At 56.0% G+C, this 57,671-nt stretch carries 46 protein-coding genes, 1 tRNA gene and 2 pseudogenes (2 of these 49 cut by a window edge); 23 read left to right on the top strand and 26 right to left on the bottom strand.

What is annotated here, in order from left to right; all coding sequences use genetic code 11:
• The 6 genes in view from R0J87_RS11560 to R0J87_RS11535 are tightly spaced (at most 53 nt apart) and all read right to left on the bottom strand, a layout consistent with a single transcriptional unit that may run on beyond the window.
• On the bottom strand, window positions 1-487 hold the beginning of the coding sequence (locus R0J87_RS11560; RefSeq protein WP_498886278.1) for an aminotransferase class I/II-fold pyridoxal phosphate-dependent enzyme. The gene continues 845 nt to the left of window position 1, outside the view; only the first 487 of its 1,332 coding nucleotides appear in the window; the start codon lies at window positions 485-487; its stop codon lies off the left edge, out of view.
• Window positions 484-7,827: an SDR family NAD(P)-dependent oxidoreductase gene (locus R0J87_RS11555; protein WP_498886277.1), complete on the bottom strand. Its 7,344-nt coding sequence runs from the start codon at window positions 7,825-7,827 to the stop codon at window positions 484-486. Before R0J87_RS11555 ends, R0J87_RS11560 begins: the two co-directional genes overlap by 4 nt.
• Window positions 7,824-9,443: an LTA synthase family protein gene (locus tag R0J87_RS11550; RefSeq protein ID WP_498886275.1), complete on the bottom strand. Its 1,620-nt coding sequence runs from the start codon at window positions 9,441-9,443 to the stop codon at window positions 7,824-7,826. The genes R0J87_RS11555 and R0J87_RS11550 overlap by 4 nt, the downstream gene beginning before the upstream one ends.
• Window position 9,444: 1 nt before the next feature.
• On the bottom strand, window positions 9,445-10,233 hold the full coding sequence (locus R0J87_RS11545) for an SDR family NAD(P)-dependent oxidoreductase (protein WP_498886279.1): 789 nt from the start codon (window positions 10,231-10,233) through the stop codon (window positions 9,445-9,447).
• 53 nt (window positions 10,234-10,286) lie between these two features.
• On the bottom strand, window positions 10,287-11,522 hold the full coding sequence (locus R0J87_RS11540; RefSeq protein WP_498886273.1) for a capsule polysaccharide biogenesis protein: 1,236 nt from the start codon (window positions 11,520-11,522) through the stop codon (window positions 10,287-10,289).
• Window position 11,523: 1 nt separating this feature from the next.
• The gene (locus R0J87_RS11535; RefSeq protein ID WP_498886271.1) at window positions 11,524-13,551 is read right to left on the bottom strand and encodes a capsule polysaccharide biogenesis protein; all 2,028 of its coding nucleotides are present in this window, start codon (window positions 13,549-13,551) and stop codon (window positions 11,524-11,526) included.
• A 280-nt stretch (window positions 13,552-13,831) separates the two neighbouring features.
• Between R0J87_RS11535 and R0J87_RS11530 the strand changes: the two genes are divergently transcribed.
• Window positions 13,832-15,832: a sensor domain-containing diguanylate cyclase gene (locus tag R0J87_RS11530; RefSeq protein WP_498886269.1), complete on the top strand. Its 2,001-nt coding sequence runs from the start codon at window positions 13,832-13,834 to the stop codon at window positions 15,830-15,832.
• A gap of 12 nt (window positions 15,833-15,844) precedes the next feature.
• Here R0J87_RS11530 and R0J87_RS11525 read toward each other — a convergent pair whose 3' ends face one another.
• Window positions 15,845-18,922, bottom strand: coding sequence for a sensor domain-containing phosphodiesterase (locus R0J87_RS11525; protein ID WP_498886267.1), 3,078 nt, complete (start codon window positions 18,920-18,922; stop codon window positions 15,845-15,847).
• A 131-nt stretch (window positions 18,923-19,053) separates the two neighbouring features.
• On the opposite strand from R0J87_RS11525, the gene R0J87_RS11520 reads away from it, so the two are divergent.
• From R0J87_RS11520 to R0J87_RS11505, 4 genes are all read left to right on the top strand, one after another.
• The gene (locus R0J87_RS11520; RefSeq protein WP_498886265.1) at window positions 19,054-20,001 is read left to right on the top strand and encodes an AEC family transporter; all 948 of its coding nucleotides are present in this window, start codon (window positions 19,054-19,056) and stop codon (window positions 19,999-20,001) included.
• 69 nt (window positions 20,002-20,070) lie between these two features.
• A tRNA-Arg gene (locus R0J87_RS11515) sits at window positions 20,071-20,147 on the top strand.
• Between the two features lie 404 nt (window positions 20,148-20,551).
• The gene (locus R0J87_RS11510; protein WP_498886263.1) at window positions 20,552-21,523 is read left to right on the top strand and encodes a GlxA family transcriptional regulator; all 972 of its coding nucleotides are present in this window, start codon (window positions 20,552-20,554) and stop codon (window positions 21,521-21,523) included.
• A 108-nt stretch (window positions 21,524-21,631) separates the two neighbouring features.
• A complete protein-coding gene (locus tag R0J87_RS11505) occupies window positions 21,632-22,579 on the top strand; it encodes an ABC transporter substrate-binding protein (RefSeq protein WP_498886261.1) in 948 nt (315 codons plus the stop codon).
• Between the two features lie 7 nt (window positions 22,580-22,586).
• Here the strand turns inward: R0J87_RS11505 and R0J87_RS11500 are convergent, their stop codons facing one another.
• The 11 genes and pseudogenes from R0J87_RS11500 to R0J87_RS11450 all read right to left on the bottom strand — a co-directional run bounded on the left by R0J87_RS11500 (window position 22,587) and on the right by R0J87_RS11450 (window position 32,679).
• Window positions 22,587-23,405: an alpha/beta hydrolase fold domain-containing protein gene (locus R0J87_RS11500; protein ID WP_498886259.1), complete on the bottom strand. Its 819-nt coding sequence runs from the start codon at window positions 23,403-23,405 to the stop codon at window positions 22,587-22,589.
• A gap of 99 nt (window positions 23,406-23,504) precedes the next feature.
• Window positions 23,505-24,149 carry a BCCT family transporter gene (locus R0J87_RS11495; protein ID WP_498886257.1) on the bottom strand — a complete coding sequence of 215 codons (645 nt, stop codon included), beginning with the start codon at window positions 24,147-24,149 and terminating at the stop codon, window positions 23,505-23,507.
• A gap of 94 nt (window positions 24,150-24,243) precedes the next feature.
• Window positions 24,244-25,056: pseudogene (locus R0J87_RS11490) on the bottom strand (BCCT family transporter); the annotation flags it as partial.
• Between the two features lie 233 nt (window positions 25,057-25,289).
• A complete protein-coding gene (locus tag R0J87_RS11485) occupies window positions 25,290-25,745 on the bottom strand; it encodes a thioesterase family protein (RefSeq protein WP_498886255.1) in 456 nt (151 codons plus the stop codon).
• Window positions 25,745-26,701: an L-carnitine dehydrogenase gene (locus R0J87_RS11480; protein ID WP_498886253.1), complete on the bottom strand. Its 957-nt coding sequence runs from the start codon at window positions 26,699-26,701 to the stop codon at window positions 25,745-25,747. Before R0J87_RS11480 ends, R0J87_RS11485 begins: the two co-directional genes overlap by 1 nt.
• Complete coding sequence (locus R0J87_RS11475) at window positions 26,698-27,618, bottom strand: beta-keto acid cleavage family enzyme (RefSeq protein WP_289125845.1); 921 nt, start codon at window positions 27,616-27,618, stop codon at window positions 26,698-26,700. The genes R0J87_RS11480 and R0J87_RS11475 overlap by 4 nt, the downstream gene beginning before the upstream one ends.
• A gap of 239 nt (window positions 27,619-27,857) precedes the next feature.
• Window positions 27,858-28,046 (bottom strand): annotated as a pseudogene (locus R0J87_RS11470) (IS630-like element ISHsp2 family transposase); the annotation flags it as partial.
• 15 nt (window positions 28,047-28,061) lie between these two features.
• Window positions 28,062-28,229 (bottom strand): hypothetical protein, encoded by a 168-nt coding sequence (locus R0J87_RS11465; RefSeq protein ID WP_498886251.1) that lies wholly within the window; start codon window positions 28,227-28,229, stop codon window positions 28,062-28,064.
• Between the two features lie 72 nt (window positions 28,230-28,301).
• On the bottom strand, window positions 28,302-28,607 hold the full coding sequence (locus tag R0J87_RS11460) for a CAP domain-containing protein (protein ID WP_498886249.1): 306 nt from the start codon (window positions 28,605-28,607) through the stop codon (window positions 28,302-28,304).
• Between the two features lie 267 nt (window positions 28,608-28,874).
• A complete protein-coding gene (locus R0J87_RS11455; protein ID WP_498886248.1) occupies window positions 28,875-29,363 on the bottom strand; it encodes a pyridoxamine 5'-phosphate oxidase family protein in 489 nt (162 codons plus the stop codon).
• A gap of 130 nt (window positions 29,364-29,493) precedes the next feature.
• Window positions 29,494-32,679, bottom strand: a complete 3,186-nt coding sequence (locus R0J87_RS11450) for a PAS domain-containing protein (RefSeq protein WP_498886247.1) — start codon at window positions 32,677-32,679, stop codon at window positions 29,494-29,496.
• Window positions 32,680-33,029: 350 nt separating this feature from the next.
• Here R0J87_RS11450 and R0J87_RS11445 point away from each other — a divergent pair, with 350 nt between their 5' ends.
• The gene (locus R0J87_RS11445; protein WP_498886245.1) at window positions 33,030-33,185 is read left to right on the top strand and encodes a DUF333 domain-containing protein; all 156 of its coding nucleotides are present in this window, start codon (window positions 33,030-33,032) and stop codon (window positions 33,183-33,185) included.
• 121 nt (window positions 33,186-33,306) lie between these two features.
• Window positions 33,307-35,037, top strand: a complete 1,731-nt coding sequence (locus tag R0J87_RS11440; protein WP_498886243.1) for a GGDEF domain-containing protein — start codon at window positions 33,307-33,309, stop codon at window positions 35,035-35,037.
• Between the two features lie 9 nt (window positions 35,038-35,046).
• Here R0J87_RS11440 and R0J87_RS11435 read toward each other — a convergent pair whose 3' ends face one another.
• Window positions 35,047-36,057, bottom strand: a complete 1,011-nt coding sequence (locus R0J87_RS11435) for a potassium channel family protein (protein ID WP_498886242.1) — start codon at window positions 36,055-36,057, stop codon at window positions 35,047-35,049.
• A 486-nt stretch (window positions 36,058-36,543) separates the two neighbouring features.
• A complete protein-coding gene (locus R0J87_RS11430) occupies window positions 36,544-36,873 on the bottom strand; it encodes a four-helix bundle copper-binding protein (RefSeq protein WP_498886240.1) in 330 nt (109 codons plus the stop codon).
• A 305-nt stretch (window positions 36,874-37,178) separates the two neighbouring features.
• On the opposite strand from R0J87_RS11430, the gene R0J87_RS11425 reads away from it, so the two are divergent.
• The 4 genes from R0J87_RS11425 (at window position 37,179) to R0J87_RS11410 (ending at window position 41,644) form a co-directional block, all read left to right on the top strand.
• Window positions 37,179-38,864, top strand: a complete 1,686-nt coding sequence (locus tag R0J87_RS11425) for a methyl-accepting chemotaxis protein (RefSeq protein WP_498886238.1) — start codon at window positions 37,179-37,181, stop codon at window positions 38,862-38,864.
• A 127-nt stretch (window positions 38,865-38,991) separates the two neighbouring features.
• Window positions 38,992-39,810, top strand: coding sequence for a methyltransferase domain-containing protein (locus R0J87_RS11420; protein WP_498886236.1), 819 nt, complete (start codon window positions 38,992-38,994; stop codon window positions 39,808-39,810).
• Entirely contained in the window at window positions 39,807-40,796 is a 990-nt protein-coding gene (locus R0J87_RS11415) for a methyltransferase (RefSeq protein ID WP_404463314.1), read from the top strand. The genes R0J87_RS11420 and R0J87_RS11415 overlap by 4 nt, the downstream gene beginning before the upstream one ends.
• A 116-nt stretch (window positions 40,797-40,912) precedes the next feature.
• Window positions 40,913-41,644, top strand: a complete 732-nt coding sequence (locus R0J87_RS11410; protein WP_498886235.1) for an SIMPL domain-containing protein — start codon at window positions 40,913-40,915, stop codon at window positions 41,642-41,644.
• 53 nt (window positions 41,645-41,697) lie between these two features.
• Here R0J87_RS11410 and greB read toward each other — a convergent pair whose 3' ends face one another.
• Complete coding sequence (gene greB, locus R0J87_RS11405) at window positions 41,698-42,240, bottom strand: transcription elongation factor GreB (RefSeq protein ID WP_498886234.1); 543 nt, start codon at window positions 42,238-42,240, stop codon at window positions 41,698-41,700.
• A gap of 230 nt (window positions 42,241-42,470) precedes the next feature.
• Here greB and R0J87_RS11400 point away from each other — a divergent pair, with 230 nt between their 5' ends.
• From R0J87_RS11400 to R0J87_RS11365, 8 genes are all read left to right on the top strand, one after another.
• A complete protein-coding gene (locus R0J87_RS11400) occupies window positions 42,471-43,115 on the top strand; it encodes a hypothetical protein (protein WP_498886232.1) in 645 nt (214 codons plus the stop codon).
• 109 nt (window positions 43,116-43,224) lie between these two features.
• Window positions 43,225-43,875, top strand: a complete 651-nt coding sequence (locus tag R0J87_RS11395; protein ID WP_404342294.1) for an NUDIX domain-containing protein — start codon at window positions 43,225-43,227, stop codon at window positions 43,873-43,875.
• Between the two features lie 9 nt (window positions 43,876-43,884).
• Complete coding sequence (locus R0J87_RS11390; protein WP_062361248.1) at window positions 43,885-44,331, top strand: DUF1249 domain-containing protein; 447 nt, start codon at window positions 43,885-43,887, stop codon at window positions 44,329-44,331.
• 83 nt (window positions 44,332-44,414) lie between these two features.
• Window positions 44,415-45,149 carry a phosphodiesterase gene (locus R0J87_RS11385; protein WP_404463310.1) on the top strand — a complete coding sequence of 245 codons (735 nt, stop codon included), beginning with the start codon at window positions 44,415-44,417 and terminating at the stop codon, window positions 45,147-45,149.
• 191 nt (window positions 45,150-45,340) lie between these two features.
• Entirely contained in the window at window positions 45,341-46,300 is a 960-nt protein-coding gene (gene cysD, locus R0J87_RS11380) for a sulfate adenylyltransferase subunit CysD (protein WP_498886230.1), read from the top strand.
• Entirely contained in the window at window positions 46,300-47,745 is a 1,446-nt protein-coding gene (gene cysN / locus R0J87_RS11375) for a sulfate adenylyltransferase subunit CysN (protein ID WP_498886228.1), read from the top strand. The genes cysD and cysN overlap by 1 nt, the downstream gene beginning before the upstream one ends.
• A 120-nt stretch (window positions 47,746-47,865) precedes the next feature.
• A complete protein-coding gene (locus R0J87_RS11370; protein WP_498886226.1) occupies window positions 47,866-48,756 on the top strand; it encodes a homocysteine S-methyltransferase family protein in 891 nt (296 codons plus the stop codon).
• Between the two features lie 39 nt (window positions 48,757-48,795).
• A complete protein-coding gene (locus R0J87_RS11365) occupies window positions 48,796-50,379 on the top strand; it encodes an ABC transporter substrate-binding protein (protein WP_498886224.1) in 1,584 nt (527 codons plus the stop codon).
• A gap of 89 nt (window positions 50,380-50,468) precedes the next feature.
• On the opposite strand, the gene R0J87_RS11360 is transcribed toward R0J87_RS11365, so the two are convergent.
• From R0J87_RS11360 to R0J87_RS11350, 3 genes are read right to left on the bottom strand one after another with little or no spacing between them, the layout of a single operon-like run.
• On the bottom strand, window positions 50,469-51,284 hold the full coding sequence (locus tag R0J87_RS11360; protein ID WP_498886222.1) for an ABC transporter substrate-binding protein: 816 nt from the start codon (window positions 51,282-51,284) through the stop codon (window positions 50,469-50,471).
• A 38-nt stretch (window positions 51,285-51,322) separates the two neighbouring features.
• Entirely contained in the window at window positions 51,323-52,075 is a 753-nt protein-coding gene (locus R0J87_RS11355; RefSeq protein WP_498886220.1) for an ATP-binding cassette domain-containing protein, read from the bottom strand.
• Complete coding sequence (locus R0J87_RS11350) at window positions 52,072-52,776, bottom strand: ABC transporter permease (RefSeq protein WP_498886218.1); 705 nt, start codon at window positions 52,774-52,776, stop codon at window positions 52,072-52,074. Before R0J87_RS11350 ends, R0J87_RS11355 begins: the two co-directional genes overlap by 4 nt.
• Before the next feature lie 149 nt (window positions 52,777-52,925).
• Between R0J87_RS11350 and R0J87_RS11345 the strand changes: the two genes are divergently transcribed.
• The 4 genes from R0J87_RS11345 (at window position 52,926) to R0J87_RS11330 (ending at window position 56,358) form a co-directional block, all read left to right on the top strand.
• Window positions 52,926-53,807 carry a substrate-binding domain-containing protein gene (locus R0J87_RS11345; protein WP_498886216.1) on the top strand — a complete coding sequence of 294 codons (882 nt, stop codon included), beginning with the start codon at window positions 52,926-52,928 and terminating at the stop codon, window positions 53,805-53,807.
• Between the two features lie 121 nt (window positions 53,808-53,928).
• Window positions 53,929-54,492, top strand: a complete 564-nt coding sequence (locus tag R0J87_RS11340) for a type 1 glutamine amidotransferase domain-containing protein (protein WP_404346043.1) — start codon at window positions 53,929-53,931, stop codon at window positions 54,490-54,492.
• Window positions 54,492-55,610: an App1 family protein phosphatidate phosphatase gene (locus R0J87_RS11335; RefSeq protein ID WP_498886215.1), complete on the top strand. Its 1,119-nt coding sequence runs from the start codon at window positions 54,492-54,494 to the stop codon at window positions 55,608-55,610. Before R0J87_RS11340 ends, R0J87_RS11335 begins: the two co-directional genes overlap by 1 nt.
• 73 nt (window positions 55,611-55,683) lie before the next feature.
• Entirely contained in the window at window positions 55,684-56,358 is a 675-nt protein-coding gene (locus tag R0J87_RS11330) for a zinc metallopeptidase (RefSeq protein ID WP_404342270.1), read from the top strand.
• Between the two features lie 54 nt (window positions 56,359-56,412).
• Here R0J87_RS11330 and cmoB read toward each other — a convergent pair whose 3' ends face one another.
• Window positions 56,413-57,423 carry a tRNA 5-methoxyuridine(34)/uridine 5-oxyacetic acid(34) synthase CmoB gene (cmoB, locus tag R0J87_RS11325; RefSeq protein ID WP_498886213.1) on the bottom strand — a complete coding sequence of 337 codons (1,011 nt, stop codon included), beginning with the start codon at window positions 57,421-57,423 and terminating at the stop codon, window positions 56,413-56,415.
• 1 nt (window position 57,424) lies between these two features.
• Window positions 57,425-57,671, bottom strand: partial view of a carboxy-S-adenosyl-L-methionine synthase CmoA gene (gene cmoA / locus R0J87_RS11320; RefSeq protein ID WP_498886211.1) — the 3' portion only. It continues 497 nt past the right edge of the window; only the last 247 of its 744 coding nucleotides appear in the window; the start codon falls outside the window, past its right edge; it ends in the stop codon at window positions 57,425-57,427.

Here is a 57,671-nt window from a genome sequence, read left to right as displayed (position 1 = left end):
TGGTCGCGTGGCCGCTGACGAACGCGACAGCATCTTCAACGGCGTAGGCCTTGGCAATAGCGCGCTCAAGCTCCCCATGAATAGGGCGCTCGCCCGATACGACACGGCTAGCAGATACTGAGGTGCCGTAGTGAGACGCTGCTTCGCACGCGGCACGAATCACACGAGGGTCGCCTGAGTAGCCTAGATAGTTGTAGCTGGCAAAGTTGATGCACGTGCGGCCATCCATCACGCTGGTGGCTCCGGCTAAGCCATCGTGCACTTTGAAAAAAGGCACTTTAAGGCCTAATTGCTGAGCACCTTGACGCATCATAGTCAGCTGTTGGTAGCCTGGGTGAGCATCAAAACGTGTAAAGCGTTCTGGAACAGATTGGGCTGCCCCTGCGCTAGGGGCGCTGGGAGCAGTGGGGCTAGCGGCTCTGGCAGTAGGGCGCTTGCGCGCCTGTTCTAACAGCTGACGTTTCAACTCGGAACGCTTGGCGGTCATGGTGTCTCGGTCGCAGGGGTGGATGCTGGCGCGCTGGTGATGCCATCCGCGCCGTGGCGGGCGGCCAGAGAGGCTAACGCATCTTGTGGCGACTCTTCAACATCCTCATCGTGCTGGTGCAGCTTTTGAATGAGCACGCCCGCGAGCTTATTGAGCGTAGACGCTTCGCTGAGCACCATTACCGGTACCTGAACGCCGAGACGGTTCTCAATCGCGGTCATCAGCTCGACGCCCATGAGCGAGTCGAAGCCCATGTCGTAGACGGAACGATTAACGTCGATCTTCTCTTCGTCGATCAGCAGAATGCTGGCAAGCTCAGCGCGCAGCAGTTCGGTAATCGTGCTGTGCAGCTCTTCTGGCGAGAGGTCCGCCAGCAGTGCGCTGATGTCGTCATCGCTATCTAGGCTGCCGTCGTCGTCGCTGGCGCGCGCAATCTCATCGAAGCGCGGCGCGCTGGAGGTGGGCAGAAAGCGCGCTAGGGCACCCCACTCCAGTTCCAGTACGCCCAGGCTTGGCCCGGGAGTCAGCAGCATTTGCTCAAGCACTTTGAGCGCGTCGTCAGAGCGTAGTGCCGAGCCGCCCAGGCGCTCTTGCAGCGCATCACGGGTGCGTGTGTTACGCGCCAAGAAACCGACATCTTCAATTGCGCCCCAGCGTACGCAGGTGGCTGGTAGGCCTTGCGAACGGCGGCGGGCCGCAAACGCTTCAAGCCAGTGGTTAGCGGCCACATAGTTGGCTTGGCCAGGGTTGCCAAACAGCGTGGTCGCCGACGAATAGAGCACGAAAAAGTCGAGGGCTTCGTTAACAGTAAGTGCTTCTAAGTGCTTGGCACCGTCAATCTTCGGTGAAAGCACTTTTTGAATACGCTCGGCATCCAGGTTGCGAATCAGGCCGTCGTCGATAACGGTGGCGGCATGTACGATACCGCGCAGCGGGCTTAGCTCGCGTTTCGCGCGCTCAAACACCTGCGCGAGGGCGTCGCGGTCGGTAATATCGCACGCCGCCGCCAGCACTTTCACACCTTGCGCTTCGAATTCGGCCACGGCCGCTTGGGCTTCATCGCTGGCAGGGCCGCTGCGGCTGAGTAGAATCAGCTCGCGCGCGCCTTTATCTACCAGCCATTGCGCGGTTTTCAGGCCAAACCCGCCCAGGCCACCGGTGACCAAGTAGCTGGCATCGCTGGGGAGACGCATGCTGCCAGTGCCTAGCTGCTCTTGGCGTGGTGGGGCAATGGGCTGTTCGTAGGTCACCACGACTTTGCCGATCTGGCGCGCCTGCTGCATATAGCGGAAGGCATCAATCACCTGGCTGTGGCTAAAGGCGGTGAATGGCAGCGGGCTGAGTGTGCCGTCGTTAAACAGCGCCATCATTTCGCCGAATAGGCGCTGGGTGAGGGCGGGCTGTACCTTCATCAGCTGGTCGGAGTCGATACCGAAGTAGCTCAGGTTGTTGCGGAACGGGCGCAGGCCAATGTGGGTGTTTTCATAGAAGTCGCGCTTGCCCAGCTCCAGGAAGCGACCGAACGGGCGCAGGGCGCGCAGGTTCTGGTTGATGGCTTCACCGGCTAGAGAGTTAAGGACGATATCAACGCCTTCACCCTGGGTATCTTCGAGGATCTCTTCCGCGAAGGTGAGCGAGCGGGAGTCGTAAAGGCGCTCTTCGCCCATCAGGCGTAGGAAGTCGCGCTTCTCTTCTGAACCCACCGTGGCGTAAATCTCAGCGCCCATCCATTGGGCGATTTGTAGCGCGGCAATACCCACACCGCCTGCTGCGCCGTGAATGAGCACTTTTTCACCGGGTTCTAAGCGCGCCAGATGCTTCAGCGCGTAGTACACGGTAAAGAAAGTGGTCGGAATGGTGGCCGCAGCGGCGTAGCTGACGCCCTCCGGCAGCGGGGCCACGGCGTGTTGGCTGGCCATCAAGCGGTCACTGAAGCTGGCGGGGCCAAAGCCCACGACGCCTTGGCCGGGCGTCAGGTGGTGAACGTTACTGCCCACGGCAACGACTTCGCCGGAGAACTCAAGACCCAGGGTAGGGCCCGCAAAGCCGTTCTCAATCGCTTCATCCGACAGCAGGCCCAGGGTGTACATGACATCGCGGAAATTAAGGCCGGTCGCTTTGACGCGTACTTCTACGTCATCCGCGCCTAGCTCCGGCAGCTGGCGCGGCCGCCACTGCAGCTGGCGAAGCTGTCCGGGTAGCGCAAAGCCTAGCGTCATGGCGTGGCTTGCAGAACCTTTATCCGCTTTTTTCGGGTGCGGAGCAGGCAACGTGCGCAGTCGTGAGGCATAGCGTATGCCTGCGTGCGTGATGATTATCTCGTTTTCGCTGTCGGGTGTGGCAATAGACGTTGCAAGGCATTCGACTACAGAGGCGTTAGTATCTAAAGGAAGGTCTATCAGTGTGACACGATGACCAACAGCTTCGTTAGCGAGTGAACGGCCAAAACCCCAGAGCGCCGCATCATCTGTACTTTGATAGCCTTGCGTGGGTAGCCACAGAGTGACCTTGCAGCCTTGAGCTTCCAAGCCGCTAGCTTCTAATGCGAGCGACCACTGCTGGGCCTCAAAGCACCGCTGAGTTTGTGCGCTGGTGCTATTAATGCCTAGTTTGCGCAGGTCCAGCACGTTGAGCGCATCAGGTGTTTCCGGTAAATCAGCGAGCGCGTTTTCTAGCAGAGTGTGTGGCGCTGTACCGCTGACCCGTAGCCATACGGTGTTTCCTTCATGCTGGGCCAAATGTTCAGACAGTTGAGAGGCTAAAAGCTCTTGCTCTGCACTGGCTACGACCAGTGTGTTCGTGGTCGTTGCAATGGTGTCGGCTCTCTCAAGCCCCATAAACTGGGTATGGACTAAGTAAGCGCCGTTTTCTTCCAACTCAATAGGTGCGACAACGCTGAAACCATGGCTGGTTAACCATTCAATCAGTGTGTCTTGCTCTAAGGCTGCTTCATCAATACCGGGCGTTGCCAGCAGGTCATCTAGCCATCGGCTGGGATGGATCCCGAGTACCATCACCTGAGCACCCGGCGCTAGCTGAGCAGGCAGCGCATCAATCAGTTGGCGAGTGCGCTGAGGTTGAGTGGCATCTACGCTAACAAAAGCTATCTGGGCTTTCTGCGCCTCAGTCAATTGTGCCGGCTCACCGTCCAGTGTTTGGATGTCCATCAGCGGAAAATGCTCTTGGAGCTGTTCCGCCTGATGACGAGCTGTATCGCTCGTAGTCATGGCGCGATAGTGATACAGATTGTTAGTGGACGGTTTGCCCTGTGCAAGCTGCTCTAGTAAGCGCTGGCCTATGGCCGGTGCGCAGGGGCCAGCTTCTAACAGCTGTAGGCGATGCCCTTGGGCGAGCGTGGGTAAGGCAGTAATCATCATGGCGCCAAACTCAGTTGCCAGTACTTGCCAGCCGTTTTCGCCTATTATTACTCGATTAATGCCTGCGAGATGCTCAGTGCTAATACCTAAGCTTTCCAGCGTTTCGCTGTTATTCGACAGCGCCTCTCGATGTAACCCTAAGCGGCCGATTAGATGAATGGGCGCAAAGTAATCGGGGTAGTCTTGAACGAGCAACTGCCAAATAGTTTCAGGCGGAAGTGCCTGTTCATCTTCGCTCAGGTGGCTTTCAGCCTCTTGGCTACCTTGCTGGGCAAAGGCTTCGCTTAGGCTATCCAGCAGGGGCGCGACTTCTTGTGCATAGCGCTGGCCAGTACTTGCCGTGTAGGCATCACTTAGCCCAGCTAAGTGGTTAAGTGCTTCGCCAGAGAAGGGCAGTGCGGCGGTTGTTAAAGGAGCGGGCGTTAGCTCCACATCCAGATAGCTGAAGTGCTGGTGGTGCGCACGGTTCAGGCGAATGGCCTTGAAGCGTGTCTGGCTTAGCACGGCTACGGCGCGGCCTTGGGCATCAAATAGCTCAAAATCGGCCGTGAAGGAGTGCGGGGCACGTTTGCCCATCACCGCACGGGCGATCACTGGCGCGCCTGCCTCGGCATTAACCTGAATACGACCCACACGCACCGGGACAAAGGCGAGCTGGGCGGCAAATTCACTGTGCTGTGCCAGCAGCGGAATGAACATCTGGAAGGCGCTATCAAGAATGCCGGGGTGTACATGCAGCGTATCTAACTGTTCAGCCACCGCTTCGGAGAGTTTGATTTCACCAATGACGCTATCGCCCTCAATCCAGCCGCGCTGAATGGCTTGGAACGCAGGGCCGTAGTGCAGGCCGATACGTTCGGCCATGTGCAGGTGCTCATCCAGGGTGTAGTCGGCGTCACGCTTAGGCAGTGTTGGCGCTTGGCGGTTGAGCAGGAAGCCGCGGCTTTCGCGCATGCGGCGTGCCACGGCATTGAGCTGCCACTCGCTTCCCGTGGCGGGCTCGCGGGAGTGTATCTCCAAGCGGCCATTGTCGGGGTCTAGGGTAAGGCGCATGGCGCGGCCGTTGGGGCCGTCCAGCAGCAGTGGGGCGCGAATTTCTAGCTCTTCGATATCCAGAACCGGCGTCTCTTTCTGCTGCAGCGCGGCAGCCAGCGCGAGTTCTACAAACCCTGCGCCGGGGAAGACCGCCCCTTCACCCACCACGTGGTCGGCAAGCCAGGGCTGCCGCTTGGTGTCTAGCTGGCTTTCCCAGGTGTGCTCTTGCTGCGCTAATGGATAACCCAGCAATGGGTGCTGATAGTAACGCGACAGCAGGCCCTGGCCGTCGTTGGTGCCTTGTACCCATAGGTGAGTGCGCTGCCATGAGTAGCGGGGCAGCAGCACGCGCTGGCCTTCTATCGGGAAGAAGCGCTGGCTATCTAGGTGTAAGCCGCTGAGTAGCAGCTGGCTAAGCGTGCGGTTCAAACCTTCTAATCCAGGTTTGTGGCGCTCGATAGTGCCGAATACTAGACCGCTGCGCTCTTGCTGGCGCAGCGATTCGTTCAGGTAGCGGCGCAAAATCGGGTGCGCGCCGACTTCGACGAAGACGTTGTAGCCTTGCTCAATTAATGCGGTTGCGGCGCTATCAAACAGCACCGGCTCGCGAATATTGAGCCACCAGTAGTGGGCGTCCAGTTTTGTGCCTTTGCTGAGCGCGCCTGTCACCGTAGAGAAATAGGGGATCTCTGTGGCTTTGGGGGTGATGCCCGCGAGAGCATCGACCACGCCTGCCTGAATGCTGTCCATGGCGGGGCTATGGAAGGCGTAATCTAGCGGTAAGCGCTTAGCAAAGGTGCTCTCGGCGCTCAGTGCGGCTTCCAGCTCGCTAAGCTGGTCGCGGTTGCCTGCTAGGGTAATGCCTTTAGGGCTATTAATGCCTGCTAGGCTTACGCGGTCAAATGCTGGTTTAGCGAGCCAAGGGGCGATTTCTTCGGCGCTCAAGGCAACGGCGGTCATCTCACCCAGGCCACGGGTTTTGCCCTGGTAGTCACTGCGGTAATAGATGACTTTGACTGCATCTTCCAGGCTGAGCGCGCCGGAGGCCCAGGCGGCGGCAACTTCGCCCACGCTGTGGCCAAATACAGCTGCTGGGGTAATGCCCTGGGCTTTTAGCCACTCGGTGAGCGCCACTTGCAGGGCAAACAGCGCAGGCTGGGCGATTTCGGTGCGTACAAAGCGGCTCTCTTCGCCTTCAGGCTGGTTACGGCCTGCTAATTCGTCACGCAGTGAAAAACTGCCGTGGCGTTGGAACAGGGCGTCGACACGGTCAATGGCCGCAGTGAAATCGGCGTCGCTATCCAACAGGTCATGGCCCATGGTTTCCCACTGGCAGCCGTTACCGTCATACACGAACACTGGACCTTTGGCATCGGGGAGACGCTCTAAGGTCGTGACCTCAGGCGCTTCGCCTTCTGCAAACTGGCGCAGTGCCGTGGCGGCCTCCTCTGCGCTGCTGGCGAAGCAGAGCGCGCCGTGGCTGTGCTGCTCACGGTGGTGGAACAGCGTATGAGCGATATCGTAGAACCCTTGGCCGGCTTCCTGAAAATGCTTAGCCAGGGCGAGGGCGTTTTCCGTTAGCGCTGCCTCGCTGCGAGCGCTGAAACGAATGGGCAGCGGGGCATCCGGTGTTTGGCGAGGCGCGGCGGGTTTTTCCGGTGGGCTTTCCAAGATCACATGGGCGTTAGCACCACCAAAGCCAAACGAGTTAATGCCAATCACCAAGCGGCCTGTGGGCTTTAGCGGCTGGGCTTTGGTGACAACGCTTAAATTCCACTCATCGAACTTGATGCGTGGGTTCAACTTACGAATGCCGATGGTCGCGGGGACTTCACGGTGCTGTAGGCTGTACAGCGCCTTGGCAAGCCCGGCGACCCCTGAGGCGGTTTCCAGGTGGCCTACGTTACTCTTCACCGAGCCAATCAAAAGCGGCGTTTGGCGATGTTTGCCAATCGCTTCGCCAATGGCGCGGGTTTCAATGGGGTCGCCAACGGCGGTGCCGGTGCCGTGGGCTTCTAAATAGTCGATCTCATCGGGGGAGATACCGGCCTGTTCATAGGCACGGCGCATCAGGTCGGTTTGGGCACTGGGATTCGGCACCGTCAGGCCTGATTTATGACCGTCGGTATTCACTGCAGAGCCCGCGACTACAGCAAGAATGTTATCGCCGTCGGCGACGGCTAAATCGTAGTCTTTGAGTAGGAATAGTCCTGCCCCTTCAGAACGTACGTAGCCGTTGCCTGCTTCATCGAACACCTGGCAGCGGCCGGTGGGCGAGAGCATGCTGGCTTTAGAGAAAATGATAAAGCCGTAGGGGTGCAAGTGCAGGCTGATACCGCCCGCCAGCGCCATGGTCGTTTCACCGCTGCGAATGGATTGGCAAGCCTGATGAAAAGCCACCATGGAAGACGAGCACGCGGTATCCAGCGACATGCTGGGGCCGTGCAGGTCAAACACGTAAGAGAGTCGGTTGGAGGCGATGCTTGAAGTATTGCCCGTGGCGGTCGAGGCATCAATGGCCGCCATGTCATCCGCTAAACGGTAAGAGTAGTCAAGACTGGCGACACCCAGGAAAACGCCGCACTGGCTGCCACGCAGGGTGCTGGGCACGATGCCGGCGCTTTCCATGGTTTCCCAGGTGAGCTCCAGCAGCATGCGCTGCTGCGGGTCCATATTGGCCGCTTCGCGTGGGGAAATACCGAAAAACTCTGCGTCGAACCCGCTGATATCGCCCAGGCTACCCGCAGCAAAGGTGACGCTGGTGCCAGGGTGGCGTTTATCTGGGTGCCAAAAGGCATCATGGCTCCAGCGATCTGGGGCCACTTGGGTGACGAGGTCTTTTTCGGCTTGCAGGTCTTGCCAGAACGTTTCAGGGGTGGTGCCGGGGAAACGATGGGCGGCGCCGATAATGGCCACACGTTTAGTCATTCTTGCTCCTGAGGTTCTGGTTCTGCCTTGATCACATCGTTACTTATATCGCGTTCAAACACTTGTTTAAATAGCCGGACGCCAAGTTCGTTGGCTGCTACTCCCTGCGTAGGGTGCTCCGCAGGCGTTTGGTCAGGCGGTGTTGGTTGGGTTGACCATATCATGTATGGGGTGCTCCCCGTAGGGGGCGTAAAGTGCCCATACGCATCTGGCAGTATAGGTACATGGTCGCCATACCAGCCCAGTAAACCAGGCCTGGCGCACTCGTTTAGCGCTGTTTTAACGTTTGCCAACATTTGATCAGCTTCACCTAAATGGTGCAAATACACGGCTAGTTCGCGCAGGTGGCCTGGAAGAGGCCATGCCGCATGGGGCAGTGTGTCTGCCAAGCGCGCCTGAGTAGGGGCTTCTAAATGCAGCGGGCCGTGATTTTCCATGGTGATCACAAAAATAAACAGCGGCCTATTATCGTCATCTTTGAGCAGGCGTCCAACCTTTCGTGCCACGGCCTGATCGCCGATGTACTGCCCGTGCTTATCTTGACTGGTAAAGGCCGCGATATCGATAAAGGTATCGAACCCTAGCAGAGGGATGACTTTATCGCGCATATAAAACGTGGCTGGGTAGGGGTGAACGCATACGGTGCGATAACCCTGTGCCCGAAAAGCGCTGGCAACGCTTGGAAGTGGGTGGCGGCTTATGGTGCGGTAAGGATTGAACTGCCTGGGGCCCCAGCGATGTGGCGCAAGTCCGGTGAGCACGGCGCACTCGGTTCGCACGGTGTTAGCCCCCCAGGCGGGCACGCTTAGTTCGCCTTTTTCGATAGCTTCCTGGCACGTGGCATCAAAATGCTGCAGCAGTGTGTTAGCAACGTCTGGGCACCAGGGACGCGGGTCAAAAAATGACTCGCTCTGAATCAGGACAACATTGGGTAAGGTGGCCCTTGGGGTGTCAGGGTACAGCGCCTGTTGACTTACTTTCAAGAAAGGCGAGGCGTCAGGCGTGGGCGGAGTGGAGCGCATCAGCGCCACGCCGTATGCCCACAGGCTGGCATGTAGCCCTGCGCGGTAAAGATCTTCCACGGGATTAAGCGTCATCGCGGGTAGTGCACGCACTCCCGCTCCTACCATCAGAGCGCCCGCTGCACTTAGTAGCAGCGTGCTTTGCAAGAAGAGGCTAGCGCCCCATTGGCTGACGAAAGACGCTTCTAAATAGAGGAAGCTGCCAATGGCGATAGCCCCGGCGCTGCTGGCAGCGATGGCAAGGCCAATGCCAAAAAAGGGCACGTAGAGCCTAGGGTGCAGTATGGCGTCCCAGAAGTACTCGAAGTCGTGGCATATAAACGGCTCGTTGAGCGTTTTGGACTTGGTATTGCTTGATTGAACGACGACCAGCTGAAGCGACAGCACAAAGACGACAGAAAACCAGGGGCGTTGAAGGAGCAGGGTAAATAGTCCAAACAGCAGTAGCCAGCTGCCTAAGTGGGTAGCATTCGCGGCAATGGGGCGTTTCCAAAGGGGAGCAGGTCGAGGAGATAGTAGCGCTTCAAACGCAAAGCTGCCCAGTAATCCTACGAGCAGTGGCAGACTCATCGACATCAGTAGGCTGGAGAGCATGTTACTGGCCCCCTACATGATCAAAACCCAGTCGTTTGATGAGCCACTGCGAGACGCCCGCTGGCAAGACGGCCAGCCACCAAGTGCCAAAATTCAGCGGGAAGGGAAAGCTGACCCGTGCGCGGTTGGCTCCGATGCCGCGAGCAATCACTTTTGCGGCCCGTTCCGGCGGCCACTCCCAAGGCTTGGGGCCGGGCATGGCGTTGCACATGGGGGAGGTGACGTAGCCGGGCATGACGACCGTCACGCCAATTCCACAGGGGGAAAGCAGCCCACGCAGGGCTTCGCCGTAGGCTTTAATGCCCGCTTTGCTGGCGCTGTAGGTGGGCGTGCTGGGTAGCCCATGCCAGCCAGCGAGGGAGCTAATAAAGACCAACTGGCCGCTACCCCGTTCGCGCATGGCGGGCACCAAGTGATGCGCCATGGCAATGGGCGTGGTGAGGTTGATATCTAGCAGGGCTTGAACGTCTGCCCAAGGCTCAAGCTCACCTAACTGCTCAGGGTGTGTGTTCTTGCCTGCGTTGGCGATGACGATATCTGGCAGATGCTCGGTGCTGAGCGTTGTGAGCCACTGTGCAAGTTCATCACCATCGGTGAGGTTGATGGATGACAGCGTCACTTGCGCGCCTTTCTCTCGGCAGGCGCTGGCCACCTGTTCCAGTGCTGAGGTGTTACGGCCATGGAGAATAAGGTGCGTCTGCGGGGAGGCATACTCCTTGGCGAGCGCTCCGCCGATGGCCCCCGTCGCTCCGGTGATCAGCACGCAGCGTGAACGTTTTGTCTGTTCCAAGGTTGTGGAGTCAGTGGTGGAATCAGTTGTGGCGTCTGTCGAGGCGTCAACACTCACAGCAGCTTCTCCAGCGGTGATGGGCAGGCTTCCAGGATGTGGGCGGCATTATTGACGGCAAGATCAATCCCTGGTCGGCAGTAAAAGCCGCCGTTTATTTGGGTGGCGTACATGACCGTTTTGCGAAAATAGTGGAATAGCTGGGCGCTAGGTGGTGGTGGTTGCTGCCAAAACTCATCCAAAGCGCCTTCATAAGTCAGGCCTGCTAGGTTGTAGATGGGGTCACTCAGGGTAAAAGTTGGGCATTGATGCTCCAGGGAGACCAAGCCTACGGTGCTGTTGACCGTCACTGTGCCTTTCGCGTGCCCCAGTAGTTGATTCAGGTCACCAGACTCTAAATACACGATACGCCCTTCTAGCCCATAAAACGTGGATAGACGCGTGATGGTTTTTGTGTAGTTATCTAAACCCATATCGAGTGGGTGGTTCTTAATGCATAGCAGTGCATCGTTTGGTGCATGCTGTGCAAATGACCCCATGACGTAATCCATCACTTCTTCCATATGGGAATAGGGCGAGTGATAGCGAATCTGAGCATCTGTATTCAACTGCAACGGCAGCATAAAGTAAGGCGTGCCACTTTCAATTAGCGCCTTGATACGCTTAGCATCGCGTTTTTTCCATGACTTTAATTGCTGGAAGCGCTTGATGTAGCCAGCGTATTCCACCGGCGCCGTAACAGGGGAGTGGTTGCGGTAGTGGGGGGCCAGTAGTGGATTAAGCAGCCCCGCTACGTGGTAGGCCACATCGTGTTGTGCACGCACTTTAAATGGCGAATGGAAATGCGTTGGCTTGGGCAGCTCAGGCAGCGCTTTGCCTGTTTCAAAAAACCATGTGGGGTCGCGAGGTAACAGCGAGTGGCCGTTTACGCCCTCACGCTCAAGCGTCACCCAATAGGGGCGGAAGTAGCCCTCTTCAAAGACGTGAGTGCGTACGCCCGCTTCTGGCGCTTGTTCGATGGCGGGGCGGTGTACGGGGCGCTGGTCTCCGAACATGATCTGATCAGTGATGTCGTGGCGCTGCCTTAAACGTGATATGTATTCAGGCAGTTCGCTGAGTGGGCCACGAAATAAATAGCTTTTGGCGTGCGTGCGTTGCCAATACAGCATATCTCCGGCATTGAAGTTAACCTTCACCACTCGATGGCCGTCGTCCGTTAAACGGCGTGCCAGGCGTTGGTAGAAGGGTGAGCATACGCCCTGGAGAAATAAAAATGAGCGTTTCTGCTTCAACTTAACGCCTTCCTTTAAGAAAATAACGGTACCAGCGGTATAGGTGCTGCTTCCATGTAAGCACGTGTTTTTGTGCGTCTGGCCTGCGTGCTTTTGCTTGCTCCAACAGGCTGATAACGGTTTCTGCGTTGCATAGCTGACCTGATGCAGGGTCTACATAGCTAGGGTACAGAAGCAAGGTGCCTGCCACTAGCTCGTCAAGGCTGAGCGTTCGTGTACGCCTTTCACAGTTCATGGCATCGTGGGTTAGGCCCCAGCCTGCATAAAAAGGTAGGCCGTAAGTGAATACCTGACGATGCCTCAGCAGTGCCTCAAAACCAGTGAGTGAACTCATAGTGTGAACAGCATCCACGCGCTCCAGCAGAGCGGTAATGTCCATATCACTACCGTCTACATCATACAGCTGCTTGGCATCGCTATCGAGTTTGCCCACCCGCGCGCCACTAATCACGTCTGGGTGTGCTTTATAGATAATAAATGCATCGGGTTCCGCTTGGCGCACGGCTCTTAATAGCGCACTGTTGGTTCGAATGCGTGGAGAGCCGGTGGCTATTGAGGCGTCGCTTTCTACTTGGCCGGGCACCAATACGATCGTTTTATCGCTGGGAAGCGATAAGGCGGCTTTCCCAGAAACGTTGTATTTCGATAGCTTGAGCGATACTAGGCGCTCACGTAGCTGAGCTGCACGTTTCAGCAAGTGAGAGCTGAATTCTTGATGATTAAGCAGGCTCTCCAACTCACTGGACTGACTGGGATCGTAATAAATACCTAGGCTATCGATGGCAAGTGATAACGGTGTTGTTAGGTCTGTGCCAAGGCCTACGGATCGGATAAATCCATCCTCAATGCGCCATAGCTTGTGAAGTTGTTCGGCGTTTCGGCTTATAAAAAGGGGGTCAACGTTGCTTGACCATGCCAGAATCCGCGGAGCGTTAGCGCCCGTTTGAATACTGTCAGGCAGCACGTCTTGATAATGGATAGTGGCCGCTGGACCAAGAAAGTAGCCAATAAACTCTCGCTTCCAGGCCGAAAAGCCACACGCTATCCATTCCCCCCTTAAGCGCTCTTGTTGGCGTCGCTGATCAGCGATAAGCGTGATGGTGTCTTCCAGAGTGGAAGGTTGGCCTGTGTAGGGGTTGGCGTAGCGTGCATAACGCAAATACGCGGCTGCGAATACCTCATCAAGGGAGCGTTGTTTCACCCGGCGTGGGCAGTCAAGCTGGTCATGAGTTAGCCCCCAGCCAGCATAAAAAGGTAGCCCGTAACAGTGTACTCGTTTACCAGCCATCAGGGCTTCAAACCCCAGTTGGCTGGTAACGACATAGACATCGTCTACTTGCTCAAGTAGCGCCCAAGGATTGATATCGTCACTGATGATTTGGCAACGCGGATGGTCCAGCGCTTGTGTGAGGTGCCCCTGTTTGTGACCTGCAATGACATCAGGATGGATTTTTACCAGCACATTGGCGTCTGGGTGGTGTTCAAGGGCATGCTCCAGCATTAGCGAAAAGCTGTCTGAATTAGCCCCGCCGTACTCAATGGATGCATCCCCCGCCGTTTGATCGACCACTAACACCTGTGCATCGAGCGTTTTGAGCGAGCTATCCGGAGCATGATTATACTTAGACAGTCGGTGGTGCTTAAGGAGCGCTATACAACGCTGAGCCCTGGCCAACTCTTCGGGGCTGAAAGTAGCCGTGTTGAGCCAGTTTTCTAAATCGCTAGGACGCGAAGCATCGTAATAAATGCCGCTGTAATCAGCCACGATGCTGTTGGGCTGGTAACCGTCGGCGCCTGTTCCCAGGGAGCGTAAAAAGCCATCTTCAAGTGCTAAATAGGGCAAGTGGTGACGTGCGGCAAAATCTCTTGCGCCTACGCTGGTAGGCTTTAACCCCCAGCCAATGACCAGATCAGGTTTTGGGGTAAGTTTGCGTATCTGAATAAAACGGTCACATTCTGGCAGTAGCGCTGCCAAAGTGGGTATCTTACTGACACCTCTGTAGGTGTAGCCTGCGATATTTTTTGCCATGAAATGGGCCGCATTACCATCAAGAAAAGGTTTGCTGAATAGGCGGCGAACATACGTGAAATAAGCGTGGTTATCAATTAAGCCGTTTCTGGTTTACCTTTGTGTAACGGGCGGCACGCAGTGATACAGTTTGGAAAAAATATCTAAGTTGACTTAAATCAACGCGCACAAGTCACTTGTTTTTGGTAGATTTGTTTTCTATGTCACGATTGATGCTCAACCCGTGGGCTCAATTTAAGGAAAGTTAACGAGATAGGGATTTTTGGTGCGCTTAGCCCCCATGATTCATAGGCTCATTACATTTCGTTCTTTAAAAAGCCGGCTTTTGCTGGGACTTTCCTGTGCCTTAGCTGTATTGGCGGGTGCAGTGCTAGGAATGGCGTGGCAGGTGGGTAAAACCATGGTTCACGATACCAATATGGCGCATCTACGGTACGAAGCTGATCTGCTGGCGGATGAAATTACGCAGCAGATCAATCAGCGTATCAATGCATTGGAGCGCTTGAACGGTGCGCTTGGTCTGTCCAACGACACGTCATGGCTGAACTATGAACTGCAAAAAAATAGCTCTCTATTGGCGTGGTTTGAAGGCTTAGTCATTAGCGATGAAGAAGGTGTCATTCTAAGCGATTGGCCAAGCGTTGTGGGACGAGTAGGCCTAGATACCTCAGAGCTTGAGTATTTTAAAATGGTGAGGGGGATACGCCGCCCCTATGTCAGTGAGCCCTTTGTGGGGCGTGCCAGCGGCATGCCATTGGTCTTGATCAGTGTGCCTCGCCTGGACTCAGATGGTCGCTTTGCTGGGTTTGTGGGAGGCATTGTTAGCCTTAAAAGCAGCGGTATGTTTAAGCGTCTAAGTACCATTCGCTTGGGCAACGAGGGATATGCTGCCGTCTCCACCGCGTCAGGTAAAATTCTTTACCACCCCGATCATTCGTTGGTGAATGCTGAAATCAGCAACGTTCAGTTAAACTCATTGTTAGAGCTCGCGCTGTCTGGCTGGAACGGCGAGGGCGTCGCTGAGCTTGCCAATGGTCGTATCAGCCTACAGGCATATGCACAGGTGTGGCCTGCTGACTGGGTTGTGGGATTGTTTTTGCCTGCCGATCAGGCACAACTGCCGCTTTCAGGGTTTATTTATAAGCTGTTAGGTATCTGGTTTGTGATTGCATTAACCATGATGCCTTTGTTGTGGTGGCTCCTCACCCGCATTCTCAAGCCGCTTGACCATCTTGAGGCGCAGATTGGCGAAGTAGGCGTTGGTCAGCGAGAGAACTTAGAGCTAGCCACCAATATGCAGGAGTTGCAGCAAGTGGCGGTCACCTTTAATCGGGTAGAGCACGAGCGCCAGCAGTTGGTGGGGCACCTGCAAGAGCGCCAGGCATTTTTGGATTCGGTGTTAAGCGCTACGCCTCAAGGCATGTTTGTGGCTAACTTTGGCGGCAAAATCACCTATATGAATCCCGCGCTCCTTGAGATGCTGGACATTCCTTCGGATACCCCTATGGAAGCTTGGATGGAGCAGGTTCATGCGGATGACCGTGAGGGGGCGAGGGATATGTGGGTGCATAGCTTGAAAACAGGCAGTGACTTTGTGCGCCAACTGCGCTTTGTGCGCAGTGACCAAGAAACCCTGTGGCTGGATATACATGCGCGAGTGGTGATGCTTTCCCAGGGGGGGCACTCGTTAGGGTTGGTCGGTGTCGTGAAGGACATTACCGAACGCCGCCAGCAGGAGGCGCTGCAGCGCTGGGAGGCGGAGCACGATCCGCTTACCGGGCTCCTAAATCGCCGAGGGTTTGACCGCCGTTTGGAAGAAGCCTTTGCCGATTTTCAGAAAACCAGCACCCCCTCAGCGCTGTTACTGTTTGATTTGGACCATTTTAAGCCTATTAACGACGAGGGTGGTCATGCCCTGGGCGATGAAATGCTACGGCGTATTGCTCAGATAGTGGCTTGGGAAGTTCGTCGTAGTGATCATGTGGCCCGCCAGGGAGGGGATGAGTTTGGTGTCTTACTGCCCAGCTGCACATTGGCCCAGGCTGAGCGTATTGCTGAGTCGTTACGTCAAGCGGTGAGCGAGGTGTCAGTCACGCATGAAGGGAAAGAGTACACCGTGACGTTAAGTATCGGCGTGACGACCTTTGATGAGAACGATGAGACGGTAGAGGTCGCGCTTTCTCGCGCTGATGCCGCCAGTTATGAAGCTAAAGGGCAGGGGCGTGACGGGGTCGTCGTGAAGCTGCCAGAACAGTTCGATCCTATGGCACTGTTTGATTAAAGCACTGTTTGATTAAAGCTTGTCTGCAAAGCCTTCCTGTTGCCACGCTGACAGCCACTGGGGCAGCTTCTCCGCCGGCATCGGGCGTGCAATGCCGTAACCTTGGGCCAAGTAACAGCCTAGCGATAGCAGCGCCTGAGCGTGTGCCTGGGTTTCGACTCCTTCTGCCAGAACCGGGCGGGAGAATTTTTTCGCCAGGAACACGATGCTCTCGACAATCGCGCGGTCATCTTCGCTCTCCAGCATATCCCGAACAAAGTCTCGGTCGACTTTAATGAGCTGAACGGGCAGGCGGCGGAAGTAGGCAAGTGAAGAGTAGCCGGTGCCAAAATCATCCAGCGCTACATCAATCCCCAGCCGTTGGCAGTTTTCGAGTACATGCAGCGCGGCTTGCATATCATCCAACGTGGCAGACTCTAAGATCTCTATGGCGAGCAGCTTGGTGGGTACATCGGCATAGCGCTCTAGCAGCTGCTCTAACTGAGGTAAAAAGCCTTGGTGCAGCAGGTGTTGCGGGCTGATATTGACGCTAACTTGCAGCTCAATGCCCTGTTGTTGCCACTGTTGGAGCTGCTGTAGCGCAGCTTCAATGACCCACTCTCCTAAGCGAAACTCCAGCTCGCTTCCTTCAAGAAGAGGCAAGAACTCGTCCGGTGCACATAAACCCCGTGTGGGGTGTTGCCAGCGAATTAACGCTTCAGCGCCCACCACGGTTTTTGACTGTAAATCGACTTGTGGTTGGTAAAAGAGCCTGAATTCATCATTGGCGAGCCCGTGCTGTATGGCATTCCGCTCCTGCTGGCGCAACCGAGCCAGATGTTCCTCGTCGGTGCTATAACGGATGCACTGAGCCACCCCTTGGGTTTTGGCTTGGTACAGCGCCTGATAGGCGTGACGAAAGAGAGTATCAGAATCAACCTCATCTTCTGGGTAGCATGTCATACCGATGCAGGCGGTGAGCTTTAACGTATGGCCCTGCACCTCCACCGACTGCTGAACGATTTGGTGTAGCGCGGCGCTGCTCACGTGTTGAGTTGGGGCCACGACCACAAACTCATCGCCACTTAACCGACCTGCAATCCCTTGTTCTTGCAGCGGACTCACCAATGCCTCAAGGCGTTTGGCAATACGCTTTAAAATCTGGTTACCCACGGGGTAGCCAAACAAATCATTAAGGCGTTTAAAGTCATCAATATTGAGCACGTAAACGGTGAGCGGTTCACGTTGCTGAGTAAGCGCTTCAAGCTGAGTGCGGGCTAAGCGCTGATTAGGTAGCCCCGTTAATTCATCAATATTGGCCGCTTTATACAGCGCTTCGGCATGGCGCTTGGTCTCGGTGATATCGGATTGAATGGCAATAAAGCCGCCCCCGGCTTGTTCGCCAGCCGGGAGGGGATTACAGCTGATATGCACCCAATAGGGCGTGCCATCTTTATGGTAATTCAGCACCTCTTCTTCAAAGCGCTGGCGGTGTTGCAGGGCATGTGCGATCCGCTTCACGGTATCGGGTTCAGTGGAGCTGCCTTGCACCAGCTGTCCGGGTTTTTTACCAACCGCTTCCTCAAAGGTATAGCCGCTTAGCCGCGTAAAGCCGTCGTTAATCCACTCAATCTTGCCGTTAGCATCCGTAATCACCACGCCGTTGCTGGTATTTTTGGCCACCATAGAGAGGCGTGCAATGGCTTTTTGGTCTTGGCGCTGCTGGCGATGGTTACGTAAATTGTTGATAAATTGACCAATACTGCCGAGCAGGGGGGCAAGAAAATCTACTAAAGCGTCATCGTAGCCATTTGGCCGATTCGCCAAACCAATCATGCCGATACACTGGCCATGAGAATGAATGGGGACTCCCAAAAACGCATTGAGCGGAGGGTGGCCCGGCGGCAAACCACCGCGCCGTGAATCTGTTGCTGGAGTATTTGAGATCACGACTTCTTCATGGCGCATGGCGTGCCCAAACAGCGTGTCGAGATTGCTAAAAATCATGCCGTCTGGGGCGTTTTGGTCGTAAAACTGCTTAGAGGCTTGGTCCCAGGTAATGTCAGTGATGGCATGGGCGACCAAATAAGGCTCGTTGGCGCTGTTGTATAGCACCTCGCCAATAAAACCGTATTCACTGTGAGTCAGAGCTAACAGATCTTCGAGCAGCGGGTTCAGCGCCTTGGCGTTTCCCTGGCCATCAATGAAGCTGGCTTGAGCTCGCATAATGGCTTGTTCTAGCTCTTGCTGGCGCAATAACTGTGTTTCTATCTGTTTGCGCGGAGTGACATCCAGCATGGTGCCGATCAGTTGCACCACGCTGCCATCGACAATTAACGGATTACCGGTGATACGAACCCAGCGGGGTTCGCCGGTCACCGTGACGAGTTGAAAGGTATCGTTGAACGCCACACGCTGCTCAATGGCCGTATTAATGGCGCTGATAAGTCGCGTGCGGTCTTCTGGTGTGTAAGCATCCATCCGCTGCTCAAAGGTGCGCGCATCGCGTTTATCGATATCGTATAGCTCGTTAACGACCTCGTTCCAATGCGTGGAGCGGCTGAGTACATCCATTTCCCATAAGCCAATGGCGGCGTTAGTAATGGCATGATACGCACGGTGGGCGGAATAGTGCTCAAACTGCAGTACCGTGTTACTGGCTAACTGAGTTAACAACTCTCGCTGTGAACGCGATAAACGGCGAGGTTTATTGTCCATGACGCACAACGTGCCAATCACGCTGCCGTTATCGGCGACTAAGGGCATACCTGCATAGAACACGATGTGGGGAGAAGAGGTCACTGCCGGCAGATGTTTTAGCTCAGGATCTTCGCGGGCATCCGGTACTTCATAAAGATGGTGTGATTGAATCGCTGCACCACAGAAAGAGCTGTCTCGAAGCGTCCCATCCGTTGCGTTGCCGACGCTGCTTTTAATCCACACATGGGTGTCATCTACTAGCGTGATCAACGCCATAGGGGCGTCACAATAGGTAGCCGCAAGCTGGGTGATGCGATCAAAATGCTGATCAGCCGAAAGGTCGCCTAAGGTATACCGCTTGAGCGTGAGAAGACGCTTCTCTTCGTGTTCAGGGCTGGCGGGCGGAACCATAAGTGACCTATAAGGTGATGGTGCGCGTTTATGCTTACTTTCCCTTATGGCGGCGTCACTGTCTAGCGAGTCGACAAATCTCAGTCAACGGTGGAGTATAAGACAATGCTGATTCGACTGAGAGAACCTTCGTGGACTTACTTGAGCTGTTTACGCGCACTCTAGACGTTACCTTACCTGTGTTTGCCATGGTATTTATAGGCATTGGCCTGAAGCGTTTGGGCTGGATTGATAGTGCTTTCATCTCCACTGCCTCATCCTTAGTGTTTAAAGCCACGCTACCGACGCTTATTTTTCTCAGTCTAGTCAAAGCTGACCTAAGCGTTGCGTTAGATGTGCCCCTGCTGCTGTTTTTTGCGTTAGCCACACTAGGGCAGTTTTTACTGAGCTGGGGGTGGGCGCATTTCCGCGTGCCGATGGCCGACCGGGGCATTTATGTGCAAGGGGCGTTTCGCGGTAATTGCGGGGTAGTGGGCCTAGCACTCGCAGCAGGTATGTACGGTAACTACGGGTTATCTGCGGGTAGTCTGCTGCTGGGCGTGGTGATTGTGATGTATAACGCGCTTTCTGTAGTAGCGTTAGCGGCTTACCAGCCGGGGCAATCTACCGACTGGCGCAGCCTGCTAGGGCATATTGTCAAAAACCCGCTGATTCTATCGGTATTTGCCGCGCTACCGTTTACAGCATTTTCTATTTCGCTGCCCAGTTGGGTAATGACGTCAGGCAACTACTTTGCTTCTTTAACGCTGCCGCTGGCGCTGATCTGTATCGGCGCGACGCTCTCAGTCTCCAGCATGCGAGAGGGCAGTCAGGTGGCCTTAAGCGCGAGCCTGATGAAAATGGTCATACTGCCGGTACTTTCTACCGTAGCGGCGTGGCTGCTGGGCTTCTCCGGCAGCCAGCTTGGGCTGCTGTTCCTGTTCTTCGCCAGCCCCACCGCGGCTGCCAGCTTTGTGATGGTAAAAGCGATTAACGGTAACGTAGCGCTGGCCGCCAATATCATCGCCATTACCACGCTGATGGCCAGTCTCTCGGTCACGCTAGGCATCTTCGCGCTGCGCCTGTTGGGATGGATTTAAACCAACGCAGGTTTTAAAGACCTGCGGTTGGCCGGGGCGCATCAAGACGCTATACTATGCGCCCCATAAGTCCCTGTAGCTCAGTAGGATAGAGCAGCCGCCTCCTAAGCGGCAGGTCGCAGGTTCGACTCCTGCCAGGGACGCCAGATATATCAATAGCTTAGCGCTACTGTGTATGTTGCCCTAAAGCCAATTTTTTGTTTCGTCCCCACAAGCGCCCCCACAAAAAATGGCTGCTACGATCATCTTAAAAATTTGTTTTAGGGGCTTTATTAGCGCCTTATTTGTGAGTACTTCATGAAGAGTGCTTACGCCCGTGTTATAGCCTGTGGCAATTCTTGATCTGCTAGCGATAGATCGAATATCTGTATGTAATACAGAAAATTTTCATTTGCGCTGCCATTTCCGGGGGCTTATTTCCCGCTTCAGGGATTGAGTTTGTTTAATCTGCTCATGGATCCACAAACATGAGTACTTGCCTAATGAACGTAGCTGTAAAAGAAGAAAAATATCTTACTGATCTATGTATTTGTAAGTGGGAGTCAGCCAATTGCGTTTGCATTATCACGGCCCTACGCCTGAGAAAATCGGGTTTGTTTTAGTACCCCGTTTCTCGATGATGGCGTTTTTTTCCGCTGTTGAACCCTTACGAATTGCGAACCGTATGAGCGGACGTCCCCTGTTTGATTGGACACTATTTAGTTTGGATGGTGAGCCCGTCAGTGCCAGTAACGGTATGACACTGATGGTTGATCAGCCCATTGGCGAGTGTTTGGATTTACCCTCACTGGCTGTCTGCAGTGGTTTTGAGCCAGACGTGCACCTAACGCGACCTTTAGTCAGTTGGCTACACCGTTTAGACCAGGCAGGCTGCGTGTTAGGCGGTATTGATACCGGCTGCTTTTTGCTGGCCTCCGCCGAGCTGCTTAAAGGTGAGCGGATCACGCTACATTGGGAAAGTTTGCCCGCCTTTCGTGAGCGATTCCCGTTGATCGAAACATCAGACGAGCTATTTGAGCTAGGTGAGCGCCGTTTTTCATGTGCTGGTGGCGCGGCAGCGATGGATATGGCACTAGAGGTTATCAAGCAGAGGCATGGCGCCAAGCTTGCGGTTGATGTCTCTGAGCAGCTGATCCATGAGCGCTTAAGAAACCGCCACGATCAACAGCGCATGTCGCTGGCGCGTCGACTAGGCACGCATAACCCGCGTTTGATTGAAGCCGTTGCCTTGATGGAGCGCCATTTGGAGAGGCCGTTGCCGATAGAGGAGATAGCGGATCGCATCGGGGTATCTTTACGCCATCTTCAGCGGCTATTTGAGGAGCACCTTCATAGAACGCCTCGTCAGTGGTATTTATCGCTTCGTTTATCGCGATCGCAGCGCCTGCTCATGGAAACGAATATGGATGTGTTAGAAGTGGGTATTGCGTGTGGCTTCGCGTCAAGCTCCAGCTTTGCACGCGCCTACCGCGCGCAGTTTGGTTGCTCACCCGGAGAATCACGGCGTCAGTCACTTCAGTAGTAAGCGATAAATTTGTCGCTTTATGATCGTTTTATGTCGCTTGGTGTCGTTTGAATTGTTGTCTAGTTGGCAAACTTGATTGGTATATCGCCAAAAGAGGACAAGAAAATGATGCATAAACTCGGTGGGTTGAAAACAGTGTATGCCCTAGGTGCTGCGGGATTAGCGACCTTAGCAACGGCCGCCCCAGCATCGGCTGCCCTAGATGAGGTGCGATTTGGTGTGCCGCCTTGGCCCGGTGTTACTGTAAAGTCAGAAGTGGCAGCACAGCTGATGCAGGCAATGGGTTACCAAACCCGCCAGCGGGATTTAGCAGTGAGCGTTATTTTGGCCGGCTTAACCCGTAATGATATTGATGTTTACTTGGGTGGTTGGTATCCGGTACAGACGGATATGGTAGAACCTCTTGTAGCCGATAATAAGGTGGAAAAACTGGTTTCCAATATCCAAGGGGCAAACTCTGGCTTAGTGGTACCGCAGTACGTGTATGATGCCGGCGTGACGTCGGTGGCCGACCTGGATGCCCATCGTGACCGCTTCGACGGTGAAATTCAGGGTATCGAGGCGGGCACCGGGATTAATACGGCGATCCTTTCGGCGATTGATAATGATATCGCGGGTTTAGGCGATTGGTCGCTGAACGAGAGCTCTACAGCGGCAATGCTGGCGCAAGCCGAGCAGAATATGGCCAACGGCGAATGGGTCACCTTTGTGGGTTGGGAACCCCACTGGATGAACGTTAGCTTTGATATGGCCTATTTAGACGATGCCGATGACGCGGGGATTGCCCAGATCGAGAGCACGGTATGGAGCATTGTGCCCGCTAATATGGCGACAGAAGATCCTCAGCTGCACCGCTTTCTGTCACAGTACGTAGTGGATATTGAGGATCAAAACGCCTGGGTGCATAGCTATAGCTACGAAGATCGTCCCGCCGATGAAGTGGCCTCTGAGTGGATCAGTGCCAACTTAGGTACCGTAGCTACATGGCTGGAAGGAGTAACCGCAAAAGATGGTCAGCCGGCGATAGAGGCGGTGCGCGCTAGTTATCAGTAACAGAGCGTTAATGATCTAAGCGTTGGTTGAGCGCCTGGCAAAAATCTTGCCAGGCGCTTTGCATTTCTGGCAGCAGGGCATGGGCATGCAAGGCGGCGTGCACCATCGTGTTGGCGCTTCGATACCCTACCTGCACACCGTTACGGCGCCAGGCAGCAACGGCTTGTTCAAGTGGAGCGGTTAACGGGTCGTGCTCGACGCTAAGCACTTCCAGCTGCGCGTTGGGTGGGAGCGTATCGATCTGAGTGCTCAGCCCCGGGCAGAAAGGAAGTAGCGATAAGACATCGTTACGGCTAAGCAGCGGGGCATCAGGCCCCAGCGTTTGTGGGTTAAGCGGGCCAACCGGTGGATAAATAAGCCCTAGCGGGACGCTATGCGTTAGCCGCGTTAACACGTCCAGTGCCAAGCGCCCGCCTGCGCTATCACCAACGATGGCAGCAGGCGCTATCACGCGGGTGGCGCTTAAGCACTCTCCCAGCATGTCGCTGTAGTCCGCTTCAGGCGCTAAGCAATAGTCGAGACTGACAACGTGGCGCGAGAGTCGGTCGGCTAGGCTTGCTGCAATACCATGGTGGCTGTGGACGGACCCCAGCGTAAATCCTCCGCCGTGAAGATACATAACGCGACCCAGCTTGGCGGAGGGGGGAATAAAGTGCCGAAGCACTCGGCCTTGCCAAGGCTCGTCGGTAATGCGCATGCCGGCTGGGTTAGGCGGGGCAAATGTTTGGCACAGCTGGTCGTAGCGCTGGCGCGCCTCGACGGGCGTGCTACGCGTGACGTTAGCTAAGCCTCGCTCAAAGCGGGTGATAAAGGTTTTGATATTCATAGCGATACTCGTTATTCACGGCTGCTTCCGTGAACCACCCAAGGCGAATTGAGCACTAGGCGTCAACCAGAGACGCCTAGTGTCATCGTGTGCCTTAGCTCAGCGTTTCTTACGGCCTTTATTAAACGTCTCGCGGAACAGCGAAAGTAGCATGCCCGCTGTCATTACCAGCACCACCACACTCAGCGGTAGGGCTGCCGCAATCAGCGCCGTTTGCAGCGCATTCAGACCACCGGCCACCAGCAGCACCGCCGCGACTAAGCCAATCACCACGCCCCAGAAAACGCGAAAGCGTATGGGCGGCTCGTTATCACCTAGCGATAAAATCGTGGTGAGCACCAGCGTACCGGAATCAGATGAGGTGACGAACCAGCTCATTAACAGAAAGACCATGAGGGCGGAGAGTATCCAGCCAAACATACCGCTACCCACAATGCCGTCCGCCGTAGCAAACAGTGCAGCCGGTAGGTTCCACGCATTTACCAGTTTGATAATGCCAGCGCTGCCCGGGCCTCCCGCCGCATTTAGCTCCTGATGCATGGCGTTACCACCAAAGATAATCAGCCATACAAAGATGATGAGCGTGGGCACGAATAGAACGCCCAACACAAACTCGCGCAGCGTGCGCCCTTTGGAAATCCGGGCAATAAAGAGTCCTACAAAAGGCGCCCAGGCGAGCCACCAGCCCCAATAGAAGATCGTCCAGCCCTGTTGCCAGGCAAGCTGTGCCTTCTTCCTCTGCATACCAAAGCCCCATGGGGATAAAGTTGACTGCGTAGTCGAGCAGGATTTCGCCAAACACCGTGATTAGCCACAGGGTGGGGCCCGCTAGCAGAAAAATACCGATAACCACCAGGGATACCCAGATATTCATCTCGGAAATCAGCCGAATACCGCCACGCACTCCAGAGACAGCCGAAAGAATAGAGATCACTGAAATGCCTGCAATCAGCATCAGCTGAGTATTAAGGCCAGGGTCTACGCCCACCAGCCGCTCTAACCCAACGGCCATTTGGCTCACCCCAAGTCCTAAAGAGGTCGCCACCCCAAAGACGCAGCCTAATACGCCCAAGATATCGAACAGATGCCCGGCAGGACCGAAGATGCGCTCACCAATAAACGGGTAAAGCGCAGAACGCAGCGCTAGGGGTAAGCCTTTGCGATAGGCAAAGTAGGCCAGCGACATACCGACAATCACATAAATCGCCCAACCGTGAAGCCCCCAGTGAAATAGCGTGACGCGCAGCGCATCGATGGCGCGTTCGTGGCCAATCGCCGTGGCGCCTGCCATATCGGCATGGGGGTTGTTGGGGTAGCCAAAGGCGCCGGTGTTATCGAGATAGAACACGGGCTCTGCGACGCCGAAAAACAGAATGCCAATGCCAATCCCGGCGGACAGCAACATTGCGAACCACGCAAAATTGCTGAACTCTGGGCGGCTATCGTCAGCACCAAGCCTTACGCTGCCGAAGCGGCTGAAGATGATAAAGGCACAGACGGCGAGTAGCAGCATGACGGTAATGAGATAGTAGCCGCTGAAGGTGCTCTCAATCCAGGCGCGTGTGGTACCAAAGACGCTGCTAGCGGTCTCTGAACCAAATCCAGTGAAAAGTACAAAGAGCAGCACAAGCGCGCTCGCGGTTAGCGTCATGCCTTTGTGCATTCCTTGGAAGAAGCCGCCCTGGGCCAGCTCAGTCACCATGTAGTCGGTACTAAGTTCGGCCTTGGGTGAGTGAGGATGTGAAAGCGGCGTGGGGCGATGGGGGGGAGTAGGCGTAGCGATATTCTTGTCCTCTTGGGCCGGGCGTTGGGCCGGCAGCCCCGGTAAATCGCCCGCCGAAGAGGGCGATTAATACGGTTTTATAAGGCGCTGCGGGTTTGTTGTTATCGCCGTATGGCTATCGTGCGGCCGGCGAGTTCTGGCCAATCTGAGGGTGAAGCGAGGGGTAACGCAGCGACAGCGGCCTCAACGTGCGTGGGAAAGGGGGCAGGGCGCCCGCTATCGCTATCCATGCCCATCAGCATCTGCTCGCTGGTGGCGAGCAAGTTACCTTCCTCGTTATGCAGCTTGAAGAAAACGTGCAGGCGTTTCTTGTCGCGATCCAGTAGCGTCAGCTCTACGCTTAGTGTCTGCCCCTCGTGGGCTTCACGGCGATAGCAGAGGTGTGTTTCAAGGGTATAAATAGTGTAGCAATGGCGTTTACGGCCTGGTTCGTCTAAGCCGATGTGCTCCATTAACGCCTCGACCGCCAACGAGAAGACCCGAGCGTACTCGGCATCGTTCATATGGCCGTTGTAGTCGACCCAGTTTGAAGCCACACGGCTCTCTAAAATCACCATTAGATACGTCCTTCCAAGCCCTCGGCTTCGGGCCAGTATTTTTGTACCAAGCCCAGCAGTTCGACTAAGAAGTCATCGCGGCGGCGGTCAAGCTCAGCCACTGGACGCCCCGCAGCTTGGTGCTCACAGCCCTCCACCACACGGTCGATCAGCTCATCGGTGAGTTCGGGTGCTTCCAATTTTGTCCAAGGTAGTTTTAGCGCCGGGCCAAACTGCTCCAACATATGGCGCATGCCTGGTTCGCCGCCTGCCAAATGGAAGGTGAGGAAGGTGCCCATTAACGACCAGCGCAGACCGCAGCCGTAGACCACCGCGGCGTCGATCTCTTCGGTCGTTGCCACCCCATCATTCACTAAGTGCAGCGCCTCGCGCCACAGGGCTTCCATTAGGCGATCCGCAATATGGCCCTCAATCTCTCTGCGCACGACTAGAGGACGCATAGCAAGTGCCTGGTAAGACATGCGGGCGCGCTCTAGTTGTTCAGGTGCGGTCGCTTCACCGCCTACCAGTTCCACAAGCGGCAATAGATAAACCGGATTAAAGGGGTGCGCGACAATGACGCGGCCTGGTGCCCGCGTGCAGGCCTGTTGCAAGTCGGTGGGCTTGAAGCCGGATGTAGAGGAGCCAATCAATACGTCTGGCGCGCTGGCCGCATCCAACTCAGCCAGAATCTTACGCTTGAGATCCAAGCGTTCTGGCACGTTTTCTTGGATCAGGTCGGCGCCTTTGACCGCCGCTTCTAAGCTTTCCACAAAGCGCAGCCGCGTTGGGCTGGCGCCCTGAGCAAGGCCATGCTTCTCCAACGACGCCCAGGCATTGTCAACGAAAGCTCTGGTGCGCTGCGGTGCATCAGGGTCTGGATCGAAGGCTACAACATCCCAGCCGTTTGCGAGCGCCCGTGCGATCCAGCCATTACCGATAACGCCCGTGCCGATAACCGTGAGCTGTTGACTCATGATTGCCCCCCATTAGACTGGCCTTCAATACCACCGGTATGCGGGTTACGTAGTTTGAGGTGTGCACGCGTTTCAGCGGGTGTCATAACGCGGGCACCTAGGTTCTCAATAAGCGTCGAGGCGTGCTCTACCAGCTGCGCGTTCGTGGCCAGCGTGCCTTTTTTAAGGTAGAGGTTATCTTCTAATCCGACGCGGGCATGGCCCCCCAATAGCACTGCTTGTGCTGCCATAGGCATTTGATGACGACCGATGCCGAAGGCTGCCCACTGAGCGTTTTCTGGCAGCTTATTGCGCATGGCTAACATAGTTTCAGGGTCAGCTTCAGCGCCCCAGGGAATGCCCAGGCAGAGCTGATAGAGAGGATCGCCTTCAATCAATCCCTCTTTCTGCAGCTGACGAGCGAACCACACATGGCCCAAGTCAAAACACTCCAGCTCAGGTTTGACGCCTGCCGCCTGCACCAAGCGTGCGTGCTCGCGCAGCCAATCGGCGGGATTGACGTAGACCATATCGCCAAAGTTGAGGCTGCCGCAGTCGAGCGTACACAGTTCGGGCAGTAGTTCACCGACCGGCTCATGGCGCTGAGCCGGTGTTTGAATATCAGTGCCGGGGCCACCACGGGTGGGGTCATTCGCGTCGGGAATCCAGTCGCCGCCACCGCCTGCGGTGATGTTCATGACGATATCCACGTCGGCTTCGCGCACACGCTCCATCACTTCGCGGAAGTGATCAAGCGAGTGACTGATGCCACCAGTTTCGGGATCGCGCACATGAATATGCGCTATGCTAGCCCCGGCTTTCGCGGCGGCAATGCAGTCATCGGCGATTTGCTTCGGCGTGATGGGCACGTGTTGGCTTTTTGCCGTCGTATCGCCGGCGCCAGTGACTGCGCAGGTTAAAATCACGTTTCTATTCACTTGCTGCTCCTTTTGAGGGCTAAGAGGTTGGCCCTATTGTGGCAACAAGTCGTTGAGCTGAGTCGTCACTAAGCGACATGCAGGGCCCGCTAAGCGACAAGATTTTTTGTTATTTGGCTGGCAAGTGTTTACCAACTAACGCGTGAAGCATCACGCAGTCGCACGATGGTACGAGGGCGCCGATCAGTAGTGCTAAGCGCTTATTCAAAATTAATCGTGCGATCAGCTCAATAGCTACGTCATAGCTGATGTACCTCTCCACGGAGAGGATCAAACGAAAGGTAAGCACTCAACGAAAGCCAAGCCTACTTCATTTGACGCCCCTTTAACTCAGTTAGATTCAGCTCCGGCGAGTAGGCCGATAAGATAACCAGATGCACACGGTACGATATCCACTCGACTATTTTCCGCCTGAAGGCCCTAGGCCTTTTGCCCTCACTTTGTTACAACTCTTCCTTGAATTTTGCTTTGCAATTACCGCTCATACACATTGTGCAGTAGTGCTCCCTATCTTCATGTTGCGTACCCGTACCCATGACAATGCCGCAGTTGTTGCAAAGCAGAGTTTCCGTGCCATCTTCTACCTTCACAATTGCATGTTTGTAGTCCATAAAACTCTCCGTGAAGCCCTCACCCTGCAAGGGGGAGGAGTAATAGCATGTCGGCGAAAGCCAACCCTTCTGTCACCCGCCGAGTGGTCTGATTTTGACGCTGTTGCTGAATGAGATCAGCGTCTGCACCCAATAATGCGTAAACCGTGCGTCAGCATTTTCCGCGTGAGCCATACCCATTTCTGTGAACGAGTCGCTCATTAAATTACGGCAGTGGCCGGGGCTGTTGATCCAGCTTTCGATAGCTGCGTCGGCGTTGGTATGGCCAGCGGCGATGTTTTCGCCGACGGTGCGCCAGGAGTAGCCTTGTTGGGTGGCGCGTTCGCCTACGCCGTTGCCGTCTTGGCCGGTGTGGCTGAAGTAGTCATTCTCGGCCATGTCGTCTGCGTGGGCTTGCGCGGCGGCGGTGAGCGGGCAGCTCCAGGTGAGCTGGCGGCGTTGAAAGATTGTTCACCGCATTGGCGGGTTTGGTTTCTGGCCTCGTTAACGCGTGCCAGCATCTGTTGCTGCTGTTGGGTAGGGGCGCAGGCGGTGGAAGTGGCGGCTGTGTCGCTCTCTGCCCAAGCAAACGGACTTGCTACCCAAACTATTGCTGTGAGCACGGTAGAAAAAAGCGCCCGAACCAGCGGGCGCTTTGTGAGTGGCTTATCCACCGAATTTCTCGTTCTCACCCAAGTTGGGCGTGGCGTCTTTTTTGAGATTGGCTTTGGCAATCTCATAAAGCTGGAACGTTTTGCTCTCTTTGGCTTTCCAGTGCTCGCCCATTTCTACTTTCACTTCCAGTAGGGCGACATCGGGGTCGTCTTTGCCCTCAGGAAACCAGGCAGCCACAAAGTGGTTCCAGTATTTTTCAATCAGCTCGCGGTTGTCGATCACGTTAGCTTTGCCGGATAAAGAGACATACACGCCATCGTCTTGATCCGAGAAGCTAAGGCACACGTCGTGGTCGTTTTGGGTTTCCAGTACTTTTTCAGCGCTACGGCGGGTAAAGAACCAGAGCGTGCCGTCGTACTCGTCCTGCACTAGGTGCATGGGGCGTGCGCGGGGCGTGTCGTGGTCTAGCGTGACCAGCATGCCGACTTTGATATCTTTGATCATCTTCCAGATTTTTTGCTTATGCTCTGGGCTAGACATGATTTCACTCTCCTTATGAATAGCTAGCGGGGCTACCCTTTCTTTGCGGTCAATAAACTTATGCAAAATATAACTGGGTTTGATTGATGCTGTACAAACCCTGTCACTAGCCTAGCTGCGATCGGGCATATCAGCAAATATGCTCTCCTGGCAGCTCGATATAGAATTCGCCACCGCCGCCTTGGGCATCCTGGTAGTGCACTTCCCCGCCCAACTGCTGAGCGATTTCTCGGGTGATGGCTAACCCCAGCCCGGTGCCGGGAAGTTTGCGGGTGTCGCTTCCGTCGGCTTGCGAGAAGCGCTGAAAAAGATGACGTTGGAAATCGGCGGGCACGCCGGGGCCATGGTCGCGCACTACTATGCGTGCTTTGGCGTGGTGGTAGTCCACGGATACCTCTACTTTGCTACCCGGCGGGGTAAACTTCACCGCATTTGACATGAGGTTGGTGAGCGCTTGGATTAACCGCTGGCCGTCTGCCTTAACGCGAACGTCGGGCCAGCGGCCTACCGCATGAATATCCACCTTGTGCTGCTCTCCATAACCTGCCATGGATTCAATAGCTTCTGCCACCAGCGGAGTGAGTAGCTGCTCTTCTATATTCATGGGCATTTTGCCCGCCACCAGCTTTTCCATATCCAGCAGGTCGTTTATCAGCGTGGCAAGCCGCTGTACGTTACGCTGTGCGGTTTCCAGTAATGCGTTCGCGGGGGCGGGAAGGACGCCTACTGCACCCCCGGCCATAAGCCCGAGTGAGCCGTTTATGGAGGTGAGCGGGGTGCGTAGCTCATGGCTAACGGTGGCGATGAACTGGTTTTTCATTTTATCCAGCCGTCGGCGCTCGGTAATGTCTTCGATGAGTGACCAAATCACCAGGCGTCCGTCGGGGTCTTGGCTGAGCATGCCTTGTAGGCGCACGGGGTAACGGCTGCCATCTTTGCGAATGTACTCTTTTTCAAAGGGCCCGTAGCGGCCTTCGGTTTTGAGGCTTACCAGCACTTGCTCTTCAACAACTTGATACTCCTTGGGTGTCAGATCCCAGTAGCTTAGTTTTACGAATTCGTCCCGGGTGTAGCCGGAGGGCAGCGTTAGGGCGTCGTTGAGATCGATAAACTGCCCGGTCTCTAGATCGTTGAGAGCGATGCCAATGGGGGCAAATTCGAACAGGCCCCTTAAGCGGCTCTCATTGCACTCCATGGTTTTACGGGCTAACTCTTGCTCGTGAATATCGTGCAGGTAGCCGTGCCAACGAATACTGCCGTCTGCTAAGCGTTCAGGTCGCGCCTGTCCGGTGGTCCAGCGGTAGGCGCCTTGAGCGTCTCTTACTCGGTAGGTGGCGTGCCAGTCTTCTAGCGTATTGGCAGAGTGCTGAATACTGGCTGCTACGGGTGCAAGGTCATCTGGGTGAATACGCTCAAACGCTGGGCTGGCATCCAATGCCGCCTGTTTGGGGGTTAAGCCGTAGAGCGTTTGTATCTGTGACGAGCTGAACGGGAAGGAAGCGCGGCCATCGGGAAACTGGCGGTATTGGTAAATCACGCCAGGCAGTTGGGCCATTAGCTTAGTGATGCGTTCGTTGCTCAAGCTATTGGTCAACGTGTCGGCTAGCCAGCGGGCTAAAAGGCGTAGGAATAGCGTTTCGCTCTCGTCGAACTCGGTGGGGCGTGGGGTAGCGGAAGAGAAGTTAAGCGTGCCGAACACCTGGCCTTCCACTTCAATCACCATAGAGGCATATGCTCCTAGCGGGAACGATTGATAGCAGGGGTGCGAGTGGCAATCGCTGTCGGGCACGTTGGCGATAAACAGCTCTTTCCTTTGGCCGGAAAATAGTAGGTGGCACCATGTGCTGCCCAGCTCAAAGCGCTCACCGGCACTGAGGGGAAAAGTGGGGGCGGCCTCTACCCAGCGGGCGGTGTAAACGTCACCTTCGATCTGGCTGAGGATGGCCAGGTCCAGGCCGAGGTAGTGGCGCGTTTTGTGCAACGCATGCTGAATTTTGGCGTCGAGGGTGTCGAGCGAGTTAAACGCGATGTCGTTGAGCAGCAGCAGCGCATCGTGGTGTTTACGCAGTTGGGCGCGGGCGTCGTGCTCGCGGGTAATGTCGACGATAAAACCTTCCATGATCAAGGGGTGCTGGGCGTCTCCCGTCACCCAGTTGCCACGCTCTTCTACCCAGCGCCAACGGCCATCGCGGTGGCATATCCGGTACTCAACGTGCCAGCCTTCATTCAAGGCTCGTGCGGTCTCAATGGCTTCGCCTATGATGTGTGCATCGTCGGGGTGGATGATATCGGCATAGCTGAGGCTCGCGTTGTTAATCAGCTCTTCTGCGGGGTGCCCGCTGACGCGGTCGATTTGGCCGCTGATGTAGAGCATGGTCCAGTTTTCGTCTGGTAAGCAGCGGTAGGTTACGCCGGGCATGTTGCTCAGCAGTGAGGCGAACTCATCTCGGCTGGCTTGCAAGGCCTGCTGGGCCTCAACTTCATGGGTAATGTCGGTGTGGGTGCCATACATCAGCAGCGGCTGGCCATCTGGTGTCCAGTCAAATACCTGCCCACGATCGTGCACCCACACCCAGTGACCCTGCTTGTGGCGCATTCTTGCTTTGCAGTTATAGCTTTCTGTTTCCCCTAAGAAATGGGCATTGAGTAGCGCGCCAGAGTGAGCGAGGTCGTCGGGGTGGGCTAGGTCTAGCCAAGTATCAATCGTGGTTGGGCTTAGCTCTTCAAGGGTGTAACCAACGATCTGCGCCCAACGCTCGTTGAAGTGGGTCTCTCCCGTCTGTACGTTCCACTGCCAGGTGCCGACACGGGTGCCTTCGATCACCAGCCGTGCACGGCGTTCGCTCTCCTGAAGCGCCTGAGCCAGCGCTGCGTGTGATGCGTGATTGCCAATATCGCTCTGAATGAGCTCCTCGATCATGGCCGCCATGTCGCGAAGCACCGCCATTTGCTCATCTGTTAATGTTCTTGGGGTAGCGTCGATCAGGCAGAGCGTTCCCACTCGATGGCCTGAAGGCGTGTGTAGCGGCATCCCGCCATAGAACCGGATAAAGGGCTCGGCTGTGACCATTGGGTGGTCGATGAAGCGCGCATCCTCTAGGGCGTCTTCCACGATGAGAGGATCGCTCATTAGCATGGTATGTCTGCAAAAGGAGTGCTCCAACGGCGCTTCGCTGGCGTTTATCAGTCCCTGGCAAGATTTGAACAGTAGGCGTTCTTGGTTGATCAGGGCGACCAGTGCGGTAGACACGCCAAACACCTGTTGCGCCAGACGTGTTATGCGGTCAAAACGAGGATCGTTGTCGTAGTTCAACAAGTGGAGCTCATTCCACTCGGATGAATGTGCAACACGATTTTCTGAGGCCTGGGGTGTTTTCATGGCGTAACCATCGGATGACCTACTGAAATTTGGCGGAGCAAACGTGTTGTCAGCCGTTGTGCATAGTCTTATAACGAGTTGGAAGGCTGTTAACACAGCATAATGTCTTATTGTTGTTCGGTGTAGCGAGACGCGGCTTAAACTTCGTTTCATATGTGAAAAATTGTTGAGCGCTGCCTGTGCGCATTTTTTGTCACAAAGCTGGCTGGGGAGCATGAAGAATGAAATATACCGCGTTGATGATAGTGCTAGGACTGGCTGGCTGTGCTGGTGGTCAGGGAGTGAGTATGAAAATGGCCGCTGCAGAGTATTGCGAAAGCGTGGGCGGCGAGCGAATGACCCGGGAAAGCGCCTTAGGAACCGGCCGTTACTGTCGGCTACCTGACGGTCGCGTCGAAAATGAGTGGCACTTATATCAGACAGGGCGGCTGGATAATAATTAACGCTATGAACAAATGAGCGTTTAAAACGCATCAAACGTGTTATCAACGCGCGTTTGCGGGTATAAAGTTATCTTCAATAAAAGTAGGGTGGGCTGGCATAGCGCCGGTTAGGGAATCACTAATGGGCATTTTCCATATCATGTTGCGCTACTGTTTCGTGGGGGTAACGGCTGGCCTGCTGCTGCTCGCCCACCTTACGGCCTTTGCCAGCGCGCCTACGCCGTTAACCGACTGGGAGTACCGCTGGGGAGATGCCCCCTTAGAGGCCAGCGAGCCTTGGCACTCTATCGCTTTTCCTTCCAATCCGCCTGAGCGAAACGGGCAGCAAGCCGTGTGGTTTAAAACGGTATTGCCGGAAGGGGAGTGGCGCGACCCCGTTTTGCACATTACCAGCATTAACTTGGTAGGGCAGATCTACCTGGATGGCACGCTTATTTATGAGCACGGCGATATGGCGAATCCGCGCTTCATCGGCTGGCCGTGGCATCTGGTGGCGCTGCCGGATGATGCGGCGGGCAAGCCGCTGGCGCTGCGCATTTATTCGGATTACACCAGCATCGGGCTATGGGGTGATGTGGAGATCACAGATAGAATCGATGCGCTGCAGGGCATGCTCCGCGATTCGGTACAGGATTTAGCGGTAAGTGCCTTTAGCCTGCTGTTGGCGACTCTGGCAGCCATTTTTGCCATGATTGGACCAGAGCGGCGGGGCTTTTTCGCCATTGCGCTGTTTGCTTTTTCGTCAGGGCAGATGCTCCTGGCGGAAACGCCCGTCCGCCAACTTCTGGCGGATGCGCCGCTTACCTGGGATATTCTCAGAGCCGCCAGCTACTTTACCTTGCCTATTGCGATGGGATTGCTGCTGAGCCATTGGTTGGATGGCGCGCCTAACCGCTGGATGGCGCGTTTATGGCAGCTCCATTTGGCCTACCTTGTGGTGTCGATTGGGCTAGTCGCGCCCGGGGCTATCAGCTTGGCGCTCACGTTCCCTGTGTTCGATGTGCTGTTGCTGGCAACGCTACCCATCATGCTGTTGCTGGCGCTGTTGCGAGTGAGACGACTGAACTTAGAGCAGCGGCTGTTTGTGGTGAGTTTTTTGCTATTTGCGCCGCTGTTACTGGCCGATATGCTGGTGGCACATGAGCTGATTCCTCGGCGTGATGTTCCGTTAAGCTACGGTGCGCTAGGCTTTTCGCTTGCTATTGTGGCTATTTCACTCTGGCACTATCGCCATACCCAGCGGCAGTTAGCGGCCGCCAATCTCACCTTAGAAGCCCAGGTAATGGCGCGTACCGCAGAGCTGGATAACCTGGTGCAACAACTCAAAGGGTTGTCGCTTCAGGATGCGCTGACGGGGCTGAATAATCGCCGTCATTTTGACACGCTACTGAATCAGGAAATGGCGCTTGCACAGCGAAAGGGCAGCCCGCTCTCTTTGTTGATGATCGATATTGACCATTTTAAACGCGTGAACGACAGCTTTGGTCATGATGCGGGAGATGCGGTGTTAATCGATGTAGCGACGTTGTTAACGCAGCATTTTCGAGGAACGGATGTGGTGTGCCGTTTAGGTGGCGAAGAGTTTGTGGTGCTGCTGCCGGGCATTGGTCATTTGGAGGCAAAAGCGCGTGCTGAAAAGCTGCTGGCAGCGCTTCGTGGTAAAGCACTCACATACCATCAGCAATCGCTTGGGTATATTACGCTGTCCTGCGGTATTGCGACGTACCCCTCTCATACGATGGATCCCAAAAGACTCCTGCGCTTGGCCGATATGGCGTTGTACAAAGCCAAGAACAACGGACGCGACCGCTGTGAAGTTTGGGAAGGGGCAACGTCTGCCAGCGAGCGGTAGTCGGCTTTGCTACAGGGGCTCATTCCAAACCGCTTGCCACGTCCAGCCATCTTTACGCACATAGGCGGCGAGTAATCGCTGCTGTCGAGCAGCAAGCTGTTGTCGTATCGCCTGTGGGGTTGCTGTGATGCCGGGCAGGCGAAGGTACTCCTCTAATGCAGGGAGTTCGGGGGGCGTTGGCGCGGCATCGATAAAGGCGCTATCCAGCGTGGCGAGAAAGCTCTCTAACGTGACGATGCCCGTATTAAGTTGCTGTCGTGTTGCGTGGTCGATATCGGCACAGGCGATTTGCGCGATCGATAGCGCTTGATAGAGCCTTGCAAGTTCCACAGGCAGCGATTTTTGGCTTCTGGGGTCGTGGTAATAGTGCAAGATGGGGTAGGCCAGATGCTGCTGCCCTAACCGGCTAATGGCTTGCTGGAGCGGCTGAAGCTGTTGTCCCAGACTCGTGTACTTCCCGTTATCGTGGGTGGCGCTGAGGATTTCTAAAGGGCTTTCCCCCAACGCATAGATGGAGAGCGCGACATGGCGCTTTTCGGTCACGTTGGCAATGATGCTCAGCATGTAGGTAATGGTGAGCGTAAAGAGAAAGAAGCCGTTGGCCGCCGCTAGCGGCGGGGTAGTGCGCCAGCCATCACTTCCGGGCACGAAGTCGCCGTAGCCCAGGGTGGTCAACGTATAGCCCGCGTAGTACAGGCGCTCGATTCCATTGGCGGAGGCTTTCGTCGTTGCGTTCACCACGGCGTCCTCGGCACTGCAAAACAGTAGCCACCAGCCAACCAGGGCAAGTAGTAGCCAAATGGTGATCAAACCCACGGTCAACCAGGGGCCTGCGGCTGACAGCAGCCGGTGGCAGCGATGACGCTGATGGATTGCCAGTAGCACGGCCCATACGCTGCTGATAGAGCGGTTGGTAATAGGGTCAGAGTGAGAGGCAGAAAGCGTCGTTTTGATGGCATCATAATTGGCGAGAACAATGAGCAGGATGCCGATAACGCCGAGCCAGTGATTCCCTATCATTCTTGCTCCTTAGGTTGATGAATTGTATGGGGTGACGCTCACCACCACCTCATAGATACACCCATCATAGTGGTTCAGCATGACCTCTGCCGAGGCGATGCGCTCAATAAACTGATGTGTATCACGTGGAGAAACGCACCGCCTTCGATATTAATCATCTTGCGTTGTACGTTTTGAGGATGGCGACAGCCAAACAGTATTAAAGAAAAAATACACAGATAGAGTGGGTGGTTGAAATTGCTTTTAAATAAAGAAAGGCGTCTTATCACGACGATTTACATCTCTTTTTTTAAGTTTATTGTTTTGAATTTTTTGTTTTGAATTTGTTGTTTTGGATTGCCTATTTTTAACTGGCTGTTTAAACGACAGTAAAGAACGTAGCAGCCGTTGCCTATCATTAAGCGCAAGCCCACTGGATGAATAAGGCTACAAGTAAACGCTGTGCTACTAGAGCACGGCTAGGGAGTGAGGATGAGGATTCATCTGTTAAGCGGCAATGTTGGCACACGCATTAGCACACTGCTGGCAAGCATTGGCACACTCTTGGCAGTGGTCCGCGTCGTGCTTGGCGCACTCGTCGGCGCATTTTTGACAGATGTCAGCGCAAAGTTGACCGATATCATCGGCATATTCGCTATTTTGTGCCATAAAAGACGCGGCTAAACGGCAAATCTGCGCACACTGGATATCCATGCGGATGCACTCGGCCATTTTTTGTACCTCTTTCTCTTGCAGGCACAGGGTGGCGCATTTGTCGCAATAAGCGGCGCAGATATGGCAGGCTTCAATTTTTTCCTTAAGAGCTCCAAAGTCCATTGTCGGCTCCTTTGTCAATAAATGAGAAAGCTTCTCTTTCGGTGGCTGTGGTTTAAGGCTAGCTGATAGGAAGCTTAGATGCCTTGGTATACAGTCTTTTTAATATTGTTTAATTTTTAAAGATGGTTTTTAAGTGTTGTACAGCTTTTATAGGGGCTGAATGTCAACAAATGTCACAGTGCTTCCCACTGCCGTTACTTTTGTTAAGCCCTGAGCCATAGTACGCCTATAGGGCTTGTAGATAGGCAACGCTATTTTAATAAATAGCTATTCTCATAAAAGCTATTTTCATAAACAGGTGGGCTATGCGTAACAATGGCTATGTATCACAAACCAACTATCCGATTGAACCAGACGACTTCTTAATCTCCCGTACGGATATCAATGGGTATATCACCTATGCCAATCCGCGCTTTATCGAGGTGAGCGGGTTTTCCATTGAGGAGTTGATGAACGAGCCTCATAACGTGGTTCGTCATCCGGATATGCCGCCCGAGGTTTACCGTGATATGTGGGCAACGTTGCGCGAGGGACTTTCCTGGCAAGGCTATGTCAAAAACCGTCGTAAAAACGGCGACCATTACTGGGTCCATGCCAATGTGGTGCCCGTCATTGATAAAGGCGAGTTGCAGGGCTATGCCTCGCTGCGTTCTTACGCCGGGGAAGAGAAGGCGCGCTACTTTGATCACCTGTACCGCCAGATGCGCGAAAATAACTGCCCTTACTACTTAAAGCGTGGAAAGTTAAAGCGCAAAGGCCTGCGCGGCAAGCTGCCATCCTTCCAGTGGGAGGGCGTAAAAGCGCGTGTGATTGGCTCTTCAATAGCGAGCGCTGCGCTGCTTGGCGCAGGGCTGTGGGTCGCTCAACGATTTGGCTTGACCGGTTGGTCGCTAGGAGTGCTCGCCCTGGTGCTGGTGAGTTCCATTTGGTCGGTGAATGCCCTTTTGCTTGGCTCGCTGAACCGCTCGGTCGCATCGCTGAAGGATATTGCACTGCAGCTGGCAGCGGGCAACTTAAATACGGTGATACCTTCCACCAGCCGTCAATCGCTGCGCCAAACCTTGGACGCGCTGCAGCTCATGCGGCGCTCTCTGCTCTCCACTGCGAGCGATATTCAGCGCAATATGGAGGCCATTGGGCCAGTGGTGAATCAAATTCTGAACAACAACACCAACATGGCTGACCGGCTTGAACAGCAGGCCTCCGCAGTGCAAGAAACCGCCGCCAGTATGGAAGAAATTTCTAGCACCGTGCGTCAAAGCGCATCAAATGCGCAACTGGCGAGTAAAGCGGCAGATACCAACTTGGCGGAAGTGGGCACCGCAACGCGCTTAACCGATGAATTGGCCCATGCCATGGAAGCGCTCACCAAGCAGTCCGAGCGTATGAAGCACATGGTGCAAACCATTGATGCGATTGCGTTCCAGACCAATATTTTAGCCCTTAACGCCTCGGTGGAAGCCGCGCGTGCAGGCGAACACGGGCGTGGGTTCGCCGTGGTGGCCCAAGAAGTGCGCAAGCTCTCTAATCAAACTGCCGAAGCGGCGAAAGAAGTTCAGCGCATGATTGTGGATACCAATCAAAGTGTGCTGGAGAGTGCTGCCCACACCCGAGAAACCCAAGCCGCCACACAGCGTATTCGCCACGCTAGCCAGCGCGTGAACGACCTCATGGAAGAGATCAGCCGAGCCGCCAGCGAGCAAAGCGACGGAGTGGCCCAGATCGGTCTCGCCATTGCCGAGATTGACAGTACCACCCAAGCCAGTGCGTCAGATATGGAGAGTTACCGCCGAGTGGCTGACACATTAAGTGGCGAAGCCGCTTCATTAACCAATAGCGTTAACGCTTTCAGGACATCCCAAGGCGGTATTCAGCCTCTACCAGCGCTACGCCGCCCACCATCTTCCGGGCAATCTTTAGGGCTTGAAAAGCCACGCGCTAAGGCGCTGCCTTCCAAACACTCCGCAGCGGATGATTGGGAGCAGTTCTAACCCGGTAACGTAGCCTGCGCACCCATGGCAAGGCGTTGAACGCTGTCCTGTTCACGTTGCCGTGGGTGCGCTTTTCATGGTGATAACGGGTAAACTAGCGCCCCTTTTTAATATGATTGCTAGTGGCATGCACCCAACCTACGAACTAACCGACGCGGGCGACCGCTACTTCGATGGCTTGGCGGATAAGTTCTCCCGCTCGCTTTATCAAGCGCCTCGAGGTGAGCTGCGCCTGGCGATGCTAGATTATCTGCTGCCGCACATGTTGAGCTTGCAGGCCCAGCCCGTACTGGATGTCGGTGGTGGGTTGGGTCAACTGTCCGGTTGGCTAGCGTCGCGTGGCCACGCTGTTACCATGGCGGAACCTTCTAACGACATGCTGGCCCATGCCAAGGCCTGGCATGCTGAACAGGTAGCCTCAGGTGGTTGGCAGGGTGATCAACTGCGTTATGTCGATGCCCCCTTACAAGCGCTAACCACTCAAACTCCAGGCCCCTGGCCACTGATTACTTGCCATGCGGTGCTGGAGTGGCTGGGCAATCCCGAGCAAGCGCTGCAAACCCTGGCAACGCTGCTTGCTCCTGGTGGTCAGCTCAGCCTGATGGTGTTTAATCGCGATGCGCTGCGTTTTTCAAACGTGGTGAAGGGGAACTACCAGAAAGCGCTAAGTGATCAGTTAGAAGGTAAAGGTAAACGACAGCGTTTAACCCCTATCTCTCCCGTGACCCATGATGAGATTTGCCAGTGGGTAAGCCATAACGGCTTACGCATTGAGAGCGTCGCGGGCATCCGTATTTTTCAGGACTATGTGCGCCAGCCGCCTGAAAAGGTGAGCGACCAAGAGGCCTTGCTGGCGCTAGAAAAACAGTACTGTCAGCAAGACCCTCATTGGCGCTTAGGTCGCTACTTGCTTTATACCGTTACCAAACCTGAGGCGAATGTATGAGTGCCCAACTGCCTGCGTGCCAGCTCCTTGAACGTTACTACGGGCAGGCCGCCCAATTATGGCCGGTAGCCCCTCCTGAGGATGCGTGGTTATTGAGCCATTCAGCGGCGATGGTGAGTGACAGCCTGGCACTGCGCCAGCAGTGGCAGGCGAGCGAGCGTCTTGCGCTAAGCCCTTTTTCACCGGTGGAAGCACCGCCCACCGACCAAGTCGTACTGTTTTGGCCTAAAACGCATCAACTGGGCATGTGGTGGTTGTCGTGGCTGTGCGATGTTCTGCCCGCTAACACGCCTATCGATATTGTAGGTGAGCACCAGGGGGGCGTGAAACGCGTTCCTAAAATGCTTAGCGAGCTGGGCATGGTCTGCGACAAGCTGGATAACGCTCGCCGCTGCTCGTTGTTTGCCACGCGCTCGGTGAAGATGGACGTGCCAGATAGCGCTTGGCAAACCTTTGATGCACTCGATATGCGCTTAGTCAGCCATCCTGGGGTGTTCGGTCATGGCAAGGTAGATGACGGGACGCAGCTGCTGTTGCAAGCTCTAGAAACCGCACTGCCTAAAAAGCCTTTGAAGGTGCTGGATATGGGCTGTGGCGACGGCATTATTAGCGCCTGGCTCGCTAAGCGCGGGCATGCGGTGACCGCCGTAGACGTCAGCGCTTTCGCTGCCGAGGCCTGCCGTCGCACGCTGCTTGCCAATGAGCTAGAGGGCACGGTGCTCGAAAGCGACGTTTACTCAGCGCTTGAGGGTGAACGATTTGATGTGATCGTCAGCAACCCACCGTTTCATCAGGAGCGGGATGTTAGCTATGGCCCTAGCACGCGGTTGATCAATCAAGCCTCTGAGCACTTGAACCCCAAAGGGCAACTGATCTTGGTAGCCAATGCGTTCTTACCTTACCCAGAGAAGTTGCAGCGTGCCTTTGGTGAATTTAACAGCCTTGCTGACAATCGCCGCTTTCGCGTCTTTCGCGCGTTAAAGTAGTCACCCTGGGTGATGTTTGCGTCTATGCTTCGCCTGAGGGTGATATGAATCAAACGATGTAAGTTAGATCATGACAGTCGCGGCGCGCGGCGGCTGGATTCAGCGAGGCATGGACGATGGAAGGCATTGGTCGCAATACGGCGGTGTTGGGCAGCGCTTTATTACTGGGCGGGCTGTTAGCGCTAGGGTTGGTATGGAGCGGCAGCCACGTCAAAAGCGCGGCGGAAGTGTGGCAGCAATCTTCACGCAGCGTGACGGTGCGCGGATTAGCTGAGCGCCAGGTTGACGCCGATATGGTGCTGTGGCCGCTGAATTATACGGTCAACGCGAATACGCTCACGGATCTTGAGGGGCAGCTATCCCAACACGAGCAGCTCATTCGCGAGTTTTTGGAAGCGCGTGGTTTTGATACTGCACAGGTCAGCGTCACGCCGCCTCGGATTACCGACCAGTTCAGTCAAACCTACGGGGGAGAGCGGCCCGATGAGCGCTACCGTGCCGAGGCCACGCTGCTGCTACGCACTGATAACGTAAATGGTGTGATTGCTGCCGTGCCAGAGGCCACGGCATTAGTGCGCCAGGGTGTGCTGCTGTCGCCCAGCTACGAGTACCGCACCGAATTTCTGTTTACTGGCCTGGATGCTATCAAGCCGGAAATGATTGCCGCAGCCACTGCCGATGCCCGTAACGCCGCGCAGCAGTTTGCAGAGGATTCTGGCAGCGGCGTTGGTGGCATTCGTCAGGCCACCCAGGGCTACTTCTCTATTGAAGATCTGGATAGCTACACGCCGCATATTAAGCGTATTCGTGTTGTCACTACGATTGACTACGCGTTAGAGGAAGAATAAGCCGATAAGGCAGGGTCAGCCTGAGAGCTCCTCAAAGCGAGGCGGCTGATCCGTTACTGAGCAGCAGATTTGCCATAGTGAATCGCCGTGACGGTGTAAAACGTATCGCCATTGGGGGTGAGCACCGTGACGTCGTCACCAACTTCCTTGCCTAGCAGCGCCTTCGCCATTGGGGCGTCAATACTAATCCAGCGTTTTTGAGTATCGAGTTCATCGTGGCCCACGATGCGGATATTCAGCGCTTCTCCCTCTTCATCTTCCAAGCTTACGTGTGCGCCAAAAAAGATTTTATCGGTATTGGCGGGCAGACGGTCCACCACCTGTAGCTCATCCAGGCGCTTGGTTAAGTAGCGGATGCGCGCAATCACCCGGTTTAGCTCTTTCTTGTTGTAGGTGTAATCCGCGTTTTCGCTGCGGTCGCCCAGGGCGGCGGCTTCGCCCACTTTCGCGGAAAGCTTCGGGCGTTTTACCCGCGCAAGATGATCCAAAATGCCGCGTAGCCGCGCGGCGCCCTCTGCGGTAATCAAGTTACTTTTCGGTGCTTGGCGTGGATCTTTGGCCGGATCCCGCCAGCGGGTCATGTTGCGACCTTTCATGGGCGAATGCTCTCCTAAAGGGCTCTCCTGGAAGGCATTAAGCTTACGCTACAGGAGCAATTGATAACAAAGGCGCGATTCTCTGGCGAATCATTCAAACGTTCGTTACATTATCTAAGTAAGCCGATGCTTGGCTTGATCAGACTTACAACGAAAGCCATTGCAACGACAGTCGTTACGAAAACAGACGTTACAAAAACAGCCGTGACAACAACAAACCTGGAGTGACTATGCGCGCTATTCCATTTTCTCGCTTACTTATCGCCGCAGCCCTTGGCAGTACGCTGGCGCTGGGCCCCCTCAATGCCTCGGCATTTGAAGGGGAAGTCTTCTCGCTGAAAAACCGTTGGGAACATACGGTCACTGAGATGCCTGCCAACCAGCGTGAAGAGACGCTCAAGGCCCTCGCCAGTGAAGCTGAGCAGCTGGCGCGTCAGCATCCGAATGAGGACGAGGTGTTGATTTGGCAAGGTATTGTGCTGGCCTCTTACGCCCGCGAGCGCGGCGGTTTAGGTGCCCTGGGCACAGCCGGTGATGCCCGCGATGTGTTAGAGCGTGCCATTGAAATAGACCCTGCTGGTGGCAACGGCTCTGCGTATGTCACTTTAGGCGCGCTTTACGACCGTGCCCCAGGCCGCCCGCTGGGGTTTGGCAACAGCGATACCGCCGAGCGTATGTTCCAACGGGCGCTGGAGCTTCGTCCCGATGGCATTGATGTGAACTACTATTACGCGGCGTTCCTTAAAGAGGAGGGCAACACCCAAGCGGCACGTGAGCATGCTCAGCGCGCTGTAAACGGTACGGCACGTGATAATCGCCAGATGTCAGATGAAGCGCTGCGCCGCGACGCACAAGCGCTACTCGGCCAGCTTTAAGACAGCCCTTCGTTGCCTCAAATCGTGACATAACGCGGTGAATCACCGCATTGGCATTCCCGGTGGCCAGCATTGATAATAGTACGATTGTTATCATCGGGAGTGCCTTATGGGCCCTACGCTTGGTCGTGATGATGTTGAACTCATCCAACGCGACACCCTCTATCAAGGCTTCTTTCGGCTAGAAGCGCTGGAGCTGCGCCACCGGCTGTTTGAAGGTGGCTGGAGTGCCACCATGCGCCGAGAAGTGCATAACCGCTTTGATGCGGTGGGCGTGCTGCTTTATGACCCCCACCGCGATGCGCTGGTGCTAATTGAGCAGTTTCGCGCCGGTGCCATTGACGACCCCAGATCCCCTTGGAAGTTAGAGTTCGTGGCAGGCCTCGCCGATAAAGACGAGGCGTTGGAAGATGTTGCCCGTCGAGAAGCCATGGAAGAAGCGGGTTGCCAAGTGGGGCAATTGACCAAGCTGCATACCTACTACCCAAGCCCGGGTGCCTGCAACGAGCGTGTGACGCTCTTTTGCGGGTTGGTGGATACTCAAGGCTTAGGTGGTGTGTATGGGGTAGAAGATGAGCACGAAGATATTCGTGTGCATATTGTAACGTTCACCACCGCTTGGGAACTCCTAGAGCAGGGAAGACTCGACAACGCCATGTCTTTGATTGGGCTGCATTGGTTGGCAGGGCAGCGGGCATCGCTGCGTGCTGCCTCTCAACGCGCTGCCCTTTCAAATACTGACGCCAAGCGAACCCAGTAAGGAGTCATCATGGCAAGAGCCGCCTATGTCACCGATTTAAAAACCCTACAGGGTGAATGCAGCGCCAACTACTTGCGCCTGCTGCGCTTAGTAGGAGATATGGAGAGCGGTCAGCGCCGTGATATCGCACTGCGCAGCGATCACCAGCACTTTGGTGATCTGCATTTGGCGATTTTACAAGAAGCGCCCTACACCACGCTGGTGGAAGTGACCCAAAGTGGGCCGCTGGATGCCGTTATCGAAGGGCCGCGTATGCGTGTGCATCTCTACCACGATGTGCGCATGGCAGAAGTCATCGATTTTCAGCGGGAGCGCCATTTTAGCGGCCGCTACCGCTACCCTAATGCGCGCATGCACCAGCCAGATGAAAAGCTGCAGCTTAACTGCTTCTTAGGCGAGTGGCTTGCCCATGGGCTCGCTCACGGCCATGCCGTTGACATGCCCGAGTTACGTTAAACACGCTGTATTCATGACGCACTGCCAGGCATCTGTTATCCGTCATGTAACAGCAATAACATTAGGCTAATGGAGCTAGGTGGATGCGGCTTATTCAAATTACCGATTCACACTTACATGCTGACAAGCAGGCGCGCTCCCGAGCAGGGGTGCCCTGGCGGCAGTTTCAGCTAGTGCTAGAGGCTGTCATCGCTGAGCGCCCTGATGTGGTCGTGTTCACGGGGGATATCAGCCAAGATGAGACCGCTGCTTCCTATGCCCATGCTCGGGAAGCGCTCTCAACACTGCCATGCCCATGGTTTTGGATTCCTGGCAACCATGACCAGCTAGAGCTGATGATTGCAGAACACCCGCTGCTAGAGGAAGTGGACTTGGAGCAGTGGCGTTTACTGCTGCTCAACACCCAGGTAGCGGGCAAGCCCCACGGCGAGCTAGGGAGCGACGCCTTAAGCGCTTTGGCAAAACGGCTTGAACAAGATGACCGCCCAACGATGATAGCGATGCATCACCCGCCGGTAGACGTAGGTGCCGCCTGGATGGATGCCATCGGCCTGCAAGACCGCGACGCCTTTTGGCAGCTACTTAGCGCTTACCCCCAAGTAAAAATAATCCTGTTTGGCCATGCCCACCAAGCCTATGCCCAGCATCATCAGGCAGCAGGGGCTGATATTGGGGTTTACGGTTGCCCTGCCATGGCGGATCAGTTTTTGCCGGGGGCCGATGCGTTTGCCATTGATGAAGCCTCTCGCCCTGGTTATCGCGTGGTCGATATTCACGGCCAAGAGTGGCAGACCTGGATTGAGCGAGTGGAGGTATAGCCCGCCCGTTAGGCGCTAATGATATAAAAAGATAGTTATTAATTCTTTTGGGTTATTATTAACCTAGCGTTACCCTACCCACAAATGCCCGCCTTGCGATTCATGCGCGCTGGGCGGCAGTTCATGTTTGCAAAGGCTTCATTAAAAGCCGTTTCAATAAAAGCAAGCACCGTTTTGTGAGGGAGTAGGTAATGAACCAGTTTTCTGCGCCGTCGGCGGCGTCGCAACAGGTGCCCACCGCGCCTTACGCCGCCCGCCTGACCCACCTAAAGCAGCTTGAAGCTGAATCAATCCATATTATCCGAGAGGTGGCGGCGGAGTTTCGCAACCCGGTGATGATGTACTCCATCGGTAAAGACTCCTCGGTCATGCTGCACCTGGCGCGCAAAGCGTTTTACCCCGGTACGCCGCCGTTCCCGCTGATGCACGTGGATACCACCTGGAAATTCCGTGAAATGATCGCTTTCCGCAACCGCATGGCGGAAGAAGCGGGCATGGAGTTGATCGTGCACACCAATGAAGAGGGGCGGGCAGCCAACATCAACCCCTTCGACCACGGTAGCGCGAAGTACACCGACATCATGAAAACCCAGGCGCTTAAGCAGGCGCTGGACAAGCACGGTTTCGATGCTGCTTTTGGCGGTGCGCGCCGTGATGAAGAAGCCTCACGTGCCAAAGAGCGCGTTTACTCCTTCCGCGATAAGTACCACCGCTGGGACCCTAAAAATCAGCGCCCTGAGCTGTGGAACGTGTACAACGCCAAGGTCAACAAAGGCGAATCGATTCGCGTATTTCCGCTCTCCAACTGGACCGAGCTGGATATCTGGCAGTACATCTACCTTGAGTCGATTCCGATTGTGCCGCTGTACTACTCCGCCAAGCGCCCGGTGGTTGAGCGCGACGGTATGCAGATCATGGTGGATGATGACCGCCTGCCGTTGGCCCCAGGCGAGGTGCCGGAGGAGAAGTGGGTGCGCTTCAGGACCTTGGGCTGTTATCCACTAACGGGCGCGGTAGAGTCTACCGCCGCTACGCTACCGGACATTATCCAAGAGATGCTGCTGACCAAAACCAGTGAACGCAGCGGCCGTGCCATCGACCATGATCAGGCCGGTTCCATGGAGAAGAAAAAGCGTGAGGGGTATTTCTAATGGCGCACCAGTCAACGTTAATTGCCGATAACATCGAGCAATACCTGCACGAGCACGAAAACAAAGACCTGCTGCGCTTTATTACCTGCGGCAGCGTCGATGACGGCAAATCCACCCTGATTGGGCGGCTGCTTCACGACTCCAAAATGATCTTTGAAGATCAGTTGGCAGCGATTACTAAGGCTTCGAAAACTAGCGGCACCACGGGTGATACGGTGGATTTGGCGCTGTTGGTAGATGGCCTGCAGTCTGAGCGTGAGCAGGGCATTACCATCGATGTGGCTTACCGCTTCTTCTCGACGGAAAAGCGTAAGTTCATTATTGCCGACACCCCGGGGCACGAGCAGTACACCCGTAACATGGCCACCGGTGCCTCTACCGCAAGCCTGGCGATCATTCTGATTGATGCCCGCTACGGTGTGCAGACCCAAACCCGCCGCCACAGCTTCATTGCCGATTTGCTCGGCATTCAGCACCTGGTGATTGCGGTCAATAAGATGGACTTGGTCGGCTTCTCTGAAGCGCGTTTTAACGATATTGTGGACGAGTACAGGGCATTTGCGACTAACCTGCAGGCCCCGGATATCCGCTTTGTGCCCATGTCGGCGCTGAACGGCGACAACGTGGTGAACCCCAGCGAGCAAACGCCCTGGTACTTCGGTGATCACCAGGGGTATGAAGGCAAAACGCTGATTGAACTGCTGGAAAGCGTCGAAATTAGCCGCGACCAAAACCTCACTGATCTGCGTTTGCCGGTTCAGTATGTGAACCGCCCCAACCTGGATTTTCGCGGCTACTGCGGCACGCTCTCGGCCGGTGTCCTGCGCCCAGGGCAAGCGGTGAAGGCGCTGCCTTCTGGTAAAACGTCCCGCGTGGCACGCGTGGTCACCTTTGATGGTGATTTAGACGCCGCCTACCCAGGGCAGGCGATTACCGTGACTCTGGAAGATGAGATTGATATCTCTCGTGGCGACTGGATTGTAAGCGCGGATGCTGACATCCCGCTCTCGAACGTGTTCAGCGCCGACATCGTGTGGATGCACGAAGACGCCCTGACACTGGGCAAGCTCTACGACATCAAGCTCGCCACACGCGATTCGGCAGGGCAGGTCAGCGCCATTGAATACCAGATTGATGTCAATACGCTGGAAAAGCATGCCACCGACTCCCTCGGGCTCAATGCCATCGCCCGCTGTGAGGTTGAGTTAACCGCCTCTATTCCGGTCGATGATTATCGCACCAGTCCGGGTACCGGCAGCTTTATCGTGATTGACCGCCTCACCAACGTGACAGTAGGGGCTGGCATGATTCGCGGCGTTGCTAACGCCCGCGAGCAGGCCGCCACCACTGATTGGGCCGCCTTCGAGCGTGATTTGAACGCGCTGGTGCGTAAGCACTTCCCGCACTGGGAAGCGAAAGATATCGGTTCACTGCTGGGCCGCTAGCGCTTATATATAAAGGGACACACTTTGACGCCGCTCTGCGGCGTCAATTTTTAGGTAATGCTGAATCGAGACACCAAGGATCGTGACACTGGTGATCGAGACAACAAGGAGCGAGAGTCGATGTTAACCCTTTTAGACGGTGGCTTAGGGCGTGAGCTAAAACGGCTGGGTGCGCCGTTCCGTCAGCCAGAGTGGTCGGCGCTGGCGCTGATGGAAGCCCCCGAGTGTGTGACCCAAGCACATCAGGCGTTTATTCAAGCCGGTGCCGAGGTGATTACCACCAATGCCTATGCCGTGGTGCCGTTTCATATCGGCGAGGAGAGCTTTGCGCAGCAAGGTCTAGCGCTTGCCATGCTGGCGGGTAAGCTTGCCCGTGACAGCGTGGCGGGTCAAGCGGTGACCGTCGCGGGCTCGCTCCCGCCGCTGTTTGGCTCTTATCAGCCGGAACTCTTTGATGCCAAGCGAGCACCGGAACTGCTGGCAACGCTCATTGCAGGCCAAGCGCCCTACGTAGACGTGTGGCTGGCTGAGACGTTGAGCGCCACGGTTGAAGCGCGAGCCGTTGCCAGCGCACTGAGCAACGACACTCGCCCGCGCTGGTTCTCGTTCACGCTGAAAGACGCCGATGAAAATGGCGAGCTGCCCTGCGCGCTACGCTCCGGTGAGCGGGTCGAAGAGGCCGTGTCAGCGGTGCTGGAGGCGGGCGGTGAAGCACTGCTGTTTAACTGCAGCCAGGCTGAAGTGATGGAAGAGGCGCTTTCCCAGGCGCAGGCAGCGGTGGCCGCCCAAGGCGCAACGCTGCGCTTAGGGGTCTACGCCAACAGCTTTGTGCCCCAAACGAATCGCATCGCAGCAAACTCCGGCGTTAGCGATATGCGCGATGACCTGGGGCCAGACGCCTATGCGGCCTTTGCCCAGCGCTGGCAGGCGGCAGGGGCCACCATGATTGGCGGTTGCTGCGGCATTGGGCCTGAGCATATTGCCAAGCTGGCAGAAGCGGTTCGCGGTTAAGTGCCGCTTGTTGATAGATTTCATAGGATGAGTCACCCCATGACGAAAGGAAGTAACGCGCCCGTTGAGCGGCGCATAGCAGGCGTTACACGGCGTCAGTTTTTACAGCAGTCAGCAGCACTGTCTGTCTCTGCCAGCGCCTTGGGCGGGCTGTTACTGCCACGCTGGGCAAGTGCTCAGGAAGCGACTCCTCAGCGCGGCGGGCATCTGATTTTAGCGATTGATAACGCTTCCAGCAGCGACCGCTTAGACCCCGCTTACTACTTCGAGCAGTACATGTACCACGTGGGGCGGCAGCTGTTTAATACGCTGACGGAACTCAATGATGACGGCACGCTCGCGCCTGGGTTGGCAGAGTCTTGGGAGACGAGCGACGCGACGCAGTGGGTCTTTACGCTACGCCAGGGTGTGACCTTCCATAACGGCAAAACCCTCACCGCCGACGATGTGGTGTACTCGCTCAACCACCATCGTGCCGAAGATTCGCCGTCGGCGGTGAAAGGCTATATGGAGCAGATCACCGAGCTGACTGCCCGTGGCAGCCATGAAGTGGTCATGACGCTCTCCGCACCCAATATGGATTTACCGTCTCTGCTAGGAGAGGTGAACTTTGCCATTACCCCGGCCGGTGCGAATTTCGATGACGGTATTGGCACGGGGCCTTTCGTGCTGGAAAGCTTTGAACCTGGGGTGCGTACCCTGGTTAAGCGCAACGACAACTACTGGAAGTCGGATCGCGCCTTCGTTGATAGCGTTGAAACTCGCGCCTTTAACGATGCGACTGCGCGAGTGGCCGCGCTGATGAGCGGCTCGGTGCATTTTGTTAACCGGGTAACCCCCAGCATTGTCAGCCGTTTGGAAAGCGCGTCATCGCTCACGATTAATCGCAACGTGGGAAGCTTCCAGGTGACTTTTCCCGGCCTGGCTGACCGTGCGCCGTTCAATAATATGGATGTACGTTTAGCGATGAAGCATGCCCTCGACCGAGAGCAGCTGTTGAATTTGCTGGTGCAGGGGTATGGCCAGGTGGGCAATGACTCGCCGCTGTTCCCCAGCAATCCGTATTTCACCAACGACCTCCCCAGCCATGCCTTTGACCCGGATAAAGCGCTGCACCACTGGCGTAAGTCGGGCGTGGATAGACCCATTCGGTTAAGCACCGCCGACGGAGCAACCTTTGAAGGCGCGGTATCGGCCGCAGAGCTTTATCAGCAGTCGGCCCAGCGTTCGGGGATACCGCTAGAGGTCAACCGCGTGCCTGCAGACGGCTACTGGTCGGAAGTGTGGCGTCAGCATGAGTTCTGCGCCTCGGGATGGTCTAGCCGCCCGACGGCCGACGCTTATCTATCGATGGTGAATCTATCGAATGCGCCGTGGAACGAAGCGCGCTGGGCCAATGAGCAATTAGATCAACTGATTGTGGCAGCCCGCGGCGAGCAGGATGAGGCCACGCGGCGTCAGATGTACCACGATATTCAGGTGTTGTATCAGCAGGAAGGCAGCACCGTTGCACCGCTCTATATGGATTCGATTTCGGCCAATCGCACCAACGTGCGGGGGTATGTCGATGTGCCGGGAGAAGTGGCCACCCGCTCGGTTGAGAAGATGTGGATTGCCAGCTGATGGCGCATTGAACAGCGGGCTTATTAAAAAAAAGCGCCAGCACGCAAAAGCGTGCTGGCGCTGTACGGTTAATGTGGCTGTACTGAGTATTACTGGGCGTTCGGGAAAAACAGCCGCTGCCCACCGACTTTAAAGTCAGCGATGGCCTGTTGACCCTCTTCAGAGACCAGCCACTCATGCCACTGGGCGGCTAACTCATGCTTCAAGTGCGGGTGGCGCTCTGCCGACAGCAACAGGCTGCCGTACTGGTTAAACAGCGCTTCATCGCCCTCAAACAGCAGCGTTAGGTCTTGCGGGTTCTCAAACGCTACCCAGGTGGCGCGGTCGGTGAACGTATAGGCATTCATGCCCGCGGCGGTGTTCAGCGTGGGGCCCATGCCACTGCCCAGCTCGCGGTACCACTCACCTTGCGGCGTGACACCCGCATCTTCCCACAAGCGAAGCTCAGCGCGGTTTGTGCCGCTATCGTCACCGCGTGAGGCAAACGGTGATTCGCTCTCGGCAATCAGTGCGAAGGCATCGGCCACGCTCTCGCTGTCGCTGATACCAGCAGGGTCGTCGCTGGGGCCAACAATCACGAAGTCGTTATACATCACGTCTAAACGTTCTGTGGCATAGCCATCCGCCACGAACTGATCTTCACCCGCCGTATCGTGTACCAGCAGGCTGTCGGCATCACCACGGCGGCCAATCTCGAACGCTTGGCCGGTGCCGACCGCCACTACGCGCACGTCAATGCCGGTGGCTTCGGTAAACGTGGGGATAATGGCATCAAACAGGCCAGAGTTCTCGGTGGAGGTGGTGGAGGCCAGGGTGATGAAGTTGTCATCCGCCAGTAGGGAGGCGCTAAAGGTAAGCGCGGTGGTGCATACACTGGCGGTGACTAGCGTGGTGGTTCTCTTCACGGTCTGCTCCTTTGGATGTTATTCATCGCTGCTGGGGCTTACCACACCAGCTCGCCCCGGATAAACGCCCTGGCCTGTGATGAAACCGGGGCGTCAAAAAAGCGCTCGGCGGGGGTGTGTTCCAACACCTGCCCGCTGTACATAAACAGCACGTCATCGGCCAGGCGCTTGGCCTGATGAAGGTCGTGGGTGGTCATCACGATGCGCGTGCCGTTGTGGTGAAACTCATTCACCGCGTCTTCCACGGCTTTAATGGCCGCAGGGTCGAGGGCGGAGGTCGGCTCATCCAAAAACAGCACGGCGGGCTTTAACAGCCATGCGCGGGCCAGCGTTAGGCGCTGCTGTTCGCCGCCAGACAGTACTCTGGCAGGGCGCTTGGCCAAGGCCGCTAAACCAAACTTTTCTAGCGCCTGAAGGGCGAGTGCCTTGCGCTCCCGGCGGGGCACGCGCTGCACGGCGAGGGCGTAGGTGAGGTTATCCAGGACCGAACGGCGCAGCAGCACCGGCCGCTGAAACACCATGGCTTGCACCGGGGGCGTGCCTTCCCAGCTAACGTGGCCGCTGCTCGGACTGAGCAGCCCGTGTGCCAAGCGCATCAACAGGCTTTTGCCCGCGCCGTTGGGGCCCATAATCAGCGTGCGCTGGCAACCGGATAGCGTAAGCGTTGTGGGTGTTAACAGGGCGTGGCCGCGATGCTCAAAGCTTGCTTGCTGAAAATGCAGGGAAGGCACGCTGGTTGAATAGTCATGCCCTACTGGCGAGTGTGAGAGCGGCTTGATAGGGGCGTTCATCCTAATCGCCTCTTCGCTGCTTCGCTGACAACGTGCGCTAAGGCGTTAATCAGCGTGACGAGGGTGAGCAGTATGATGCCTAATCCTAGCGCTAGCGGCAGGTTGCCCTTGCTGGTCTCCAGCACAATGCTGGTGGTCATCACGCGGGTTACGCCATCAATGTTGCCGCCGATAATCATTACCGCACCCACCTCGGCGCTGGCGCGGCCAAAGCCAGCCAGAATCACCGTGAGCAGGCCAAAGCGAGCATCCCACAGCAGTGTCGGCATCATGCGCAGTTGGGTAAGCCCCAGCGAACGTAGCTGCTCGGCATACTCATGGTGCAGCGCTTCCACCTGTTGACGGGTCAGCGCGGCAATAATGGGGAAGACTAAAATCACCTGGGCAATCACCATCGCCGTAGGGGTAAAGAGCAGCCCTAGCTGGCCCAGCGGCCCAGCTCTGGATAGCAGCAAATAGACACATAGTCCGGCCACTACCGGCGGCAGGCCCATCATTGCATTGAGCGCCACGATCAGCCCATTGCGGCCAGGAAAACGCCACAGCGCCAGCGCGGCACCCACTGGCAAGGCCAAGGCGCTGGCGATCAGCACGGCAATCAGCGACACCTGCAGTGAGAGCGCCACGATGCTGATCAGCCCTGAGTCCATGCCCAGAATCAGTGCGAGTGCGGTGTAGAAAGGGTTATCACTTGCTGACATAAGCACCTGAAGTGGGGCATCAAAAGCCGTCGAGTCGCGCCGACGGTTTAATAAAGCGTAAAGATTGGCTGCATAGTGTACGTAAACTTGCAGTTATGCACCGGCTGCTGAAATATATGCAGTCATACGCAGCAAAATGCAGGGTGACCATGTACAGCGAGTACCTAACCACCGCAGAGGTAGCCGACTACCTGCGCTTGAAAGAGCGCAAAGTGTACGATTTGGTGCGCCAAGGCCATATCCCCTGCAGCCGTGCAACGGGCAAACTGCTGTTCCCTCGCCAGCACATTGACATGTGGGTACTCAGCCACCTAGAGGGAGACCAAGCGCAGCGGCAGCCGCCACCAATGGTGTTGGCGGGCAGTCAGGACCCGTTATTGGAGTGGGCGGTGCGAGAGAGCGGGAGTGACTTGGCCTCGTTGTGTCATGGCAGTGGCGACGGCGTGCGACGCTTGCTAGAGGGCAAGGCGATGCTGGCAGGCATTCATCTGCTTAATGCGGCCTCAGGGCGCTACAACGAACCGGCGGCGCTGGGGCTTGGGGGTGTTCGCGATCTGATCGTGCTGCACTGGGCAACGCGCCGTCAGGGACTGCTGGTGGCATCCGATAACCCGCTGGGCATTCGCTCGGTGAGTGATATTGCCAAGCAAAGTGCGATGCTTGCCCATCGTCAGCCCGGTGCGGGAGCCGCTCAGCTGTTAAACTGCTTGCTGCAACGGGCCGAGGTGGCGAATGAAGCGTTAAACTGGGCGGCCCATCCCGCGCTCAGCGAAGACGATTTAGCGCTAGCCATTGCCCAAGGTGACGCCGATGTGGGGCTTGGTATGGAAGCGGCGGCGCAACGCCAGCAGCTCGATTTTATTCCACTGGTGGAGGAGTCGTTTGATTTGGTGATGCACCGGCGCAGCTATTTTGAGCCTGCCGTTCAAGCCTTGTTTGAATTTGCCCGAGAGCCCCGGTTTGCCCAGCGTGCCAGTACGCTGAGGGGGTATGATGTGAGCCAGCTAGGCCGCGTGTTGTACAACGCTTAAGCGCGTAGCGACTGGTCTGATTCGGTATCGATGCTTGACGATTGTATAAGATGCGCCACACTGGAGAGTCGTTGTAGACGCAACCTCGTCACGACAATCTCATCACGAAAAGGAGAGCATGATGAATCACGCACTGAACGGTAAACGTGTTGCTATTTTAGCCACTGACGGTTTTGAAGAGTCTGAGCTGAGCGTTCCCCGCGCGGCGCTTCAAAAAGAGGGTGTTGAAGTGCATGTGGTCTCGCCGGAAGGCAAGGGCATTCGTGCTTGGGCAGAAACCGACTGGGGCGATACCTATAACGCCGATAAAGCGTTGTCAGACGTTAGCGAGTCGGATTATCACGCCCTGGTACTTCCCGGTGGGCTGTTTAACCCTGACGAACTGCGCCTGAATGAAGATGCCTTGAGCTTCGTCAAAGCATTCTTCCAAGCGGGCAAGCCCGTCGCCGCCATTTGCCACGCGCCGTGGATTTTGATCAACGCTGGCGTGGTCGAAGGGCGCAAGATGACCTCGGTGCCGAGCGTCGCCCAAGACCTGCGCAATGCGGGTGTGAACTGGGTGGATGAGCCGGTAGTGGTCGATAGCGGCCTCGTGACTAGCCGCACTCCCAAAGACCTCGACGCCTTTAACGCCAAACTGCTAGAAGAGCTGCAGGAAGGGCGTCACTCAGGTCAGCACGCTTAATGGCGTGGTACCACCAGTGGGCAAGCTTTGCCAAAAGGCTTGCCCACGTTGTTGCAAAACCGATGAAGCGGGACAGTGGCCGCAGCGGGATGATGGTACATCCCTACCGCGGTTACGGTTCCCAGCGGGAAATATTTGTGATGGGCCGAGTGTTCCGCCAGGCGGCACTCGGCCGCGCCATTCCTAGGCGGGGCATGCTGCGTGATACGGCCGATGTGGCCCGGCGTGTTTTCCGCCGTGGGCTGTCCGGCGCCAAAGTAGAAATCCGTGTGGGTGATAACGAGCTGTGCATGACCACTGACCGTGATGGCTACTTTGATGCTCATATCCCCATTTCTGCTTCCTTGCCAGTCGATGTTTCCTGGCATCGCGCTGATATTTTGGTACATGCCAAGGGGCACCCGCCGATTCGTACCAGCGTAGAAGTGTATGTACCGCCCCCGGAAGCGGACCTGCTGGTCATCAGCGATATCGACGATACGGTGATGTTCACCGGCGTAGCTGAAAAACTCAAAATGTTGTACCGGCTGTTTGTGCGCAAACCTCATCGTCGCACGGCGTTTCCCGGCGTGGCCTCGCTCTATCAGGCGCTTTACCGTGGGCAGACTGACAAGGCCGAGCGGCCGATTCTTTATGTTTCCCGTGGCCCCTGGGCCATTTATGAAATGTTGGAAGCGTTTTTTCAGATGAATCGAATCCCCGTGGGCCCTATTCTGTTTTTACGCGAGTGGGGGATCTCCTGGCGCAAGCCGTGGCCTCGCCGCGCGGAAGCTCACAAGCGGGATCTGATTGATCGCATGCTCGCGCTTTACGATGACATGCCCTGCATCTTAATTGGCGATAGCGGCCAGCACGACCCAGAGGTTTACACCGAAGTGGTCAAAGCCTACCCGGATCGTATTAAGGCGATTTACATTCGCCGCGTCGACAGCGACCCCAAGCGTGAAGCTGCGATACAGCGCCTGCGCGATGAATTAGCCCACACTGAGTGTGAGCTAGTGCTGGCCGCCGATAGCATTTTGATGGCGGATCATGCCCACGCCAAAGGCGATATCTCCGCACGCGGGCTGCAAGCGGTTCAGCGCGATGTCGAAGCACATCGTAACGAGCCTGCCTAAGCTGTGTTCCCCCGCCATTCGTGGTAAAAATGAGCGTTGATGTCTCTCTTACTTGGCGGGTTCCGGTGTTGTGATGCTCATCCTCTTAATTGTGCTGGCGTTGGCCATTTTTGTGCTGCCCAACCTATGGGCGAAATGGGTGTTAAAGCGCCATACCCGAGGGCGTGATGATTACCCAGGTACCGGTGCGGAATTGGCCGAACATCTGCTGCGCCGTATGGGCGTGGAGGGTGTGCGGGTGGAGCGTACTGAACACGGCGACCACTACGACCCCGAAGCCCGTTGCGTGCGCTTAACGCCCGATCACTACGATGGCCGTTCGCTCACGGCAGTCACCGTTGCTGCCCATGAGGTGGGCCATGCCATTCAGCACCATGAGGGTTATGCGCCGCTGCTGGCCCGCAGCCGTTTGGTGCAGGTAGCGCAAAAAGCGGAAAAGCTAGGGGCTATTTTGATGATGGCCGCGCCGTTTTTGTTCCTGCTGACGCGGCTACCCGGTGGGCTTGCGATGATTATCGTGATGGCGGTGATTAGCTTTGGCACGGCGGCGCTGGTGCATCTCGTCACGCTGCCGGTAGAGTTCGATGCCAGCTTTAACCGCGCGCTGCCACTGCTAAAAGAGTACGTACCGCCCGCCGATATGGCCGGTGCCCGCCACGTACTTACTGCCTGCGCCTTTACCTATGTGGCGGCGTCACTGGCCAGCGTGATGAACCTGGGCCGCTGGCTGGTGATTTTAAGGCGCTAATTTAAAAGTACTGATTTAAAAGTTCTGTTTTAAAAGTGCTGGCGGTATCCCTTATTACTCCGGCTTGTTCGCCAGAATCACCGCACGGCGAGGAGCGGGGTAGCCTTCAATCGTTCGGGTGCGGTCTTCTGGGTCTAGGAAATCTGCCAATGACTGGTAAGTCATCCACTCGGTGGAGCGCTGCTCCTCCAGCGTGGTCACCGCTTCATCTACCACCCGTACGTTGGTAAAACCGCAGCGCTCTAGCCAGTGGCACAGTGCTTTGGAGGAGGGCAAAAAGTAGACGTTGGGCATCGCGGCGTAGCGTTCACCGGGTACGAACACGGTCTGCTCATCGCCTTCTACCACTAGGGTTTCCAGCACTAGTTCGCCACCGGGAGCCAGCGCGCCTTTTAGCTGTTGCAGGTGCTCAAGGGGCGAAGGGCGGTGGTACAGCACGCCCATGGAGAACACCGTGTCGAAGAAGCCCAGGTTTTCCGGCACGTCCTCGATACCCACCGGCAAAAACTGTGTACGTCCTTCATCGGCGTTGCCGACAAAGTGGCGCACCGCCTGAAACTGCCAGTAAAAGCGTGGGGAAGGGTCAATCACCAACACGAAAGCCGCGCCTGCACCCGCCATCCGCCAGGCGTGATAGCCGCTGCCGCCGCCCACGTCCAGCACTTTGCGGTACTTCAATGGTGCAAGATGCGGAGCGACGCGTTGCCATTTCCAGTCGGAGCGCCACTCGGTGTTGATCTCAATACCGCCCAGGTTGAATGGCCCTTTCCGCCACGGGGCCAGCTTGCGCAGCAGATTGAAGCACTGACGCTGCTGGCTGTCGGTGAGGTCGAGTTCAACCGTCAGCGTATCGCTATTTAGATCCACACGGCGCTGTTCCGGCAGTGGCGGCAGCTTGGCCACGGCTTTTTCCCAGGCGGAAAGATCGCCGTGGCGCTGGGGGTCCAGCCCGTTGGCGAGCTGCTCGGGCAGTTTGGCAAGCCACGGCGTCAGCGACGCATCCTGGGTGGCTTGATCTAGAAACGCTTGATACAGCACGCGATGATCGTCGTGAAGTAGCGCCACCTTAACCCTCCTTAAAGGCGATCAGCGAGGTGAAGTTCAGGTACTGGAACCAGGTCATGGAGCGGGGAAAACCCGCCAACGACAAGCGCTCGTGCAGCGCATCGAGCGTATCGGGAATCAGCACGTTCTCAAGCGCGGTGCGCTTTTGGCTGATCTCCATATCGCTGTAGCCATTGGCACGCTTGAAGTCGTGGTAGCGCTCGACCCGCCAAGCGTTGTCGCGCTCGTCGGCATCGACGGTCTTTTCC

Source organism: Halomonas sp. SIMBA_159 (assembly GCF_046536035.1).
Lineage (GTDB): Bacteria > Pseudomonadota > Gammaproteobacteria > Pseudomonadales > Halomonadaceae > Vreelandella > Vreelandella venusta_A.
This window is presented reverse-complemented; position numbering and strand designations above follow the sequence as displayed.

Coding starts and splice junctions, on each gene's coding strand:
- R0J87_RS11345 (WP_498886216.1), top strand. CDS start 52,926: ATGTACAGCGAGTACCTAACCACCGCAGAGGTAGCCGACTACCTGCGC.
- R0J87_RS11400 (WP_498886232.1), top strand. CDS start 42,471: ATGCGCGCTATTCCATTTTCTCGCTTACTTATCGCCGCAGCCCTTGGC.
- R0J87_RS11505 (WP_498886261.1), top strand. CDS start 21,632: ATGATGCATAAACTCGGTGGGTTGAAAACAGTGTATGCCCTAGGTGCT.
- cysN (WP_498886228.1), top strand. CDS start 46,300: ATGGCGCACCAGTCAACGTTAATTGCCGATAACATCGAGCAATACCTG.
- R0J87_RS11525 (WP_498886267.1), bottom strand. CDS start 18,922: ATGGTTCCGCCCGCCAGCCCTGAACACGAAGAGAAGCGTCTTCTCACG.
- R0J87_RS11485 (WP_498886255.1), bottom strand. CDS start 25,745: ATGGTGATTTTAGAGAGCCGTGTGGCTTCAAACTGGGTCGACTACAAC.
- R0J87_RS11420 (WP_498886236.1), top strand. CDS start 38,992: ATGCACCCAACCTACGAACTAACCGACGCGGGCGACCGCTACTTCGAT.
- R0J87_RS11410 (WP_498886235.1), top strand. CDS start 40,913: ATGGAAGGCATTGGTCGCAATACGGCGGTGTTGGGCAGCGCTTTATTA.
- R0J87_RS11465 (WP_498886251.1), bottom strand. CDS start 28,229: ATGGACTACAAACATGCAATTGTGAAGGTAGAAGATGGCACGGAAACT.
- R0J87_RS11445 (WP_498886245.1), top strand. CDS start 33,030: ATGAAAATGGCCGCTGCAGAGTATTGCGAAAGCGTGGGCGGCGAGCGA.
- R0J87_RS11555 (WP_498886277.1), bottom strand. CDS start 7,827: ATGACTAAACGTGTGGCCATTATCGGCGCCGCCCATCGTTTCCCCGGC.
- R0J87_RS11430 (WP_498886240.1), bottom strand. CDS start 36,873: ATGGACTTTGGAGCTCTTAAGGAAAAAATTGAAGCCTGCCATATCTGC.
- R0J87_RS11365 (WP_498886224.1), top strand. CDS start 48,796: ATGACGAAAGGAAGTAACGCGCCCGTTGAGCGGCGCATAGCAGGCGTT.
- R0J87_RS11455 (WP_498886248.1), bottom strand. CDS start 29,363: ATGTCTAGCCCAGAGCATAAGCAAAAAATCTGGAAGATGATCAAAGAT.
- R0J87_RS11435 (WP_498886242.1), bottom strand. CDS start 36,057: ATGATAGGGAATCACTGGCTCGGCGTTATCGGCATCCTGCTCATTGTT.
- R0J87_RS11500 (WP_498886259.1), bottom strand. CDS start 23,405: ATGAATATCAAAACCTTTATCACCCGCTTTGAGCGAGGCTTAGCTAAC.
- R0J87_RS11425 (WP_498886238.1), top strand. CDS start 37,179: ATGCGTAACAATGGCTATGTATCACAAACCAACTATCCGATTGAACCA.
- greB (WP_498886234.1), bottom strand. CDS start 42,240: ATGAAAGGTCGCAACATGACCCGCTGGCGGGATCCGGCCAAAGATCCA.
- R0J87_RS11495 (WP_498886257.1), bottom strand. CDS start 24,149: ATGCAGAGGAAGAAGGCACAGCTTGCCTGGCAACAGGGCTGGACGATC.
- R0J87_RS11550 (WP_498886275.1), bottom strand. CDS start 9,443: ATGCTCTCCAGCCTACTGATGTCGATGAGTCTGCCACTGCTCGTAGGA.
- R0J87_RS11335 (WP_498886215.1), top strand. CDS start 54,492: ATGGCGTGGTACCACCAGTGGGCAAGCTTTGCCAAAAGGCTTGCCCAC.
- R0J87_RS11480 (WP_498886253.1), bottom strand. CDS start 26,701: ATGAGTCAACAGCTCACGGTTATCGGCACGGGCGTTATCGGTAATGGC.
- R0J87_RS11385 (WP_404463310.1), top strand. CDS start 44,415: ATGCGGCTTATTCAAATTACCGATTCACACTTACATGCTGACAAGCAG.
- R0J87_RS11395 (WP_404342294.1), top strand. CDS start 43,225: ATGGGCCCTACGCTTGGTCGTGATGATGTTGAACTCATCCAACGCGAC.
- R0J87_RS11390 (WP_062361248.1), top strand. CDS start 43,885: ATGGCAAGAGCCGCCTATGTCACCGATTTAAAAACCCTACAGGGTGAA.
- R0J87_RS11535 (WP_498886271.1), bottom strand. CDS start 13,551: ATGGCAAAAAATATCGCAGGCTACACCTACAGAGGTGTCAGTAAGATA.
- R0J87_RS11440 (WP_498886243.1), top strand. CDS start 33,307: ATGGGCATTTTCCATATCATGTTGCGCTACTGTTTCGTGGGGGTAACG.
- R0J87_RS11370 (WP_498886226.1), top strand. CDS start 47,866: ATGTTAACCCTTTTAGACGGTGGCTTAGGGCGTGAGCTAAAACGGCTG.
- R0J87_RS11355 (WP_498886220.1), bottom strand. CDS start 52,075: ATGAACGCCCCTATCAAGCCGCTCTCACACTCGCCAGTAGGGCATGAC.
- R0J87_RS11340 (WP_404346043.1), top strand. CDS start 53,929: ATGAATCACGCACTGAACGGTAAACGTGTTGCTATTTTAGCCACTGAC.
- cysD (WP_498886230.1), top strand. CDS start 45,341: ATGAACCAGTTTTCTGCGCCGTCGGCGGCGTCGCAACAGGTGCCCACC.
- R0J87_RS11415 (WP_404463314.1), top strand. CDS start 39,807: ATGAGTGCCCAACTGCCTGCGTGCCAGCTCCTTGAACGTTACTACGGG.
- R0J87_RS11330 (WP_404342270.1), top strand. CDS start 55,684: ATGCTCATCCTCTTAATTGTGCTGGCGTTGGCCATTTTTGTGCTGCCC.
- R0J87_RS11460 (WP_498886249.1), bottom strand. CDS start 28,607: ATGGCCGAGAATGACTACTTCAGCCACACCGGCCAAGACGGCAACGGC.
- R0J87_RS11530 (WP_498886269.1), top strand. CDS start 13,832: ATGATTCATAGGCTCATTACATTTCGTTCTTTAAAAAGCCGGCTTTTG.
- R0J87_RS11350 (WP_498886218.1), bottom strand. CDS start 52,776: ATGTCAGCAAGTGATAACCCTTTCTACACCGCACTCGCACTGATTCTG.